Origin of the sequence: Ideonella flava (assembly GCF_051857595.1) — a bacterium.
In the GTDB taxonomy this organism is placed as follows: Bacteria; Pseudomonadota; Gammaproteobacteria; order Burkholderiales; family Burkholderiaceae_C; genus Ideonella.
This window is the reverse complement of record NZ_JBPZHD010000004.1, coordinates 445,001-500,963: the sequence shown is the minus strand read 5'-3', so window position 1 is coordinate 500,963 and position 55,963 is coordinate 445,001. Positions and strand designations below refer to the sequence as shown.

Sequence of the window (55,963 nt, the reverse complement as noted above, 5' to 3'; positions counted from 1 at the left end):
TGATCGAGCACCTGGGCGACGACGAGCGCGTCGCCCGCTTCGCCGCCGAAGTGCGCCGCGTCAGCCGAGGCTACTGGGTGCAGACGCCAGCCGGCTGCTTCCCGGTCGAGGCGCACACGGGGATCCCCGGCTTCTGGGCCCTGCCCAGCGGGCTGCGCGGGGCGCTCGCGCGGCGCATCGACGCCCGGCGCGCGGCGCAACCGTGGGCCTGCAGCGTCGTCGAGACACGCTGCATCGGAAGGCGACAGTTGCGAGCCCTGTTCCCGGACGGCCGGCTGCACGTGGAGTGGCTGGCCGGCTGGCCGAAGTCCTGGTCCATCTACCGCCGCAACGCCGCATGACGCCCGGCCAACTGCTGCGCCTGGGCAGCCGGCGGGTGGAGCAGCACCTGCGCGAGGCAGCCTACCTGCGCCTGGGCATCGACGCGACGCGGCCGCTGGCCATTCGCGCCCATCCGACCGAGCGCTGCAACTATCGCTGCGGCTCCTGCGCCTGCTGGCGCCTGCCCGAGTACCCGGCCGAGATGACGCTGTCGCAGTGGTGCTCCGCGCTGGCCGGCGTGGCCGAACTCGCCGGCCGGTGCACGGTCCAGTTCGCCGGCGGCGAGCCCCTGCTGTTCGGCCCCTTCCTCGATCTGGTGGACTGGTGCCGCGACCAGGGCCTGGCCTGGGGGATGATCACCAACGGCTCGGCCCTGAATGAGCGCACCGTCGCGCGCCTGGTCGCCGCCCGGCCGCTCAACATCGACGTCTCCGTCGACGGCGCCAGCAGCGCGGTGCACGACGCCTCGCGCGGCATGCCCGGTTCGCTCCTGCACATCCGACGGGGCCTGCAGCGGCTGCGCGACCGGCGCGAAGCCGAGGGCGCCCGCTTCGCCATCCGCGTGAAGACCACCGTGCATCGCCGCAACCTGCACGAGCTGCCGGCGCTGGTGGACTGGGCGCGCGAGGCCGGCGCGAACTCGATCGATTTCAGCCCCGTGCGGCCCTGGACCGCCGAGGTCCGGGACGACCTGTGGCTGCGGCCCGAGGACGAGCCCCGCCTGGCCGAGGTGGTGGCCCGGCTGCGTGCCGCCAGGCGGGCCGGCGCGCCGATAGAGACGGAGGACCAGCGGCTGGCGTCGTGGCCGCAGCACTTCCGCGGCCAGACCATCGCGCCGCCGCTGTCGCCCTGCCGGGTGGGCCTGCGCGACCTGCACATCCTGTCCAACGGCGACGTGCGAATGTGCTGGGAGTATCCGGTGGTGGGCAACCTCACGAGGGCGACCGCGCGCGAGATCTGGCGCGGCGAGACCGCCCGGGCGCAGCGCCGGGCCATGGTGAACTGCGCGGACTTCGGCTCGCCCAAGTGCGCCTCCTCCTGCCTTTCGCACCGCAGCCTGGCGCAGGACTGGCAGCGCGTGCGCCTGTGGCAGCCCATTCGCGAGCTGCCCGTGGCGCCGAGGTAGACAATCGGCGGATGAAGATCGCCGCCCTGCAGATGGTCTCCACGCCCGACGTGGCCCGCAACCTGGCCGACGCCGGCCGACTCGTCGCCCAGGCCGCCGAGGCCGGCGCCAGGCTCGTGGCGCTGCCCGAGTACTTCTGCCTCATGGGCCAGCGCGACGACGACAAGCTCGCCATCGCCGAGGCCGACGGCGACGGGCCCATCCAATCCTTCCTGGCCGACACCGCGCGCCGCCACGGCGTGTGGCTCGTCGGCGGGACGCTGCCCATCCTGGCGCAGGCGAAGGACCGCGTGCGCAACGCCTGCTGCGTGTACGGCCCGCAGGGCACGCGCGTGGCCCGCTACGACAAGATCCACCTCTTCGCCTTCGACAACGGCCGCGAGCATTACGACGAGGGCCGCGTGCTGGAGGCGGGCAGCGAGCCGGTGGCCTTCGATGCCGAAGGCATGCGCGTGGGCCTGTCGATCTGCTATGACCTGCGCTTCCCGGAGCTGTACCGCGCCCTGATGCAGCCGGCGTGCGACCTGCTCGTGGTGCCGGCCGCCTTCACCTACACCACCGGTCAGGCCCACTGGGAGCTGCTGCTGCGCGCCCGCGCGGTCGAGAACCAGTGCCATGTGCTCGCCAGCGCGCAGGGCGGCCTGCACGAGAACGGTCGCCGGACCTGGGGCCACAGCATGGTCATCGACCCCTGGGGCGAAGTGCTCGCCGAGCAGGCCGAAGGCGAGGGCATGGCGATTGCCGATGCGGCCCTGCAGCGGCGCGACGCGGTGCGGGAGCAATTGCCGGCGCTGGCCCACCGGCGCCTCTAGCGCAAACATTCAGCAACGCGCCGCGGCCTAGACTCGCGGCCCGCCCAACCTCCAAGAGGCATCCCATGCGAAAGCGCTCGCGCTCATGGCTCCTCCATCTGCCGGCAGCGGCGCTTGCATTGGCCGGCATCGGCCTGGCGTTCAGCCTGGCAGCGAGTGAACGCAACCCGGTGTCGACGACGCTGGCGGCACGGGCCGACGCCGGCGACAGCGGCCGCGTGATCGTGCGCTACAAGGCGGACTCGTCGCTGCTGAAGGCCCACGCCGCCCAGGCCGCCGGGGCCGCGCCCCGCTTCGCCCAGGCCCTGGCCGCGCGCCATGGCCTCGCGCTCACCGACGGGCGGATGCTCGCGGAGCGCACCCAGCTCATCCGCGGCCGTGGCATAGGCTCGGCCGCGTTGGCGGCCAGGCTCGCGGCCGACGAGGATGTCGAATGGGCAGCAGTCGACGGCCGCCGGCATGCCCTCGCGGCACCCAACGACCCGCTGTACGCGGCGACGACCAGCCGCACGCCCCAAAGCGGCCAGTGGTACCTGCGGGCCAACGGTTCGACGGTGAAGGCCTCCATCAACGTGGAGCCTGCCTGGTCGAAGGCAACCGGTTCGGGAGTGGTCGTCGCGGTGCTGGACACCGGCATCACCAATCACCAGGACCTGAACAGCAAGCTCGTCGCGGGCTACGACTTCGTCGGCTATGCCGGCTACGACGTGGCGACAGCCAACGACGGTGATCTCGACGACGCCGACCCGCACGATCCGGGCGACTGGATCACGCAGGCGGAGAGCGACAGCGACACGTTCCAGGATTGCGAGGTGCGCGATTCCAGCTGGCACGGAACCCAGGTCAGCGGGATCGTGGCCGCGGCCACCGGCAATGGCATCGGCATGGCAGGCATCGCGCGCGATGCCCAGATCCTGCCGGTGCGCGTGCTCGGCAAGTGCGGCGGCTTCGACTCGGACATCATCGCCGGCATGTACTGGGCGGCCGGCCTGAGCACCGACGGCAGCCTGCCAGTCAATGCCCATCCGGCCCAGGTGCTGAACATGAGCCTGGGCTCGGCCGACACCTGCACCGCGGCGTACACGGCCGCGCTGCAGGATTTGACCGCCGCCGGCGTGGTCGTCGTGGCTGCGGCCGGCAACGATGGCCTGGCGGTGGGCACCCCGGCCAATTGTCCCGGTGTCGTCGCCGTCGCCGGCCTGCGGCACGTCGGCACCAAGGTGGGCTTCTCCGACCTGGGCCCGGAAGTGGCTGTCAGCGCCCCTGGGGGGAACTGCGTCAACGAGACGGGCACGTGCCTTTACCCGCTGCTGTCCGCGACCAACCCGGGAACGACTTCGCCCACGACCTCGCAATCGACCTACACCGACGGCGACAACCGCGTGACGCTGGGCACGAGCTTCTCTTCGCCCATCGTGGCGGGCACCGTGGCATTGATGCTCTCCGCCAACCCCAGCCTGACGCCGGCCCAGGTGACCAGCGCCCTGAAGACCAGCGCCCGGCGCTTCCCGACCACCGGCGGCGACAGCGGCGCCGCCACCTGCCACGCACCGAGCGACACCGCCCAGGACAGCGAGTGCTACTGCACCACGGGCACCTGCGGCGCAGGCATGACCGACGCCCCGGGCGCCGTCAATCGCGCGCTCAGCGGCCCGTTCCCGGTGGTCACGCCCTCGCTGCGCACGCCCGTGGCAGGCGCCAGCGTGACGCTGAACGCCTCGGGCACCACCGTCCTGTCCGGGCGCAGCCTCGCCAGCTACCAGTGGACGATCAGCCAGGGCAGCGGCCTGGCCAGTTTCACCAGCGCCACCAACGCCAGCACGGCCACCCTCCAGACCAGCGGGGCGGGTACGGTCGAGGTCACCTTGACGGTGACCGACAGCGCGGGGGCCAGCGCCTCGCTGCGCCAGCCGCTCGAGGTGTCGGCGGCCGCGCTCACGCCGGCCATCAGCGCCACACCCACCGAGCCGGAGGCCGGCGACAGCGTGAGCCTGAGCGCTGCAGGGTCGGTCGCCGGCAGCGGCCGCACCATCGTCGCCTACGCCTGGTCGGTGACCAGCGGCAGCAACGTCGCCTCCTTCAGCGGCGCGACCGATGGCCCGTCGGCCACGCTGGTAACCCAGGCCGCCGGCAGCGTGACGGTGCAACTCACCATCACGGACAACACCGGCCAGCAGGCGAGCACCAGCCGCACGCTCGCGGTCAGCGCCGCGCCTTCCGGTGACGGCGGTGGCGGCGGGGGGGCGACATCGCCCTGGTGGGCGGCCGGCCTGCTGCTGTTGGTGCTTGCCCTGCCGCGGCGCGCGTCGCGGCGCTGAAGCCATCGCGCGTCGGGTGATGCGGCCGGGACTGCCGATCATCACAAACCGAGGTAACGATCGACCGGGCCGCGACGCGGCCCGTTATCGTCCTGACTTGTCGTCGTTGCCTCCCTCGCCTTGCCTCGCTGTCTGATGCGCCGGGTCTTCCGCTTCCTGTGGCTCATGGTCCTGCTGGGCTGTGTCCGCACGGCCCTGGCGGCCGAAGCCGCCGGGGCGCCGGTCGGCGGCCTGATCGTCCGCTTGAAGGACGCGCCTTCGCATGTCGACCTGCGCCGCCACGCCTGGGGCGAGCCGCAGGACGCGGCAGAGCGCACCGCCCGCGCGGCCCACGCCCGCCGCTGGGCGGCGCTGCTGTCGGACACCGGCCTGGGCTGGCTGCCCGGCATGAGGCTCGAGCCGGTCGGGCGGGCCTCGCTGCGCTTGCGTCCTTCCCGGGCCTGGACGCCTGCCGAGGCCGCTCGCTGGCAGCGTCGGCTGGCCGCGCGACCGGAGGTCGCCTGGGTCGTGCCCGACGTGCTCGAGTCCCGCCAGGCGCTGCCGCCGAACGATCCCCTGTACCCGGGCGCGGAGGGCCAGTGGTGGCTGCATCCCGTCTCGGGAACGAACGGCAATGCGCCCGAGGCCCGCTTGCGCGGCGTGCCCGGGCTGCGCTCCGCGTGGTCGACGACGACGGGGCGCGCGGAGACAGTGGTGGCCGTCCTGGATTCCGGCTGGACCGTCCATCCGGACCTCGATACGGCCCGCCTGCTGCCGGGCTACGACATGGTCTCGGACTGGGATGCCGCGACGGGGCGGGGCCGCGCGAACGATGGCGATGGCCGCGACGCCGATGCGCACGACCCCGGCGACTGGGTCAGCGCCGCGGACCGCAGCGCCGATCCGGCGCGCTACGCCCACTGCGAAGAGGAGCCCAGCAGCTGGCACGGCACGGCCGTGACCGGCCTTGTCGCCGCCCACAGCGACAACGGCCTGGGCGTCGCCGGGATCGACTGGGCGGCGCGAGTGCTGCCGGTGCGCGTGGCCGGCAAGTGCGGCGCAACGGTACGCGACATCGTCGATGGCATGCGCTGGGCCGCCGGCCTGGCGGTGTGCAGGCAGTACGCCGACACCCTGGATCCGGACCAGGGCTGCGCCGAATGGGCGCCCCTCAACCCGCACCCGGCCCGCATCGTCAACCTCAGCTACGGTGGCGAGGCCGACTGCAACGCCGAGTACCAGGACGCCATCGAGGAGCTGAGGGCGCGGGGCATCGTCGTCGTGGCCGCCGGCGGCAACACCCACGCCGCCCCGACGCGGCCGGCCAACTGCCAGCACGTGGTCGGCGTGGCGGCCTTGAACCGCGACGGCTTCAAGACCCACTATTCGGCCTTCGGCCCGGTGCTGCGCATCGCCACCGTCGGCGGCGACGATCCCGCCGCCCACTGGGGCACCTTCCTCGCCGACAGCGGCCTGCTGGGGCTGGACAATTTCGGCGCCGATGGCCCCGGTACGCCCGGCTACGCCCCGCGCTTCGGCACCAGCTTCGCGACGCCGGTGGTCAGCGGCACGCTGGCGCTGATGCTGGCCTTGGACCCCGACTTGAGCGCCGAGCAGCTCGTCGAAGGCCTGACGGCCTCGGCCCGGCCGCATGTACGCGCCCCGCTGATGGGCGACTGCGGCCCGGCGCGGCCCGGACGATGCGCCTGCACCACCAGGACTTGCGGCGCCGGCATCCTCGATGCGCCGCAGGCGCTTGCGTATGCCCAGGCGCTGGCTTCAGGGCAGTCCTACCAGCGGCCGAACTGGCCCGTCGAGATCATCGACACGCCCGAGCTGCGGGCCGCCGTGGCCACGGGCCCGGATCGCGATCCGCTCGCCGAAGAAGATCACGACACCGGGAGCTCGGGCGGCGGGGCCCTCGGGATGTGGCCGATCGCCGTTCTGGCCCTCGCCGTGCTGGCGCTGGTGCCCGCGCCGCAACCGCTCAGGGCGCGCAGGCCTGCCAGCGGGTCGCGGCGTCCTGCCCGCTGAGCGCCACCAGGCGCTCGGCCACCGCCGGCGCGACCCGATCGACCCGCAGGCGGTGTTCGGCCCCGGGCGACGCCAGCTGAAGCACGCGGGCCGTGCGCACTCCCCTGGCCTGCAGGCGCTCGAGCCGGCCCTGGGCTTCGGCCTGCGTGCCGAATTCGCCGAGCGCCAGGCCCGGCGCCAGCTCCCCGGGTGACTTCAGTTCGGTGGCCACCAGTCCCAGGCGCTGCAGCTCCTCGGTCTTTTTCAGCAGCGTGTCACGCTCGGGGTAGCGGCCCATGTAGACGATCCAGCGGCCGGGCAGGTCGCGGCGCATGTCGACCCAGCCTCCCGCCGGCACGCCGGCCTGGCCGAGATCACGCAAGGCGGTGCCGGCAGCGACTTCACTCATCGGCCCGGCCTCCAGGCACAGCGCCGTGGTGCTGGCCGGGACCAACCCAGCGGCGGCCTGGGGGCCGGCCGTGGACCCCACGGCGACCGGCCTGGAGCCGGGCTTCAGCAACTGGATGGCCTCCGGGTGGATCTGCCGTTGCAAGCGCTCCGGCTCCCGGCCCGGTTCACTGGCAGGAAGTCCCATCACCTGCGCGACCGGGGTGTGGTGCCAGGCCCAGAACAGCAGATTGGCCGCCAGCAGCGCGGCGACCAGCAGGCGCAGCATCGGCGCGGCGGCGCGTGCTCAGGCGCGCGGCTCGGCCGCCGGGGCCGGGCGCACGCTGACTTCGCCGCTCACGATGCGATGGACCGTGCCCGCCTCGTCCCGCACCTGCAGCGCGCCATCGGCATCGACACCGACCGCCTCGCCGCGGGGGCAGGCCGCGTCAGTCGTCACCACCGGGCCACCGCGCAGGAGATCGCGTTGGGCGTAGGCGGCCTCGAAGGCAGCGAAGCCCTCGCGCTCGAAGCTCAGCAGCGCCCGCGCCAGCGGCGGCATCAGGCGGCCCAGGGCCCCCTGCGGCGTCAGATCGGCCTCGATCTCGGACAGGCTCGCCGCCATTTCGGCCAGATGCACGGGCTGGACGTTCAGGCCAACGCCGATCACCGCCATGCGATGGTCGCCGATGCCCATGGCCTCGATCAGGATGCCGCCGAGCTTGCGGCCCGGCCCTTCACCTTCGCCCCGCGGCAGGAGCCAGAGGTCGTTGGGCCACTTCAGTCCGATGGACGATCCCTGGGGATCGAACGCATCCGCGATGGCCACGCCCACGGCCAGCGACAGGCCGGACCAGTCAGCGCGCTCGAGCGGCATGCTCAGCGAGAAGGTCAGCGACGCGCCAGCGCTGGATTGCCAGTTGCGGCCGAGACGGCCCCGGCCTTGCGTCTGGTCGATCGCCACCAGCAGCGTGGGACGAAGGTCATCGGCGCGCAGACCGCGGCCATGCGAATCGCGTGCACCGCGGGAGGCTTCGCGCAGCCTGTCCACCAAGGCGACGTTGGTCGAGGGCAGGCGGTCGACGACTTCGATGGACAGTCCGGCGAGCAGCGGGCTCAGCTGCTCCCACAGGGCCTGGGTGCCCCAGCTGCCGTGGTGTCCGCCGTGCTCGGGCGAGCCGGCCTGGCGGTCGGCGAAGGGGTGGGCGCTGCTGTCCATGGATCGCCTCTTGTCCTTCGTTGGATTCAGCCTTCGCGGGCGCGCCGCGCAGCCGAGGTCGTGCCGCGCTTGGGCAGCAGCAGCGTGCCGCGGCAGTTCTCGGCCCCGCAACGGCATTCGAATCGCTTCTTCAGCGACGGTGTCATCCGTTCGTCGATCGACAGGCGGTAGTCGTAGAACAGCTCTTCGCCCGGCTCGATCGGACGCAGCGCCTTGATGAAGACCCGGCCCTCTTCCTCATCGGCCTCGCAATTGGGTTCGCAGGCGTGGTTGATCCAGCGTGCTGCATTGCCGCCGTACAGTGCGTCGATGACCTTCTCGCCATCGTCCAGCTGGAAGTAGAAGGTGTGGTCGGGCTGGCTCGGGTCGTGCGGATGGCGATCCAGCGCCTCTTCCCAGCTGATCACCTCCCCGGTGTATTCGATCAGCGTCTCGCCCGGCTCGATCGGCCGCAACGCGAAGACGCCCTTGCCGTGCACGCCGCTGCGTCGGACCTGGATCCGGCGGCCGGCCGCAGGGCTGGATGGGCGTTTCGAAGGGCGCACTTGCTTGACCGACTTCATTGGGTACATTGAATTGTGTGGGCGCGTGTGCACGCCTACGTACGGATGCGTGCGCGTACATGCGTACGCGTGAGGGCAAATTGTAGGCACGGACCCGAAGCTCTCGTGTCCTCATGGCAAAGAAATGAGCAAATCACTGATCATCGCGGAGAAGCCCAGCGTCGCCCAGGACATCGTCCGCGCGCTGACGCCCGTGGCCGGCAAGTTCGAGAAGGCCGCCGACCATTTCGAGAACGAGCGCTACGTCGTGACCTCGGCCGTCGGCCACCTGGTCGAGATCACGGCGCCCGAGGAGTACGACGTCAAGCGAGGCAAGTGGAGCTTCGCGAACCTGCCCGTCGTCCCGCCGCACTTCGACCTGGCGCCTATCGACAAGGCCAAGAGCCGGCTGTCGGCCGTCGTCAAGCTGGTCAAGCGCAAGGACGTGACCGAGCTGATCAACGCTTGCGACGCGGGGCGCGAAGGCGAGCTCATCTTCCGTCTCATCGTGCAATACGCGGGCGGCGCCAAGGGCAAGATCGAGAAACCGATCCAGCGGCTGTGGCTGCAGAGCATGACGCCGCAGGCCATCCGCGACGGCTTCGCGGCGCTGCGCACCGACGAGCAGATGCATGGCCTGGCAGACGCCGCCCGCAGCCGTTCCGAGGCCGACTGGCTGGTCGGCATCAACGGCACGCGGGCCATGACGGCCTTCAACTCGCGCGACGGCGGCTTCTTCCTCACCACGGTCGGCCGGGTGCAGACGCCGACGCTGTCGATCGTGGTCGAGCGGGAAGAAAAGATCCGCAAGCACATCCCTCGCGACTACTGGGAGATCAAGGCCGCCTTCGCAGCCGCTGCCGGCGAGTACGAGGGCAAGTGGTTCGATCCGAAGTTCAAGAAGAGCGACGACGCCGACCGCCGCGCCGACCGCCTGTGGACGGAGCCCGAGGCCAAGGCCATCGCCGACGCGGTGCGCGGCCAGGCCGGCACCGTGAGCGAAGAGGCCAAGCCGAGCACCCAGGCCAGTCCGGGCCTGTATGACCTGACCACCCTGCAACGCGAGGCGAACTCCCGCTTCGGCTACTCCGCCAAGACCACGCTGTCGCTGGCGCAGGCGCTGTACGAGAAGCACAAGGTGCTGACCTATCCCCGGACCGACTCCCGCCACCTGCCCGAGGACTACCTCAGCGTGGTGAAGGAGACGGTCCAGATGCTGGCCCACGAAGACCTGCCGGGGCCGCTGGGCGCGCTGAACCAGCACGCCGCCAAGGCGATGAAGGAGGGCTACGTCAAGCCCAGCAAGCGCATCTTCGACAACGCCAAGGTCTCGGACCACTTCGCCATCATCCCGACGCTGCAGCCGCCCAGGTCCCTGAGCGAAGCCGAGGCCAAGCTCTACGACATGGTGGTCAAGCGCTTCCTCGCGGTCTTCTACCCCTCGGCGGAATACATGGTCACCACCCGCATCACCCGGGTGAAGGAGCACCACTTCCAGACCAACGGCAAGGTCCTGGTCAACCCCGGCTGGCTGGCGGTCTACGGCAAGGAGGCGCAGGACGAGGATGCCAATCTGGTGCCGGTGCAGCCCAACGAGACGGTCGCCAACGAGGGCGTCAACATCGTCGCCCTGGCCACGCGGCCGCCGGCGCGCTACACCGAGGCGACGCTGCTGTCGGCCATGGAAGGCGCGGGCAAGCTGATCGACGACGACGAGCTGCGCGAAGCCATGGCCGAGAAGGGCCTGGGCACGCCGGCCACGCGAGCGCAGGTGATCGAAGGCCTCATCCTCGAGAAGTACATGCTGCGCGAAGGCCGCGAACTGATCCCGACCGCCAAGGCCTTCCAGCTGATGACGCTGCTGCGCGGCCTCGGCGTGGAGGACCTGACCAAGCCCGAGCTGACCGGCAACTGGGAATACCAGCTGGCCGAGATCGAGCACGGGCGCCTGCCGCGATCTGCGTTCATGAAGGACATCGCCAAGATGGCCGAACGCATCGTCAAGAAGGCCAAGGAGTACGACCGCGACACCATCCCGGGCGACTACGCGACGCTGAAGGCACCCTGCCCGCACTGCGGCGGCGTGGTGAAGGAGAACTACCGCCGCTTCACCTGCGAGGCGTGCGAATTCTCCATCACCAAGATCCCGGGCGGACGCAGCTTCGAGCTGGCCGAGGTCGAGCGCTTCCTGGTCGACAAGAAGATCGGGCCGCTGGAGGGCTTCCGCTCCAAGGCGGGCTGGCCCTTCACCGCCGAGCTCAAGCTCGTCTTCGACGAAGAGATCAAGAACTGGAAGCTGGAGTTCGACTTCGGCGATGACGACAAGGCCAAGGACGACGGCGAGCCGGTGGACTTCTCCGGCCAGCACAGCCTGGGCCCCTGCCCCAAGTGCCAGGGCCATGTCTACGAGCACGGCAGCAACTACGTCTGCGAGCACTCGGTGGGCGCACACGTCACCTGCGACTTCAAGACCGGCAAGATCATCCTGACCCAGCCGGTTTCGCACGAGCAACTCCACAAGCTGCTGACCACCGGCAAGACCGACCTGCTGGAGAACTTCGTCTCCAACAAGACCAAGCGCAAGTTCAAGGCCTTCCTGGCCTACGACAAGAAGGAAGGCAAGGTCAGCTTCGAGTTCGAGCCGCGGGCGGCGAAGGTGCCGGCGAAGAAGGCGGCTGCGAAGAAGACCGCGGCCTGACCGCGCGATGCAACGCACGAGGCCGGCCCGAGCGACCTCGTAGCGAGCCTGCAATCCCCCGCCGACGTAAAGCGGCCCCTTGAGCGCGGCTCGAGCGCTGGCGCGTGACGTTGTTCACCGCCAGTGCTTCCGGCCCCCCAGACACGCCTATTTACAATATGCGGCGCCGGTGATCCTGCCGGTAAGAAGTACCCGACATGGGAGGGTGAAATGATGCTGAAGCGACTGTTGTCGTGGGTGTTCGTCTGCGCGACGCTGACGGCCACCACCGGCTGCGCCGTCAACCGCGCCACGGCGAACGTGATGCCGGACGCTGACCTGAGCAAGGTCAAGTCCGTCTACGTCGTGAAGGCGCCGGAGGACGAGCGTGGTATCGACGAACTGATCAAGAAGAACCTGGCCAAGCGCGGCTATCAGGTCCAGGGCGGGCCCGAGCAGAAGCCGCCGTACATGACCGACGCGGTCGTGACCTACGTCGACAAGTGGATGTGGGACATCACCATGTACATGATCGAGCTGACGATCACGGTGCGCAACCCGGCCAGTTTCCCGATGGCCACCGGCAACTCGCTGCACACCTCGCTCACCCGCAAGTCGCCCGAGGAAATGGTCGACGAAGTGCTGACCAACATTCAAAACGCCAAGAAGTGAACCCCATGTCCATCCTGAACACCGTTTCTCACCGCGCCCTGGCCTGTCTCCTGCTGACGGGCGCCGCGCTGCTCGGCGGATGTGCCGTTGCCCCGTCCAGCCCCTCGGCCATGACGCCTGAGACCATCGCCACCGCGAAGCAGTCGCCCAAGACCGTGTCGGTGGCAGCGACCGGCGGCAAGGGCGTGGCGACCGACGCCGCGATGGCCGATGCTGTCGCGGCCTCCATCGAGAAGGCCAAGACCTTCTCGAAGGTGATCAAGGGAGCGGGAGCGGACTATCAGCTGACCGTCACGCTGATGTCGCTGGACATGCCGAGCTTCGGCATGTCGTTCACTTGCAAGACCGAGATGGCCTGGTCGCTCAAGCGCGCCGACGGCAGCGCAGCCTGGCAGGAGGTCATCAAGAGCGAAGGCACGGCAGGCGCCGGCGAAGCCTTCGTGGGTTCGGAGCGCGCCAAGATGGCCATCGAGCGATCGATCCGCGAAAACATCGCGCAGGGCCTGTCGAAGATCTCGAACCAGAACCTGTGAAGCCGGCGCCCCATCGGGCGTGAATCATGAAGAACGGGCGCCCATGGCGCCCGTTTTACTTCTGGCGTGGCGACCTCAGTCGGCCAGCGGCGCGTCGCTGCCCGTCAGCAGCGGGATGCTGCCGTCCGACGCCGCGCCCAGCAACCCGGTACGGGTGTAGATGCCGAGCTTCTGGCGCGTGTCGGTGATGTCGAGGTTGCGCATCGTCAGCTGGCCGATGCGGTCGGCCGGCGTAAAGGGCGCGTCCTCGACCTTTTCCATCGACAGCCGCTCGGGCGCGTAGGTGAGGTTGGGGCTCACCGTGTTCATGATGGAGTAATCGTTGCCGCGGCGCAGCTCGAGCGTCACCTCGCCGGTGATGGCGCGCGCCACCCAGCGTTGCGCCGTCTCGCGCAGCATCAGGCACTGCGGGTCGAACCAGCGGCCCTGGTAGAGCAGGCGGCCGAGCTTGCGGCCGTTCATGCGGTACTGCTCTATCGTGTCCTCGTTGTGGATGCCCGTGACCAGGCGCTCGTAGGCGATGTGCAGCAGCGCCATGCCCGGGGCCTCGTAGATGCCGCGGCTCTTGGCCTCGATGATGCGGTTCTCGATCTGGTCGCACATGCCCAGGCCGTGGCGGCCGCCGATGCGGTTGGCCTCCTCGAACAGGGCCACCGCGCTGCCGAAGCGCTGGCCGTTCAGCGCCACCGGCTGGCCTTCCTCGAAGGCGACAGTCACCGTCTCCGCGGCGACCTTGACATCCTCACGCCAGAAGGCCACGCCCATGATCGGATTGACGATGTGCATGCCGGCGCTGAGGAACTCCAAGTCCTTGGCCTCGTGGGTGGCGCCCAGCATGTTGGAGTCGGTCGAGTAGGCCTTCTCGACGCTCATCTTGTAGTCGAAGCCGTTGGCGATGAGGTATTCGCTCATCTCCTTGCGGCCGCCCAGCTCGTCGATGAAGCGCTGGTCCAGCCAGGGCTTGTAGATGCGCAGCGCCGGGTTGGCCAGCAGGCCGTAGCGGTAGAAGCGCTCGATGTCGTTGCCCTTGAAGGTCGAGCCGTCGCCCCAGATGTTGACGCCATCCTCGCGCATGGCCACCACCAGCGCGGTGCCGGTGACGGCACGGCCGAGCGGGGTGGTGTTGAAGTAGGTCGCGCCGCCGGTGGAGATGTGGAAGGCGCCCGACTGGATGGCGGCGATGCCCTCGGCCACCAGTTGCGCGCGGCAGTCGACCAGGCGCGCGATCTCGGCGCCGTAGGCCTTGGCCTTGCGCGGGATCTCGTCGTAGTCGGATTCGTCCGGCTGGCCGAGGTGGGCCGTGTAGGCGCACGGGACGGCGCCCTTGGCACGCATCCAGTGGACGGCGGCGCTGGTGTCCAGGCCGCCGGAAAACGCGATGCCGACGCGTTCGCCGGCGGGGAGTTGTTGCAGGATCGTGGCGGCCACAGGGTTCTCCGGAAAACCCGGATTTTAGGAGCCCTCCCGGGCCCGGCCGCCCCGGATCAGAAGCGCCAGGCGAAGCCCAGGCCGCCGTGGCTGCCGTCGACCTCGCCGCCGACCAGGTAGTTGCTCTTGTAGGTCTCGTCGACGTAGCGCAGGAACACGCTGCCGTGCTGGCCGAACTGGTATTCGCCCTGCAGGACGAAGCCGACGCTGGTGCGCATGTTGAAGTCGCTGGCGTAGTCGTTCAGCACGCCCGAGACCTCGAACCGGGAGCTGGTCGCCTTGCGCAGGCCGCCGCCGAGGCGCCAGTGGTCGTTCACGTTCCAGAAGCCCAGGACCTCGACCGGAATGCGCGAGAAGCTGACCGAGCCGTTGCTCGCCGAGGCGCGGTCGAAGTGGTAGCCGACGGTGGCCTGCAGGGTCCATGCGGACCCCGGCTCGGTGTATTCGACACCCCCGAACACGTGCATCAGGCCGCCGCTCGAGATCTTGCGGTGGGCACCGCCGGTGTACTCGACGTCGATCAGCGTTTCACCGCCCCCGGTGAAGTCGGCGCCGAGCACGGGGCGCAGGCCCTCCGCGGCAAAAGTCGGCGTGGCGACGGCCAGTGCCAGCGCAGCGCCGGCCAACAGGGTCTTGGTGTTCATGGATCTCATCCCTCGAATCGAATGGTTGCCGGCCCTCGGCCGGGCGAGCGCGCGATCTTATGCAGCCCCGGTCCAGGCGCGACGCGCTGTTGGGCTGCAGCAACGCCGACTCTCAGCAATCCATTCAACCCTCGGCGGGCGGCGGTGCCTCGATGAGCTTCACCAACGTGTGCAACATCCGGTTGGCGGGCGTGGCCACGCCCAGGCGCTCGCCCTGCGCCACCACGAAGCCGTTCAGGTGGTCGATCTCACTGGGCTTTCCGCGCATCAGGTCCTGCGCCGTCGACGAGAACTGGCCGGGCATGGTCGCCGCGATGCGCTCGACCGCCGGCCAGGGATCCTGCAGCGAGACGCCGGCGGCCCGCGCGACGGCGACGCATTCGGCCACCACGTCCCGCATCACCTGCTCGACGCCAGCCCCGCGCGCCAGTCGGCCGTAAGGCAGGCGGGCGATGGCCGACAGCGCGTTGTAGGCGCAGTTGAGCACCAGCTTGCTCCACAGCGCGGCCGCCACGTCGTCTTCGAGCTGGACGGGCACGCCGGCCGCCGCGAACAGGCCCTGCACGGCCGCCGGGGCGACGCAGGCTTCAGCCTTCCAGCGCGCCAGGACGAGCTCGCCCCGCCCGTGGTGCCGGACGTGGTCGGGCGCCGCCATCTCGGCCGCCACGTAGACCACCGCCGGCGCCACCACCACACCCGCCGGCAAGCCCGCCGCCAGGCGCTCGGCGTTGTCCACGCCGTTTTGCAGGCTGAGCACCACGCTGCCGGCGCGCAGCACTGGCGCCAGCTGGGCTGCGGCCGTGCCGGTGTCGCCGGATTTCACGCAGCACAGCACCAGCTCGCACGCCGCCAGGGCAGCGGGATCATCGGTGGCGTCCACTGCGAACCGCTCATCGAATCCCTGCGCCTGCAGCCGCAATCCGCGCTCGCGCAGCAGCGCCACCTGCGCCGGCCTGCCGACGAAGCGCACGGGCACGCCGGCGCGTGCCAGCATCGCCCCGTAGTAGCCCCCCACGGCACCGGTTCCCAGCACACCCACTGTGAGTTTCATGGGCATGACCTTAGCAGGACGCGTACGCGGCCTGCTCACTTGGCGAAGCCTGCGGCTCGCGAAAAGCGGCATCATCGACGTCCTGCCTCCCGCCGCTGACCAGGAGTCCCGATGAAGAACAACAGCTTGCGCCTCGCCGCCTGCATCCTGCCGCTCGCCGCCCTGTGGGCGCCCGCGGCCTCGGCAGCCGGCTTCGAACTGTCCAGCCCGACGATCAAGCCGGGCAGCACGCTGGGCGATGCCCAGGTCTTCAACGACTTCGGATGCAAGGGCCAGAACATCTCGCCGGCGCTGCAGTGGAAGGGCGCCCCGGCCGGCACCAGGAGCTTTGCGGTCACCGTCTACGACCCGGACGCGCCCACCGGCTCCGGCTGGTGGCATTGGGTCGTCTACAACATCCCGGCCTCGGCCACCGGCCTGCCGGAGGGCGCCGGAGCCGTCGATGGCAAGGGGCTGCCCGCCGGCAGCATCCAGGGTCGCACCGATTTCGGCGCCCCCGGCTTCGGTGGCGCCTGCCCGCCGCTGGGCGACAAGCCGCACCGGTACATCTTCACCGTCCACGCGCTGAAGACCGACAAGCTCGACCTGCCGACCGACGCGACGGCCGCCATGGTCGGCTTCATGATCCACGGGAACCGGCTGGGCCAGGCCCAGTTCACCGCCAAGTACGGCCGCAAGTAGCCGGCCAGCCTCATGACGGGGGCGATCGCCACCAAGCTGCTGGCGATCATGCTGATCGTCGCCCTGGGCTATGCCGTCGGGCGGCTGCGATGGTTGGGGCCGCCTGAAGCGGAGCCGGCGCGCGTGCTGTCCAACGCCGCGTTCTACATCTTTGCGCCGGCGCTGTTCTTCCGGACCACGGCCCGGCTGGACATGGCCTCGCTGCCGTGGCCGATGATCGCGGCGTTCTTCGTGCCGGTGGTGGGCCTGATGCTCGTCAACTACGGCTGGCAACGCTGGCGGCGCGACGAGCGTGAGCTGCCGGTGGCGGCCCCGGCCGTGCGCGCGATCACGGTCGCCTTCGGCAACTCTGTGCAGATCGGCATCCCGCTGGCCGCCGGCATCTTTGGCGAGACGGGCCTCGGCCTGCACCTGGCGCTGGTCAGCGTGCATGCCCTGATCCTGCTGCTGGTGGCGACGACGCTGGTCGAACTCGACCTGGCTCATGCCCGCGCCGGCGGGGGCAGCGCCCATCTCGGGACGATGCTGCTGGGAACGCTGCGCAACACGGTCATCCATCCGGTGGTGCTGCCCGTGCTGGCCGGCATGGCCTGGCAGGCGACGGGCCAGGCGCTGCCCGGGCCGGTCGACGAGGTGCTGCAGGTCCTGGGCAGCGCGGTGGTGCCGCTTTGCCTGACGTTGATAGGCATGTCGCTGGCCTACATGGGGCTGCCTCGCTCACTGGGGGGTGCGCTCGGACTGACGCTGCTCAAGCTGTTGGTGCAGCCGGCACTGGTCTGGGGCGTGGCCGCCGGCGTGTTCGGGCTGGGCGGGTTGCCGCTGCAGGTGGTGGTGGTGCTCGCCGCGCTGCCCTCGGGCACCAATGCGCTGATGTTCGCCCAGCGCTACCGCGCGCTGGAGGCCGAGACCACCGCCGTCAACGTCATCTCGACCCTGGCCTTCGTCGCCACGGCGCCGGCCTGGCTGGCCTTGTTGGCCAGTTTCAACCGCTAACAACTTCCGGGCGGGTTCTCCCGCGCCCGGCGGGTCCCCGCGCCCCGGCCCGGCATGAAAGAATCCCGCCATCGTTGGCACCGAAAATGCGACCCGCGAGACGGTCGCCGAACGGCCGGATGACGTCCGGTGCCGGCCCCCGCGTGCTTCGCAGTACCTCCATGGACAGCCGACCCCTTTCGCAGGAGCCCTCCACCGCCGCCGCGCCCCGCTTCGATGTCTTCCTTCGCCTGCCGCGCGGCATGACTCCGGAGGAGGCGCAGCGCCGCGTCGTCGAGCTGGGCGGACTGACGCCGGCCCAGGGCGAACGCATTGCCATCGCCCTGCGGCAGGTGCCTGTGGTCCAGGTTCGGCGAGCCATCGACGAGACGCGCGCGCGCAAGACCGAGCACCAGCTGAGCCTGGCCGGTCTCAGGGTCGAGGTGAAGCGACTGCCCAGCACGGCGGCGCCCGCAGACGCAGGGGTCGCTGCGCCGATCGCGGCCGCCCACGCCACGCTGGTCTCCGACAACCCGGAAGACTTCGAATTCGACCTGCACTCGGCGGCCAATGACGACGACGACACCGTCTTCTCTCCGCTGACGACCCGCCCCGCCACCCGCCCGGGACCCTCCACCCTGCCCCCCGCGGAGATGCCTTCGGCGGCCGCCGGCCGGCCCGGCCGCCGCCTGCCCCGCGCGGCAGCGGCTGCGGCGCTGCTGGCAGTGGCGGTGGCGGCATTCTTCGGCGGCCGCCTTTCCCTGCCCTGGCTGGGCGCCAGCGAAGGCCAGCCGGCCGCCACGCGCTCGATCGACAAGGTCCTGACCGTCGTCGGCGCACCCCAGCCGCTGACGGAGGTCCCGGCCTCCGCGGCCTCGGCGGTCGCGCTGGGCGGGGCAGAAGACACCCGGGAAGGCGAGTCGCTGGTGCAACTGGCCAAGATCGAGCGCGCACAAGGGCGAGGCATGACCCTGGAGCAGGCCCTGGCCCAGGCCCAGCGGGGCAAGCCGGCCGGCCTGCTGCTGCCGGGCGACCAGCTGCCCGCCGGGCTGGCCCAGGCCGCGGCCGCGCCGACCTCCGCCGGCCCCGCCGCCACGCCCCAGGGCGCGCCCAGTGCCACGTTACCCCCCCTGCCAGCCGCCTTGCGCGCGACGCTGATGGCCGACCTGGCGGTGCAGCTGGCCGAGTTCGGCCAGTTCGGCCGGGCGCGCGAAGTGCTCGCCCGGCTCCGCTCGGATGCCCTGCTCAGCGGCGACCCGGCCGTCGGTGCCAGCACCCAGCGGGCCGAGGTGCTGCTCATGGCGTGGTCGCTGCGCGAAGCCAGCGGATCTTCGGTCGACCGGGGCATCGCGGGGCTGCGCAACCTGGTCCATGGCATCGAATCGCCGACCGCCCGTGGTGCGCTGATGGGACGCGTCGCCACCGTGCTGGCCCGACACGACAACGTGCCGGACGCCCTGGCGCTGGCTTGCCTGGCGGACGCCGGCGAAGCGCTCAAGAGCGTGTCCGACGGCGCCCAGCGCCAGGCCGCCATCGACGACTGGCTGGTGGACACGGGCGACCTGCTGATGTCGCAACTGGCGCGGCATGGCCGGCTCGGGCGCTGGCAGCAGGTCCAGTCCCTCGCCGGCCAGCTCGACACGCTCGCCGGCCAGGCGCGTGGCAGCCACGCCATCCTGCAGCTGCAGGCCCTGCGCGCCCGTGCACAGGACTTGATGGGCCAGCCGGCCAAGGGCGAGAAGCTGCTGGCCGACGCGCTGAAGGCCTGGGGCCAGCACGGCTCGCCCGCACGCCAGGCCGACGAGCTGCGCGAATTCGCGGCCCGCGCCGGCGAAATCGCCTCGCCGGAGCTGTTCCAGGTGACCGCGCAGCTGGCCACCGCCGCCGATTCGCTGCGCGGCGCGGAGCGGGCCCGCGCCCTGACCAGCCTGGCGCTGATGCAGGCCGAAGCCGGCGAGGCCGAGCGGTTCGAGGCCCTCAAGGCCATGCTTCGCCAGTCGCCCGATGCCGACCGGCCGGAGCAGACCGCCCTCGCGGCGCAACTGCTTGTCGGCGGCGAACTGGCTTCCGCGCGCGCCGAACAGCACGCCGGGGCCTTCGGCCTGGCGGAAGCGCGCGTGCGCAAAGTCGCGGCCTACCTCTTGTAGCGTCCCGTCGCAGCCCTGCGCAGCGGCGATCAGGGAAAATCGCGGCATGACCGCGCATGACATTCCCTCCTACATGGCACACCTGGGCGCCGCTGCCCGTGCAGCCAGCACCTCGATGGCCCGCGCCGGCACGCGCGAGAAGAACGCGGCGCTGACGGCGCTGGCCGCGCAATTGCGAGCCGCCGGCCCGCAGCTGGCCGAGGCGAACGCGAAGGACATCGCGGCGGCCGAAGCGCAGGGCCTGGCCGCTCCGATGGTCGACCGCCTGCGGCTGACCGACAAGGTCATCGCCACCGTCACCGAAGGCTGCGAGCAGCTCGCGGCCATGCCGGACCCGATCGGCGAGATCACCGGCGTCAAGCGCCGCCCCAGCGGCATCAGCGTCGGCCAGATGCGCGTGCCGCTTGGCGTGTTCGGCATGATTTACGAGAGCCGGCCCAACGTGACCATCGAGGCGGCCTCGCTGGCCATCAAGAGCGGCAACGCCTGCATCCTGCGCGGCGGCTCCGAGGCCCTGCACTCCAACCTGGCGCTCTGGCGGCTCGTGCAGGCCGCGCTGGAAGAAGCCGGCTTGCCGCGCGAGGCGGTCCAGCTCGTCGAGACCACCGACCGGGCCGCCGTGGGCCGGCTGATCGCGATGCCCGAGTCGGTCGACGTCATCATCCCGCGCGGCGGCAAGGGCCTGATCGAGCGCATCGCCGCCGAGGCGCGCGTGCCAGTGATCAAGCACCTGGATGGCAACTGCCACACCTATGTCGACGCCGAGGTCGACCTCGATCTCGCGCTGAAGGTCACCGACAACGCCAAGACCCAGAAGTACAGCCCCTGCAATGCCACCGAGTCGCTGCTGGTGCACGAACGCTCGGCGCAGGCGTTCCTGCCGCGCATCGGCGCGCTGTTCGCAGGCAAGGGCGTGGAGATGCGTTGCTGCCCAGCGGCACGCGCACTGCTCGCCGGCGTGCCGGGCGCAGTGGTGGTCGACGCCACTGAAGCCGACTGGTCGACCGAGTACCTGGCGCCCATCATCAGCATCAAGCTGGTCGGCTCGCTCGACGAGGCCATCGCCCACGTGAACCGCTTCGGCTCGCACCACACCGACGCCATCCTGACCACGAACCATCCGAACGCGATGCGCTTCCTGCGCGAGGTCGATTCGGCCAGCGTGATGGTCAATGCCAGCACCCGCTTCGCCGACGGCTTCGAGTACGGCCTGGGCGCCGAGATCGGGATCTCGACCGATAAGTTCCACGCCCGCGGGCCTGTCGGCCTGGAGGGACTGACCTCGCTGAAATGGATCGTCCTCGGCCAGGGCGAGGTTCGCCAGTGATCCGGCTGGCCAGCGAGGCGGACGCCGCGCCGATCGCGGCGATCTATGCGCCCTGCGTGCGTTCCACGCCGATCAGCTTCGAGGTCGTTCCGCCGTCTCCTGCCGAGATGGCGCAGCGCATCGTCAACACCCTGCCGCGCTATCCATGGCTGGTCGAAGAGCGCGACGGCGCGGTGGCCGGCTACGCCTACGCCGGGCCGTACGCCCAGCGCGTGTGCTATCGCTGGTCGGTCACGACCACGGTCTACGTACGAGACGACTACCGGGGCCAAGGCATAGGCCGGCGGCTGTACCGGGCCCTGCTGGCGCTGTTGGCCGAACAGGGTTTTCGCAGCGCCTACGCGGGGGTCACCTTGCCGAACGCCGGCAGCGTCGGGTTGCATGAGGCCATGGGCTTCACGCCGGTCGGCGTCTACCGTGACGCCGGCCACAAGCTCGGCCGCTGGCACGACGTCGCCTGGCTGCAGAGAGCTCTTCAGCCCGATGCGCCGCGGCAGGAGGACCACCCGGCCGAGCCGGTGGATGTGACGACCGTGCTCGCGGCCCGTGCGCCGCTGTGGAACGACCTGGATGACGAAGCCCACTGAAGCCACGCGCCGCGCGCTGGTCCTGTTTTCCGGCGGCCAGGATTCGACCGTCTGCCTGGCCTGGGCGCTGCAGCGCTTCGAGCGCGTCGAGACCATAGGCTTCGACTACGGCCAGCGACACCGCATCGAGCTCGAGTGCCGCGGCAACGTGCGGCGCGAGATCGCCGCGCAGTTCCCGCACTGGGCGCCGCGCCTGGGCGAAGACCATCTGCTCGACCTGTCGCTTCTGGCCCAGATCGGCGACAGCGCCCTGACCAGCGAGCGCGCGATAGAGCTCGACGCGAACGGGCTGCCCAACACCTTCGTTCCGGGGAGGAACCTCCTGTTCCTGACCTTCGCCGCCGCGCTGGCCTACCGGCGCGGGCTCGACGTGCTGGTCGGCGGCATGTGCGAGACGGACTATTCGGGCTACCCGGATTGCCGCGACAACACCCTGAAGGCGATGCAGCTGGCGCTGTCGCTCGGGCTGGACACGCCGATGACGGTGGAGACGCCGCTGATGTTCCTGACCAAGGCCGACACCTGGGCCCTGGCCGACACGCTGGGCGGCGCGCCGTTGAACGCGCTGGTGGCGGAGTACACGCACACCTGCTACCTCGGCGAGCGCGGCCAGCGGCACCCCTGGGGCTACGGCTGCGGACAGTGCCCGGCGTGCCAGTTGCGTGCGGCCGGCCATGCCGGCTGGCTCGCGCGGTCCCCGGGCTGAATCCGGTGGAAGCGAATTTCGCCCTGCCCGACTGGGCGCCCTGGGTCGCCAAGATCGGCATCGGCGCGCTGATGCTGTTCTGGGTGGTGGGCGCCTACAACCGCTTGACCCGCCTGCGCGGCGCCATCGGCAGCGCCTGGCTGCAGATCGACGAACTGGTGTCCCGCCGCAGCATGCTGGTGCAGGCGCTGGCCGACGCCTTGCGCGAGCCGCTGGCCGACGAGGGCGTGACGCTGGCCGCACTGACCCTGGCCGATGCGCATCAGCGCCAGGCCGCGCTGGCGGTGCGCGCCCGCCCTTCGCAAGCGCAGGTTCTGACGGCGTGGGTGGTGACCGAAGCGGAGCTCGCCTCGCCGCTGGCACGCTTGCTGGCGCTGCTCGACCAGCGGCCGGAGCTGCACGCCAGCGCGGAGATCGCACCGCTGCAACGACAGCTCGCCGAGCTGATCCCGCGCCTGGTCTATGCGAGACATTCGTTCAGCGACGCTGCGGATACTTACAACGCCGCGGTCGAGGAATTTCCGACGCGGGTGGTCGCGCGACTGTTCTCCATGCGCACTACTCCACGGCTGTAGCCGGCGGTCATCAATACATCAGGAATCCGAGATTCCCGATTTGGCGAGTGATGCTAACTTGTCAGATACGCGCACCAAGTGTGCCCGTCCCTCAACAAGTCTTGCGCTGTACCCGCCATGTCCTATCGCCACCGCGTCGCGGCCCACGGCCTGCGCCTCACCCTGCTGTCCTTCGCCTGCGCGAGCCTCGCTTCGCCCGCCTGGTGTGAGGAAGATCCCTCCGCAACTCCCCAGAAGGTCGAGGTCACCGGCAGTCGCATCAAGCGCATCGACGCGGAAGGCGCGTCGCCGGTCCAGGTGCTCAATCGTGTCGACATCGAGCGCAGCGGCGCCACCACCACGGCCGAGTTCCTTTCGTCGCTGTCCAGCGCCACCGGCGGGCTGAGCGACCTGGGCGGCAACGGCTCGTTCGCACCGGGCGCATCGGCCCCCTCGCTGCGCAACCTCGGCAAGCAGAGCACCCTGGTCCTGCTGAACTCCCGCCGCATCGCGGCGTATCCGCTGGCCGACTATTCCGAGGTGTTCAGCAACATCGACACCCTGCCGCTCGAAGCGATCGACCGCATCGAGATCCTCAAGAGCGGCGGCTCCGCGCTCTATGGCTCGGATGCCGTGGCCGGGGTGATCAACATCATCACGCGTTCGAACTACCAGGGCCTGCAGCTCAACGCCAGCGCGGAGCAATCCCTGCAGAACGGCAAGTTCCAGGCGCAGACCGCGGCACTGACCGGCGGCATCGGCAGCCTCGATGGCGACGGCTACAGCGTGCTGGCGAACCTCGAGGTCTATCACCGCGCCAGCTTCTTCTGGAGCGACGTCATCGGCGACAGCAACCCCGCCTATGCCGCGTTCTCGCCCAGTTTCGGCACGCCGTCGACCTTCTCATACCCGGGCAACGTGATCGGCGTGGGGCCGGTCCAGGGGTGCCAGAACGTCACCGACGGGCTGTGCCTCTATGACCGCTACCAGCGCTTCGAGGTCGTGCCGGCCACCGACCGCACTAACCTGCTGGTTTCGGGCCGCATGCGCTTGGCCGACAGCCTGACGGGGTTCAGCGAAGTGCTGCTGTCGCACATCGAATCGATCTACCAGAGTGCCTACCAGCCCTATGGCCAGGCCTTGGGCCCGACGATCTGGGGCGATCCGCTCACGGGCGGCCTGAAGTTCTTCGACCCGCGCGGCCTGCCGGTCGGCCACCCGCTCAATCCCACCGACGAGGAGGTCGAGTTCCGCTACCGCTTCGTCGACGGCCCGCCCGTGGAGCGCACCACGACCGACCAGTACCGCGTGCTGGCGGGCCTGCAGGGGATGTGGGACAGCTACGACTGGGAGCTGGCCGGCGGCGTGATGGGCGGACGCACCCGCGACCGCCAGCGCGGCGGCTTCAGCGACAGCGGCTTCAAGCAGGTCATCGGCGACTACACCGCGACCACCCTGCCGCCGGACTTCTTCAACAAGCCCGACGGCTACCGCATCGGACAGCCCAACTCGGCCGCAGTCCTCGACACCCTGTTCCCGACCTACGGCTACACCGGCACCATCGTCCAGGCCTTCGTCGACGGCAAGATCACCGGCGACATCGCCCGGTGGGACAGTGGCAACGTCGGACTCGCCACCGGTTTCGACCTGCGCCACGAACAGGCGCGAATCACCCCGAGCCAGTCGCTGGCGACAGGCGACATCGTCGGCAACGGCCTGAGCTCGTCGGACGCTTCGCGCAGCTACGAGGCGGTGTTCGCCGAGTTGAGCCTGCCGCTGATGAAGACTCTGGAGGCCCAGGTCGCCGGCCGGCTGGATCACTTCCCGGGCTTTCCGACCCACTTCTCCCCCAAGGTCGGGCTGCGATACCAGCCGGTGCCCGAACTGCTGCTGCGCGGCACCTATGAGGGTGGCTTTCGCGCGCCCAACCTGAACGAGAGCGCGAAGTCGACCAAGTTCTCCTTCGAGCCCGGCGTCGACGACCCGAAACGCTGCCCGCAGGCCGTGGCGCTGTCCACCGATCTGCGGGCCCAGGCGGAAGCCCTGCCCAAAGGCGATCCCGGCAAATCGCTGCTCCTGGCGCGGGCCGACAGCGTGGCGCAGAACGAATGCGGCGCCAACATCTCCGGCAGCAGCCTGAACAACCCCAACCTCAAGCCCGAGACCTCGCGCGCCTTCACGCTCGGCATCGGCCTGCAGCCCGCGGCGCGCTGGAACGCGACGGTGGACTACTGGAACATCCACCGCCGCAACGAGATCGGCCTGCGCGGGACCTCGGACCTGCTCGCGGTGGAAGACAGCCTGCCCGCGGGCACGCTCACCCGCGGCACGCTCGCCGACGATCCGACCTTCACCGCGGCGGAGCAGGCGCAGTACGGCGTCAAGGTCGGTCCGCTGCAATCGGTGCGGGCCATGTTCCAGAACCTGTTCCAGACCAAGACCGCGGGCGTGGACCTGTCCGTCAAGGGCGAGGTTCCGACCACTGTCGGCCCGGTCTCCATCGACATCGACGCGACCTACCTGCTGAGCTACCGCGCCTGGAGCAACGCGCGCAACGGCTTCGGCGACAACATGGTGGGCCGCTACGGCATGCCGCGCTGGAATGTCAACCTCACCGGAGGCCTGCAGACGGGCGACTTCCGACAGGCCGTGCGCTTCGTCTGGTCGGGCGCCACCTCGCTGCAGGGTGACTTCGACGACACGACCTGGTCGTCGGCGGGCTGCGACGAGAACGGCATCGCCGCCAAGGATTGCCGGATGAAGGCCTACCAGCGCTGGGACTATTCGCTGAGCTACAGCGGCATCCAGGACCTGGTGCTCGGCCTGCACCTGAACAATGTGTTCAACCAGCGCCCGCCGGTGGATCTGCGCGCCTTCGGCTTCGACGGGATCATCCCGCCAAGCGCAGAGGACGTGCAGGGCCGCCTGCTGAAGCTCACGCTCCAGTACAAGTTCAGCTGACGTTCAGCCCTGGCAGACCACCGAGGCCGTGGCGACCAGTTCGTCGAACAGCGCCATGGCCGCCTTGCCGGAGATGGCGTACGGATCCAGCGTCGCGGTCTCGGAGTACTTCATCAGCAGCGCCGGGTTCAGGCGCGCCAGGTTGACCTGGCCCATGGCCCAGCCGGCGAAGCGGCGCTCCGCGATCTCTTCGTAGGCCAGCAGCGTCACCTCGGTGTGGCGCGCATCGGCGGCGATGCGGTTGTACAGCCGGTTGACGGCGGCGCGGCCGCCCTCGAGGACCTGGATGAACAAGTCGCCGGTGCTGCACAGCACGCCTGTGACGCCCACCTTGGGGTTGGCACTACGGGCGTAACGCAGGATGTGCGTCAGCTCCTCCGGGTCCAGCGGCTTGGCGGCCCGGCTGGCATACATCAGGCGGACGAGCATGGCGGCCTCACTGGTCCTTCTTCGGCAACAGGGAAAGGAACTCGCGCCGCAGCGTCGCGTCCTTGAGGAAGGCGCCGCGCATCACGCTGTTGGTCATCGCCGAATCGTTGTCCTTCACGCCGCGCCACTGCATGCAGAAGTGGTCGGCCTCCATCACGATCGCCAGGCCGTCGGGCTTGACGCGGTCCTGCAGCTCGTCGGCCAGCATGATCACGGCCTCTTCCTGGATCTGCGGGCGGGTCATGATCCAGTCGGCGATGCGGGCGTACTTGGACAGCCCGATCAGGTTGGAGTGCTCATTGGGCAGCACGCCTATCCACAGGCGGCCGAGGATGGGGCACATGTGGTGCGAGCAGGCGCTGCGCACGGTGATGGGCCCGACGATCATCAGCTCGTTCAGGCGCGAGATGTTCGGGAACTCGGTCACGTCCGGCATCGGCCGGTAGCGGCCGCGGAAGACCTCCTCGATGAACATCTTGGCCACCCGGCGCGCGGTGCCCTGGGTGTTGTGGTCGCTGTCGGTGTCGATCACCAGCGCCTTCAGCACCTCGGCCATCCTGGCTTGCACCTCGAGCTTGAGCTCTTCTAGTTCGCCCTCGCGGACGAAGGCCGAGATGTTGTCGTTGGCGTGGTAGCGCCGGTCGGCCCCGATCAGGCGGTAGCGGATGCGCTCCGAGGCCGGCAGCCGGGCGAGATCCTCCTCGTGCAGGATCAGCGAGGACGCGCCGCCGCGGGGCGTGTCGGAGGGGTTGTTGTCTTGGGGCATCCTGGGGGCTTGCCGTCACGGCGCGAGAAAAGACTACAGCGGCCATTGTGAGGCCCCAGGGAATGACTGTGTCATTCCCGCCCCCCGGGGGTTCAAGCAAAGTGGCGAAGCCACATTCGCTTGTGAGGCCCCCCAGGGAATGACTGCGTCATTCCCGCCCCCCGGGGTTCAAGCAAAGTGGCGAAGCCACATTCGCTTGTGCGCCGAGTCCGCCGGCGCCGCACGGCCGGAGGGGCTGGCCACCGCTAGACTGCCCCGGGTGAACCCTGAACCCACCGCCTCCTCGCCGCCACTCGCCCGCCTGCTGGAGGCCACGGCCGAGGCGGTCGCGGCCGTTCGCGCCGGCCGTTCCCTGACCGATGTGCTGGCCGGCACTTCGCCGCTGCTGCGCCCCGGGACCCAGGCGCTGGCGTTCGCGGTGCTGCGCCGGTGGGGCAGCGCCAGCGCCGCCCGCGAAGTGCTGGCCCCCCGCCAGCCGCCGCCGGCGGTCGACGCCCTGCTGACCACCGCCCTGGCGCTGCTGTGGCCCGAAGAATCGCCGCCCTACCCCGACCACACCCTGGTCGACCAGGCCGTCCATGCCGCGCGGCGCAAGGTCCCCGCCGCCGCCTCTTTCATCAACGCCGTGCTGCGCCGCTTCATCCGGGAACGCGCGACCGTTGTCGAGCAGTCGGGGCGCAGCGTGCAGGGCGCCTGGAACCATCCGGCCTGGTGGGTGGAACGCCTGCGGCACGACTGGCCCGGCCAATGGCAGGCCCTGCTGGCCCAGGCGCAGACCCATCCGCCGATGACGCTGCGGGTGAACCGCCGGCGGATTTCGCGGGCCGACTACCTTCAGCGCCTGGCGGCTGTCGGGCTGGCAGCCCATGCGCCGGCCGGGCCGGATCTGGACCAGGCGCTGGTACTGGCCCGGGCCTGCCCGGTGGAGCGCCTGCCCGGCTTTGCGCAGGGCGAAGCCTCGGTGCAGGATCTGGCCGCCCAGCGCTCGGCGCAGCTGCTGGTGGGCGGCGGGTTGCCTTCGGGTGCGCGCGTGCTGGACGCTTGCGCCGCCCCGGGAGGCAAGACCGCCCACCTGCTCGAATGCGCGCCGGATGTGGAGATGCTGGCCCTGGATGCCGATCCGCAGCGACTGAAGCGCGTGGACCAGACCCTGCAGCGCCTTGGCTTGGCGAGTGAGCGCGTACACACGCGCGCCGCGGATGCCCGACAGGTGGCTCAGTGGTGGGACGGCCAGCCCTTCGACGCGATCCTGCTCGACGCGCCGTGCACCGCGTCGGGCATCGTCCGCCGGCATCCGGACATCCGCTGGCTGCGTCGGCCGGATGACGTCCACGCGCTGGCCCGGACCCAGGCCGATCTCCTGCAGTCGCTGTGGCCGCTGCTCAAGCCGGGCGGCAGGCTTCTGTATGCCACCTGCTCCCTCTTCCGCGCCGAGGGTGTCGAGCAGATCGACGCGTTTTTGCAACGTCTGGGCCCCCAGTCGGCCCGGCTGGACCCCGACTCGCCCGGCCACCTGCTGCCGCTGGCCGACAATGGTTCGGCGAACCCCGATGCCGCGTTGGCCGACGGGTTCTTCTACGCCCTGCTGCACAAGCCCTAAGAAGTCCGAAGCCTGTCGTTGTGAACCGCCCCGATACGGCCCCCGCAGCTGCTGCACACCGTGTCTTTCGCGCGGTGGCCGGCGCCTTCCTGTTGCTGTCGCTGTGGCTGGCCTGGGCGCTCCCGGCGCGCGCCCAGGGCGTCGAGCTGACGACCTTCGATGTGACACGGGCCGACGGCGCGCTGCTGCTCGATTTCGTCGCCAGGCCGGCCCTGAGCAAGGCGGTCGAAGACGCGATGCAGCACGGCGTACCGGTCTACTTCGTCGCCCAGGCCTCGCTGTACCGCTCGCGCTGGTACTGGCGCGACGAGCGGGTGGCGCGCATCACCCGGTCCTGGCGCCTGTCGTACCAACCCCTGACCAACAGCTGGCGCGTCGGCTTCGGGGCCTTGAGCCAGAGCTTTCCCACCGCCGAGGAGGCGCTGGACGTGGCCAGCCGGGCCTCGCGCTGGAAGCTGGCCGACGCCGACCAGCTCGAGCCGGGCGAGCGCTACTACGTCGAATTCAGCTATCGCCTCGACAACAACCAGCTGCCGCGCCCGATGCAGCTCGACCTGGCCGCCCAGGCCGACTGGCAGCTGTCGGTGGAACGCAAGATGAAACTGGAATGAGCCCCACGCTGCCTTCCGGTCGCTGGCGCCCCAGAAGACCATGGCGGCGGCCCGCCCGGGCCGCCGGGCTGGAAGCACACCGCGCGGCTGACAATCGGCCATGAGAGCGCTGTCGCGTTGGGGTTGGGGGCTCGCGTTGCTGCTGGCAGCGGGGCTGGGCCTGGTGCTGGCCTTCGTGCTGTCGCTGCTGGCGCAGGGCCCGAGCCGCTTCGAGCGCCACTTCGTCTGGTTGTTCTGGCTCAACACCGCGGTGGCCTCGCTGCTGCTGATGGTGCTGGCCGGTGCCGCCGTGCGGCTGGGCTACCGGTTCCGGCAGCGCAAGTTCGGCAGCCGGCTGCTGCTGAAGCTGGCCGGCATCTTCGCGCTGGTCGGCGTGCTGCCCGGCGCGCTCATCTACACCGTCAGCTACCAGTTCGTCTCGCGCAGCATCGAGGCCTGGTTCGACACGCGGGTCGAGAGCGCCCTGAATGCCGGCCTGGCGCTCGGCAAGGACACCCTCGCCGCGCTGGCCTCGGACCTCGAAGCCAAGACCCGCACCGCGGCCGATCGGCTGGTCGAACGCGGCACCATCGACACGCTGGCCCTCGAGCGCCTTCGCGAGCAGCTCGGCGCCGACGAAGTCACGCTGCTCGGCTCGGACGGGAAGGTCCGGCTGACCGCCGGCGCCATGCCTTCGCTGGGCCCTGAGCGGCCCACTTCCACGCTGCTGCACCAGGTGCGCACCCGCCGATCCGCCAGCCAGATCGAAGGGCTGGAGGACGAGGTCGGCCTCGCCTCCGGTTCCGGGGCGCGGTTGCGGGCGCTGGCGATGCTGCCCTCGGCCAGCCTGTCGCTCACCGAGGAGGAACGCCTGCTGATGGTGGTGCAGCCGCTGCCGCAGGCACTGACAGGCAATGCGCTGGTGGTGCAGGCCGCCTACCGCGAGTACCAGCAGCGGGCCCTGTCCCGCGAGGGCTTGCGCCGGATGTACATCGGCACGCTGACCCTGTCGCTCGCGCTGTCGGTGTTCGGCGCCGTGCTGCTCGCGGTCGTGCTGGGCAACCAGCTCGCGCGGCCGCTGCTGATGCTGGCCGAGGGCATGCGGCAGGTGGCCGAAGGCGATCTCGGCGCCAAGCCGGTGTTCGCCTCTCGCGACGAGATCGGCGGCCTGACCCGCAGCTTCGCCGACATGACGGAGCAGCTCGGCAGCGCCCGCGCCCAGGCCGAGGCCAGCCTGCACCAGCTCGACACCGCCCACACGCGTTTGCAGACCATCCTGGACAACCTCACCGCCGGCGTGATCGTGTTCGATCGCGAGCGCCGCATCGACACGGTCAATCCCGGCGCGACGCGGATCCTGCGCGCGCCGCTGTCGGCCTACGTCGGCCGGGCCCTGGAGGAAGTGCCGGGCCTGGCCGAATTCGCCGAGAGCGTGTGGCAGCGCTTCGAGCTCAACCAGACCAGCCCCGAGGCCGGCGAGCGGGACCACTGGCAGGACTCGTTCGAACTGCGCCTGTCGCCACTCGACGAACTGGGCACCACGCTCCTCGTGCGCGGCGCCCCTCTGCCCGGCCGCGCCCGGCTGATGGTGTTCGACGACATCACGGAGGTCGTGTCGGCCCAGCGCAGCGTCGCCTGGGCCGAGGTGGCGCGCCGGCTGGCGCACGAGATCAAGAATCCGCTCACCCCCATCCAGCTCTCCGCCGAGCGCCTGCAGCACAAGCTCGAGGCCAAGCTGCAGGAGCCGGCCGACCGCGGGATGCTGGCGCGCTCGGTGGCCACCATCGTCGCGCAGGTGCAGTCGATGAAGCAGCTGGTCAACGAGTTCCGCGACTACGCCCGCCTGCCCGCCGCCCAGCTGCAGCCGGTGGACCTCAACGGGCTGATCGGCGAGGTGCTGGCGCTGTACGACGATGCCCAGGACAAGGGCCTGCTCGTGGCCCAGGTCGACAGCGGCGCGCCGCTGGTGCGCGGCGATCCCAGCCAGCTGCGACAGGTCATCCACAACCTCGTGCAGAACGCCATCGACGCCTGCGCCGGCAGGCCGGATGCACGCGTGGTGCTCAGCACCGAGCTCGAGCGCCAGAGCGACGGGCGGGCCCGCGTGTTGCGTCTGAAAGTGACCGACAATGGCCCCGGGTTCGCCGAAAAGGTGCAAAAGCGCGCCTTCGAGCCCTACGTGACCACCAAGAGCAAGGGCACGGGCCTCGGGCTCGCCGTGGTCAAGAAGATTGCCGACGAACACGGCGCGAGCGTGCGCATCGTCAACCTGCCTGCGCCCGAGGGCGGCGAAGGGCCGGCCGGCGCGCAGGTTTCGTTATCATTTTCCAGCTTCAGCGAACAGGGACACCGCGCGGACCCGATCACACCCGCCTGAGGCCGGCGCGAACGCCGCCGGCCGCCAGGGGCAGGGCCGCCCAGATGCATGGCAACGATTCTTGTAGTGGACGACGAGATGGGCATTCGAGCCCTCCTGTCGGAAATCCTCAGCGACGAAGGTCACACCATCGAGCTCGCGGAAAACGCCGCCCAGGCGCGCGCCGTGCGAGAGCGGCTGCGACCTGACCTCGTCCTGCTGGACATCTGGATGCCGGATGTCGACGGCATCTCGCTGCTCAAGGAATGGGGCTCCAGCGGCCTGCTGACGATGCCGGTCATCATGATGAGCGGCCACGGCACCATCGACACGGCGGTCGAGGCGACCAAGTTCGGCGCCATCGCCTTTCTCGAGAAGCCGATCACCCTGCAGAAGCTGCTGCGAGCCGTCGAGCAATCGCTGGCCCGCACGCCCGCCCGGGCCGCCACGACGGCGCTGACCCCCTCTGCCCAGCCCATGATGAACGGCCTGCAAGGCCACAACGACGGCCCCCTGACGGCGGAGTCGGGGATGACCGGCGCCATGGGCCTGCCCGTGCTGCCGGTGGACCTCGGCCCCCAGGCCGAGCAGAGCTTCGATCTCGACCGCCCGCTGCGCGAAGCGCGCGACGCCTTCGAGAAGAGCTACTTCGAGTTCCACCTGGCCCGCGAGAACGGCTCCATGACCCGCGTGGCCGAGAAGACCGGGCTGGAACGCACGCACCTGTACCGCAAGCTCAAGCAGCTCGGGGTCGACCTGACGCGCAACCGCAGGGGCGGCGCGGTCTGAGCGCGCCCGCGTCGCCTGCGGGCGGCCAGGCGCGACCTAGCTGCTATACTCTCGCGCTTTCCCAGGCCTGGTAGCTCAGTTGGTAGAGCAGCGGATTGAAAATCCGCGTGTCGGTGGTTCGATTCCGCCCCAGGCCACCAGATCTCAGAAGGCCCGAGCGCACCCCGCTCGGGCCTTTTTGCTTGTGGGGTCTCAGAACGCCTGCTTCGAGACCTTCTCGTGCGCGGCGTTGACGAGCATCAGGGCCGCCGAGCCGTAGTAGGGGTGGTACTCGGCCACCATCTCGCCCTTCATCACGACGGGGTCGGTGCCGACCCAGGCCTTGGCTTCGTCGACGTTCGGGGTGGCGAAGATGAACATGCCGCGCCAGCCCTCGGCGCCGTCGAACGGGCCGGCCAACGCCAACTTGCCTTCGCCCGCCAGGCGCTTGATGTTGGCGAAGTGGCCCTTGAACATCTCGTCGCGTTCGGGGCCCGCGGGCACGCGCGTGGGGCCGGTCTTGAGCACCACCAGCACATACCGCCGCATGCCCCGCTCGTCGGCGCCGACGGACGTGGCCAGCTCCGCGTCGTAGCGCGGGTTGGCCGGAGGGTCGGCCGCGCGCGCGTTCGACGCAGCCATGGCTGACAGGAGCAACGCGAGGGCACTGCACGCGGGCGAGGATTTCCAGGGGGACATGACCGAGGCCTCCAGCCGCGAAGGCGGCTGCCGCGGATGCTAGCGCGCGGTCTGCGGCGCGCGCCACTCCGCCTTCGCCGGGCGATCACGGTCGCAGCCGCCTGCCGGCCTTCCTCAGAGCTCGATGCCGAGCTGCTCGGCCCAGTGCCTCGTCAGCGGCGTCATCGGCTTGGCCAGTCGCCGCTCGTTGAGCAGCGCACGGCCGACGTGGCGGTGGCTGGCGCGTGCCGATGCCGCGATGAGGGTCTGGTCGATCAGGTCGCGCTGCGCATGGCTGCCACCGAGCCGCTGGGCCTGCGAGCGTGCGGTGTGCAAGGTGGCGACGGCGTTGTCGGCATCGCCATGGGCGAAGGCCAGCAGGCCGCGCATGAGGGGAAGGCCGACCTCGCGCGCGATGGCGTGGTTGCTGCGCCGCGCATCCTCTGCCGACATCGCGCGCGCGGCGCATCGGGCGATCCAGCTTTCAGCCCGCACGAGCTCGTCGGCACCGAGCAAGGCCACCAGCACATGAAGGTCGTTGAAGGCGTAGTGCCCTGCATCCTCGTCCGCCGGCTGCCAGTCGCGCAGAAGCTCGACGAAGCGGGCGCCGACGTCTACCTGAAGCAGGTGCATGCGCCACAGCAGCGAGGCGGCGTCAACGCGCTGCGCGGTCAGCTGCAGCACGTCGCCGCAGAGGTGGGCATCGATCAGCCGCTGCACGCCGGGCACGTCGAGCGCCTCCAGGCGGAACAGGCCCATGTGCCACCACAGGTGGGCCGAGAAGCCATTGCCTTCGGCCCAGCCCGGTTGATGCTGTCGCAGCCAGGCGGCACCGTCCTCGAAGCGCCCCTGCATCTCCATCACGTGGGCGACCGCGTGCACGGCCCAGGGCACGCGCGCGTCGCCGGACACCGCGCGGCGTCCGATGTCCTCGGCCTGCGGGTAGAGATTGCACTCCTCGAGGCCGAAGGCATACAGGCCGAGCACGCAGGGGAACAGGGGATCGGACTCGCTCCACTCCGGAAGGGCTCGGGCGGGACGCTGGCGCAGGCCGTTCGCATCGCCGCGATAGAAATCCCACAGGCAGGCCCATTGCAGGGCCAGCGCATCGCGAGGATGCTCGAGCAGCAACTCATCCCAGATGCGGCAGGCCTGCTGCCAGCGGCCGTCGGCCACGGCCCGCTGCGCTTCGAAGTGCGCTCGCTCGCGCGCCGTCGCGGCGGGCAGCAGCGATTCGGCTTCGTCGAGCAGGCGCAGCGCCTCGGCCTCGTGCGCCGGCTCCGTCAGGCCCAGAAGAAAGCCGGCCTGCATGACGAGCGGGAGGGCCCAGCCCTCGTCCGCCGCACGGGCGGCTTCGAGATCCGCCAGGGGCGTGTCGAAGAACGACATCATTCGCCACAGCGCGGTCTCGACCCGGTCGGCCGCTTCGTGGGAGGCCGTGCCCAGGCGGTTGTCGCGCGGGTCCACGAGCCGGGTCGAAGCGGTCGGCAACGTCATGAGGGCTACTGTAGTGGATGCGCCGCGGCGGTCTCCGGCGGCTCCGGCCAGGCCGGCAGCTCAGGCCGCAGTTGCTCCCACAGGCGGGCGATCTGCAGCACGCCGAGGTCGTCGTGGCGCTGGCCGATGATCTGCAGACCGACAGGCAGGCCACGGCTCGTCACGCCGCTGGGCAGCGAGATGGCGGGTTGCTCGCCGAAGTTGAACGGCACGGTGTAGGCGATGTGCTCGAAGGGCTGCAGCGGGTCGTTGCGAGGACTCGCCTGCTCGGCCGGGAAGGCCACGTCAGGACTCACCGGCGCCAGCAGGGCATCCAGGCCCTCCAGCGCCGCCACGCTCGCATCGCGCAACGCGGCCATCTGGCTGTAGCCGCTGAACACCTCTTCGCCCGTCAGGTGCTCCCCACTCGCAATCCATTCGCGGATGTACGGCAGCACCTTGGCCTGCCGGTCGGGTGACAGCGCGCGGTACTCCATCCACGAGCGCATGCGCCAGAAGCGGTCAAGGCCGTCGACCATGTCCCTGGGGTAGAACGGCTGCACCGGCACGATGGTGGCGCCGGCCGCTTCGAAGGCGAGCGCTGCAGCCTGCACGGCCGCACGCACCTCGGGCTGCAGCGGATCGCCCCAACCCGCATCCAGCCACAGGCCGATGCGCAGGCCCCGTGGATCGCGGTCCAGCGCCATCCAGTCGAAGTGCTGTTCCGGCAGGCTCATCGCGTCGCGGCGGTCGGGCCGGCTGAGCACGCTCATCGCGAGCGCTGCATCCGCGACATGCCGCGTCATCGGCCCGGCGACGCGTCCTGCGTAAGGCGGCTTGATCGGCACGCGTCCCAGGCTGGGCTTGAAGCCGACGATGCCGCACCAGTGCGCGGGCAGGCGGATGGAGCCGCCGATGTCGGTGCCCAGGTGGATAGGTGCATAACGCGCTGCGCATGCGGCACCTGCGCCCGAGCTCGATCCGCCCGGATTGAGCCGGATGTCCCACGGATTGCGGGAGAGCCTGTGGAAGCTCGACAGGCCGGAGGACAGCATGCCCCAATCCGGCATCGTGGTCTTGCCGAGGAGCACGGTCCCCGCTTCGCGCAGCCGGGCAGCCGGCGGCGCATCCTCCAGGGCCGGCGCGAGCTCGGTCGCTGCGCAGCCCAGCGGCACCGGCACCCCGCGCGTCGCGATGTTTTCCTTCAGCGTGACGGGCACGCCGTCCAAGGGGCCGAAAGGCTCGCCACGCGCCCAGCGCTGCTCCGAAGCCGAAGCCTGGGCGATGGCTTCATCCGGCTCGTGAAGCCACAGCGCCGCGATGTGCGGCTCCCATCGCGCGACGTGGTCGAGCAGCGAGCGTGTCACCTCGGTCGGGGACAGGCGGCGCGAGGCATAGGCCGCGCCGAGTTCCAGTGCGCTCAGTCGGTGGATGTCGTTCACTGTGGTCTGCACAAAAAAAGGGAGGGCCGCGCGAGAGGGCGCCAGTGTGCGCCGAAAGCGCCTCCGGCCCAGCAGGCACCTCCTCAGACCGGCCCCGCCGGTGGCGCCGGTCCGGCCGTCGCGGCGATCGGCCGGCAGTGTCGGCCAGCCGACAAGGAAGCGGCGGCCTTGGCGCTCCTGCCGTGCATGGCCCCCCAGTGCGATCCGCCGCAGCGGCTCGTCGCCTGTTTGCGGGACGACCGCGAGGCCCGAGGGCGCGCCGCCGGCGACAGTTGATGGGCGTGCTCATTTCGCATCGCCCGCAATGCCGGTTTCTGGGCCGTGGAGCGCGATTCCTCGCGGGCCGGCGGGTGCGCGGCCTTTCGGTTTGCACCCATTCGGGCGTTATGGCAACCCCTCGAATTCGGTCCGGGTCTTCCCAGGCCTTGAATGAGGGATAGGGATGTCGCAACCTCGCTCAGAGAATCCGCGCACCCACACACATTGCTGCTGCGTCCGGGGTCCTGTAACCCAGGGGTTAGCCGCAAGAAAGAGGGCGTTTGAGGGGGCGAGGCGTATGGCTTCTTCCGCCTTGGACTTGACGGCCGTTCAACCATCCACATCGGGGGTAAACCCATGAAGAAGATTCTTTTCGGACTGTCTCTCCTCGCCTGCGCTGCAGGCGTCACCGCAGCTGAGGAAGCCACGTTCCCCGTTTGCGTCTCCTTCGCTCCCGCCGGTTACTGCGACGCGATGCAGTACGACGGCGAGAATTCGGCCACCTGGAAGAACTATGACTGCGGCGGCTCCGCGGGCGCGCAGACCAAGGCTGTCTACTCCTTGGGCAAGACCGTCTGCAAGGGCGCAAAGGGCTGCAACCCTGCCGCCGCTTACGGTTGGGATGCGCTGAACTGGAAGTTCAAGTTCGCCAAGAACACCGGCACGCTGACCGGCATTTCCGGCGGCGTGAAGACCGTGATCCAGCAAGACATGCCCATCTCCGTCACCAGTGGTGCATGCAGCGTCGCTGAGGGCCAGGGCGGCGTCTCGTCGCTGGCGCGCTGAGGACCTGCATCGGATGACGGTGTGACGTGCCGGCGTCCTGCCGGCGCGTTGCACGCCAGCCCGAACACATTGGGGGCGGAGAGATCCGCCCCCATTTTTCATTTCACTTTGCGACGAGGCTGCGTGGAAACGGCCCCTGCGCTGATCGGATCACAGCTCCCGCCCGGTGATCCCGCGCCGCTTTGATCTGCGGCTCAGTAGCGTGGATTCATGTACCAGTCGATCGACTCGATCAGCTTGCGGTGCAGCGGGTCCATCGTCGGCGGCTGCAGCTGCGGGTCGTGGTAGCGGAAGGCCTTCAACTCGGGCGCCAGCAAGGTCTGCACGCGCCAGCGGTCGTAGGCGTCGAGCTGGGTGCGGCCGGTGCGCAGGGCGATGTCGCGGTCGGCGGGCTTGAGCGCGTCGGCCTTCCAGGTCTCGAAGGGCTGCAGCAGCGCGCCTTCATCGACTTCCCCCTGCGCGTCGTCGGCGGGCAGGTCCAGGAAGCGCGCGATGCGGTTCAGCTCGCGTCGCGGCCGGGCGGACAGATCCTCCAGCCGCACGTAAAGCACGCGGCCCGGCTGGGCCTTGTCGAACGCCCGCATGACCGCCATCAGGTCGCCCCACTCCTTGCACAGGACCTCTATGGGGCGCCAGGGCTCGCCCCATCCCTTGCCGGGTTCGTTGAGCTCGCGCCGTGACGCGAAGGCCAGCTCGGGATGGCGCACCATGCAGATGAACTGTGCGCGCGAGAACATGCGGCCGATGCGCGGCGCAAAGAAGGCGTGCAGTGGCGTCTTCTCCAGCCAGCGTCCGCGCAGGGCGAGCGTGCGGCTGCCCAGTTGCTCGGCGACCAGCCTCAGGAAGAGGTCGCGGATGCGCACCGGATCCATCGCCAGCAGGTCGCGGTAGTTCGCCAGGTCGATCGGCAGCAGCTCCGACAGCTCATGCAGCAGCCCGCGCGCGCCCTGCGGCGAGAGGTACCGGTCCTTGGGGTGGTACTTGTCGAGCCGCTCGAAGAAGTGTGTCTCCGGCAGGGTGGGCAGGCCCAGCTGCGAAGAGACCAGGCGCTGGCACAGCGTGGTGCCCGAGCGCGCGAAACCGACGATGAAGACTGGCATGGGATCCTTGCAGGCGTTGCTTCACGCCTGCAGGTCACCCGTGCGAAGGTGGCGCGGCGGCTCGCCGCGAATCATGCAGGAAAGCCCGGGGCTTCTTCCAGCCGCAGGCCTTCCGCGCCCTTCAGCGGGCGTCGGCGTCGTGGCGCGCGAGGGCGGCCAGCAGGTCGGCCGAGAAGCCGGGGTCGCTGTTCTGCACCGACAGGGCCAGGTGGCGCACTTCCTCGGCGGACATGTCCTGGCTGCGCTGGGGCTTGTGCGTCATCAGCCCGGCCAGCAGGCGGCCGGCGGCCAGGAAGAGGTCGGCCGCTGCGCGCGCACCGCGGGGAATGTTCAGGCTGGGGCCGTAGGTGAAGGTCTTGGAAGTGATGGCAGTCATGGTGTGCTCCTGATGGACGAGAGGGGTCGCGGTAGCGGCCTCACGCAGCGCGCGCCAGGGTGCCGGCGCGCGAATGGGATGGTTTGGTGGCGGACGTCAAGGCCCGCAGCGAGTCGGCCAGGGCGGGGTCGCTGGCCTGCAGGCGGCCGGCCTCGCGCAGCAGCTCGGAGGCGGCGTGCAGCCGGGCGGTGGTCTCCAGCGCCGACCAGATCCCCACGGCCACGCCATGCAGGCGATGCCGGAGGACGGTCTTCAGGGACGCCGCGCGCTGGCGGCGCGAGCCTGGAGCGTGGGATGGGCGTAGGGACGGCGCGTTCATTCGGATCTGCCGCTATTGGCGGCCCTCAACAGTGGTTCGATGGGGGGATCCTAGGGTTAATACGTATCACGGTCTACTGAATATTGTTCACATTGGTTATGTGAACGCCGAATATCAAATCCGATCATGAACTTCCGCACACTCGACCTGAACCTGCTGCGGGTGTTCGACGTCGTCATGGCGGAGGGCAGCCTGACCCGTGCGGCGCAGACCCTCGCCATGACCCAGCCTGCCGTCAGCCATGCGATCAAGCGCCTGCACGACGCGGTTGGCGAGGCGCTGTTCGAGCGCAGCGCCCACGGCATGAAACCCACGGCCCGGGCACGTGCGCTATGGCCGCAGGTGCGGGCCGCCCTGAGCGGCTTGCAGAAAGTGCTGGCGCCAGCGGTCTTCGACCCCCAGCGGGATGCGGTGAACCTGCGCCTGGCCATGGCAGACGCCACGGCCGCCCTGCTGCTGCCGAGGCTGGTGGCGAGCATCGAGCAGCAGCGCGCGCTGGCCAACCTGCGGGTGCTGCCTCTGACCACGCGCGACCCGCGCGCGCTGCTCGAGCAGGGCGACTGCGACCTGGCGGTGGGCTACTTCCCCGAAGCGGTGGCCCACATCGAGGCCCAGGGCGGGGATGCGACGCTGCATCACCAGCGCCTGTCCGAGACGCGCTATGTCTGCGTGATGCGCCGCGACCATCCCCTGGCCGCGCCCGGTGCGCTGGACCTGGAGGCCTTCTGCGCGGCCAACCACCTGCTGGTCAGCTTCTCGGGCCGGGCCCACGGCTTCGTCGACCAGGCGCTGGCCGGCCTGGGGCGGCAGCGACGCGTGGTGCTGACCGTCAACCAGTTCTTCACCGCCGGGCGGGTCGTGATCCGGTCCGACCTGCTGACGGTGCTGCCCCAGCGATTCATCCCCGCCACCGGATTCGAGCAGGAGCTGGTGACCCGCGAGCTCCCGTTCGAGCTGGGCCGCATCCACATCGAGATGCTGTGGCACCTGCGGCGCGACGCGGACCCGGCGCATCGCTGGCTGCGCGGACTCATCGAACGATCCGAGCCCCCTGCGCCGCCCGCGGCGTCGGTCTCTTGAGGGATCTGGTGGCCCGTCGCGGCCGGACACGACCCGATGCCGCGCCGCCAGGCGGTAACTTATGCTGCGCCATCTCCTGGAGTCCTTCGTGCCGACCGTCGAGGCCGACGTCCCCTTCGCCGGGCTTCCCTTCACCCAGGGGGCCCGCCAGGCCCAGCTGGGGCGCGACCGCGTCGCGGTACGGGCGCTGCTGTGGGTGGCGCTGACCCTGGCGGCCTTGCTCGGCATCTCGGTGCCCTTGCAGGCCAGCCTGGGCACGGCCAATCCCTATGCGGCCGGCCGGCTCGCGGTGGCAGCGGTGCTCGTGGCTGGCTCCGGACTGGCGGCCCTCCTCGCGCACCGAAGCTCGCCTCGCTGGGCCGCCGCCGTGCTGCTGCTGACCCTGCAGTGCAGCTTCGCGCTGTATGCCTGGTTCACCGGACTGGGCCTGATGTCGGTGCTGCTGGCCGCCACGGCCGTCCTGATCGTGCTGACGGGCGTGCTGACGCATCCGCGCCTGGCCTGGCTGCTGACGGCGCTGCAAATAGCCTTGTTGATCTTGATCTATCAAGGCGAGGCGGGCGGCCGGATCGCCGGCATGGCCGCCGCGCAGGCCAACGGCCCGGGCGTGCGGCTGGTCTCGCACGTGCTGCTGGCCATCGGGTCCCTGCTGGTGGCGCTCATCCTCGGACGCCAGTTCGGCCAGAGCCTGCACGACGCCTGGCAGAAGGAGCACCGGCTGTCCGAGCTGCTGCGCCTGGGCAGCGACTGGACCTGGGAAGCGGACCGGCGCGGCGTCATCACCTTCATCTCGCCCAGCTTCGAGCGCCACACCGGCCGCACGGTGGCCGAGTTCCTGCGCATCGACCAGGAGGGCGGGCCGCGAGCGGTGCGCGACGAGGAGTGGACCCGGCTGATGGACGACCTGCGCGCCCGCCGACCCTACCGATCGCGCGTCATCACCTTCGAGTGCCCTGACGGCCAGGTCATCTGCGTGCGCGGCAACGGCGAGCCCGTCCATGACGAGACCGGCAAGCACGTCGGATGGTGGGGCATCAGCCAGAACGTCACCGGCGAGGTCCTGGCCGCGCGCGAGCACGAGCGTTCGCGGGTCCTGCTGGACAAGCTGGTGCGCCTGTCGCCCGATGCCATCACCGTCGCCAGCCTGCGCACCGGCAAGATCCTGCTGGCCAACCCGGGCTTCCTGGCCATGACCGGCTACGAGCGGCCCGAGCAGGTGCTGGGCCGGTCCGGCGTCGAGCTGGCCATGTGGCGCGACCCGGCGGACGCCACCCGCCTGCGCGAAGGCCTGCGCAAGGAAGACGACGTGGTCCGCGGCCTGCGCGCCACAGCGATGCGCCCGGATGGCGCCGAGCGCGAGGTGATCATCTCGGCCGCGCGCTTCCAGTGGAGCGGCGAACCGGTGGCGGTGCTCATCACCCGCGACGTGACGGACGACGAGCGGGCACGGCTGCAGGGCGACGCCATCCTCAACCATGCGGCCGTGGGCGTGGCCCTCGTGCGTTCGCGCCGCGTCGAGCGGGTCAACCCAAGGCTGGAGCAGCTGCTCGGGCAGGCACCGGGCAGCCTGGCCGGACGGCCGGTGGCGGACATCTTCGGCGGCGAGGAGGCCTACGAGAGTTTCACGCAGCGGATCCGCGAACTGCTGGACCAGGGCCTGCCGGTGGAGATCGAGCAGGAGCTGCAGCGACCGGACGGCTCGACCTTCATCGCGCTGCTGCGCTCCCGGCTGGTCGACCCACGCCATCCGGATGCGGCCGGCGCGATCTGGGTGATGGAGGACATCACCGAACGCCGCCGCACCGAGCAGGCCCTGGCCGAGGCCAAGGCCGAGGCGGAGGCCGCCAACGCAGCCAAGAGTGCCTTCCTGGCCCACGTGAGCCACGAGATCCGCACGCCGCTGAACGGCGTGCTGGGACTGGCCCGGCTGATGGCCGCGCCGGGGCAACCCGACGCGCGCCGGCAGAACTACCTGCGCTACCTGATCGACGCGGCCGAAAGCCTGAACGGCATCGTCTCCAACGTGCTGGACCTGTCGAAGATGGAGGCCGGCAAGTTGCACGTCGAGCGCATCGCCTTCGACCTGCACGACCTGCTGGACAAGGTGCACGGCGCCCATGCCGTGCTGGCCGAGGCCAAGGGACTGGTCATGCGGCTGACCATCGAGCCGGGCGTGCCGCGGCGCGTGAGGGGGGATCCGCTGCGCCTGCGGCAGATCCTGTCGAACTTCCTGGCGAACGCCATCAAGTTCACCCGCCAGGGGGAAGTGCAGCTGCGTGCCGAGAGGGCGGCGCATGGGCGGGTGCGATTCGAGGTGGCGGACACCGGCATAGGCATCGCGCCGGCGGTGCTCGCCGGCCTGTTCCAGCCTTTCGCGCAGGCCGACCATTCCACCACCCGCCGCTTCGGCGGCACCGGTCTCGGCCTGTCGATCACCCGCGAGCTGGCCCAGCTGATGGGCGGCCAGGTCGGCGCCAGCAGCATGCCGGGCGAGGGCGCCACTTTCTGGGCCGAGCTGGGCCTGCCCGCGGCGCGCGAAGACGAAGCCGGCCCGATCACCGGCTTCGGCGAGGGCGAGGCGCCGCTGAGGGGCCTGCGCCTGCTGGTGGCCGAGGACAACCCCGTCAACATGCTGATCGCCACCGAGATGCTGGCGCGCCTCGGGGCCACGGTCAGCCCGGCCCACGACGGCGCCGAGGCGGTGCAGGCCTGCCTGGTCCATCCCGAGGCCTACGACCTGGTCCTGATGGACTTGCACATGCCGGTCCTCGACGGCCTGTCGGCGGTGCGGGCGCTGCGGGCCAACCCGGCGACGGCGACGCTGCCCGTGGTGGCCTTCAGCGCCGCCGCGTTGGACCATGAACGCCTGCAGGCGCGCGCCGCGGGCATGGACGACTTCGTCGGCAAGCCTGTGCAGCCGGACGAGCTGGTGCGCGTGCTCTCGCGCTGGGTGCGCTCGCCCGTCTGAACAGCGGGTTCGGCCCACGGCCGGCGCCGGGCGCCGGGGTCCGGGGATCTCAGCCTTGGTGAAGGGTGGGAAGGGTGTGTCAGCCTGGTCCCACAGCCGCAGCCGCCCTGCGCTGGCAGACGGCGAGCCGCGCCTGCCTGAGACTGCTTCGGAGCCCGCCGGCCACGGGCGGCCTCCACACGATGCCCGCCTGCCCGAACGACCGCCCTCTGCTCCTGCGCCGCGAATGGAAGCGGAGTCTGCTCGCTGCCGGCCTCGCGCTCGGCCTGGCGAGCTGCGCTCCCATGCCGCCTGCCGTGCCGCTGGCAGCACAACAGCCGCAGGCGCGGGTTGAAACCGCGCGCGGCGAGACCTCCGCCGCGCGCAGCAAGCAGATCATCGAACGCCTGAAGGCCGATCCCGGCACGCCCAGCCCCATCCTGGACCGCCACCTGGCCATAGAGAGCGCGCTCACCGGCCAGCCGCTGGTGACGGACAACGAAGTCACCCTGCTGCAGGACGGCGATGCGACCTACAGGGCGATGTTCGCGGCCATCGAATCGGCCCGCCACCACGTCAACATGGAGACCTACATCCTGCAGGCGGACGAGGCCGGCCAGCGCTTCGCCGATGCCCTGATCGCCAAGCGCCGCGAGGGCGTGGTGGTGAACCTGCTCGTCGACAGTGTGGGAACGCTGGAAACGCCGGCGGAGTTCTTCGACCGGCTGCGGGCGGCCGGCGTGTCGGTGCTCGAATACAACCCGATCAATCCGCTGCAGGCGCCGGCCGGCTGGGACCCGAACCAGCGCGACCACCGCAAGCTGCTGATCGTCGACGGCCGGGTGGCGGTGATGGGCGGCATCAACATCAGCGCCGAGTACTCCAGCGGCTCCATCCCGCGCAGCCGCGAAGAAGCGGCGCGAAGGCGTGCCAAGAACAAGGAGCCACAGCGGCCCTGGCGCGATACCGACCTGCGCATCGAGGGTCCGGTGGTGGCGGAGTTCCAGCAGATCTTCCTGAACACCTGGGGCGAACAGAACGGCCCGCCGATCTCGGGCGGCGACTACACGCCGCCGCCGCCGCGCCAGCCCGTCGGGCGACACGTGGTGCGCGCCATTCCCAGCACGCCTCGCGACACGCAAAGCGCGATCTACAACACCCTGATGTCATCCATCGCGCATGCCGAGGAGGAGATCTTCATCACGATGGCCTACTTCGTGCCGGACGTGCAGTTGCTCGATGCCTTGTGCACGGCCGCCCGCCGCGGCGTCGATGTCGAGCTCATCCTGCCCCGCCACACCGACGTGGCCCTGGTGCAGAGCGCCGGCCGCTCGCACTACGGCACGCTGCTGCGCTGCGGCGTCAAGCTCTATGAGCGGCGCGAAGTGTTGCTGCATGCCAAGACCGCCGTGATCGACGGCGTCTGGTCCACCGTCGGCTCGGCCAACCTCGACTGGCGCAGCTTCGTGCACAACCAGGAGCTCAATGCGGTGGTGCTGGGCAGCGGTTTCGGCGACCAGATGCGCAACGCCTTCGCACGCGACCGCGCGGCGTCCGAGCAGGTCTCGCTGCAGGCCTGGGAGAACCGACCGCTGGGCGACCGGCTGCACGAGTGGCTCGGGCGCCTGCTCGCTTACTGGCTTTAGGCGCCAGAGCGGCTGGCTCGGCTCAGCCGTCGGAGTCGCTGTCTGTGTTGGTGTCGAAGCTCAGCCGGCCGGTCCGGGTCTCGGTGATCGAGGTTCGAATGCCGGCCGCGACGTTGCGGGCGATGAGGGATTCAGTGTCCGTTCCCGCCTGCGCGTTCTGGCTGTGCCAGAACGGTCCGCGCGTGCCTTCGTCCGGCAGGCCGACCACCTCGGCGCAGGAGCCGCACGGGCGCCTGGTGCCGGCCAGGCGCTGCGCATCGAAGTCCGGATCCAGCGCCTCGACGAAATCCTTGATCCGCCTTTCCGCGTGCAGGTCCACGGTCCTCTGGGCTCTGCCGTAGGAGCGCGCCGGCACCTGGAAACGCCGTTCGGCGATGGCGGCCAGGATCTCCTCGAGCTCGGTTTCGCTCGTGTTGCCGAGATCGCCCATGGCGTGGGACAGCCGCGCCTGGTGGCGCTCGGCGCGCGTGGACGCCGTCGCGGCATCCTGCCCGTCCCCGGCCAGCAGGGACTCCATCCCGCCAGCGGCCAGGAAGTCCCGCAGATCGTTGTTCACCCCGTCGACGTTGGACGACACCACGATCTGGCGCATTCCGCGGTGAAAGTAGCACTGGAACTCCACCCCCAGCGGGAACTGCTGCATCAGGACGGTCGCCAACCAGCGCAGGGCCTGGCGCGGCCGCTCGCCCGCATAGGAGCGCGGGCCGCGAACGGCCTGCGGATCGGCATAGAAGATCTGCCTCAGGCGCCCGGCGGCACCGGGGCCCGGGTCGTGGCTGTCCGGCAGGACGATCAGCGTCCGGTCGGGGGCGCGGCCGGCACCCGGCAGGCGCAGGGCCTTCAGGGGCGCGGCCCCGGGCGGCTGCTCCGGCCCACCGGCCAGCGAGGTCTGCAGGCGGTCCAGCATGCCGGCCATCGCGGGGCGCATCAAGGCATGGTCGCCGGTGATGCGGTCGTCGATCGCGGCGCGATCCTGCAGGGCTCCGTCGGGGGTCGCCAGCACGGCGAGCAACTGCGCGGAGATGCCCGCCACGTGCGCCGCGTCGAGCAGCGAAAGCGGCGGCTGCGAACGCATCACGGCGAAGGCCTGCATCACGCCATCGAACTGGCGGCTGAGCTGGTCGTGCGCATCCCGCAGTGGCATCGCGACGGCGGGCAGGGAAGCGGCGTCCGCGTGGTGGCCCAGGCGAGCCAGCGCAGCCACGATGGCATCGCGGTGCTCGGCGAAGTCGGGCATGGCGGCGACCGTCTCGATGCCGGCGCGAGGCCGGCCCGAGGTGCTGAAGTACTTGGTGATGGACACCGGCAGGCCCTGGTCGAGGCAGGCCTTGGACAGCCCCTGCTGCGGCGAATCGGCCAGCGCCTGCAAGGCGGCCGCGATGTCGCGTGCGCTCACCGCCTTCAGCTCGCCCGGTACGGCGTCGGCGACTTCGGCGGCGAGGTCGTCATGGCCGAGGACGGACAGCGCCAGGAGGATGGCGTCGCCCTCGTCGGCGAAGCCCGGCAGGTTGGCCACCGATGAAGGCGGCGTCTTCAGGCGTCCGTCGGCGGTGAGCCAGTCGGCCAGGGTCCACATCGAGACCTGGAAGCCCTGCTGGCGCAGCTGCTCGGTCAGCGCGGGTTGGGAAAGTTTGCGTCCGCGCCCGCCCGTTCGTTCGCGATGCTCGACGAGAGCCTCCAGGGCGCTTCTAAGCACGAGCGCGTCCATCTTGGCACGGCCGCGTTCCGGTGGCTCGGGCAGCGCGCCGGCGTGCAATCCCAGCCTGGCGACGAGCGGCTCCAGCTGAGCCCGGAATTTCGCGTAGTCCGGCATCTTCGACAGGCGGGTGGCGAGGTTCTCGGCCTGCCAGCGGCCGGCCGCCAGCCACTTGTTCGCCGTGGGCCGGGGGATGTTCAGGTTGTCGGCGTTCTCGCGCGCAGGGACGCCGTCGGCATGCGCGGTCAGGAGCCGCAAGGCGATCGCGGCCGACATGGGCAGCGGGGCCGCCGGCCTGGACGATGCCGCTGCGCCGTCCGCCCCGCCCGACGCGCTCGCCGCCGCCGGAGCAGCCCGCGATGCCGGGAGAGCAGATGTGCGGGGCCCCAGCGAGGAGGCGGGCGTCGATGCCGGCCGCGCCGGAGGCAGCCCGGCGGGGCGGCTGCCGGAGGCCGAAGATTCGCCTTCGCGCCGGGGGCGCTTGGGGGCCGGCGGCGGCTCACGCCCGGGCCGCGAGACCTCGTCGCCCCGGCCTCGGCCGACACCACCCACCATGGCAAACCTCCGTCATCGTTGCCTGCTACGAAGGGCGTGGAGGTGCAGCAACAGGCACGCGCGCCGTCCGGCTGGGCGACTCGCCGTCCAGCAGCCTTCAGCGTACGGGCGCCGGCCGACGCGCCCGGCACGGACGCGCATCCATGGCCGGATTCGCGAAGCCGGGCGCGTTCAGCCCCGCTTCTTCAGCAGCGCGTGCAACAGGATCGCGCCGAAGGTGGCGGTGCCGATGCCGCCGAGCGCGAACTCGCCGAACTTCAGGGTGTAGTCGCCAGTGCCCAGCACCAGCGTGACGGCGGCGACGATGAGGTTGCCGTTCTGGCTGAAGTCGACGCGGTTGTCGACCCAGATCTTGGCGCCGGCGATGGCGATCAGGCCGAACACGACGATGGACACGCCGCCCATCACCGCCAGCGGGATGGCCTGGATCAGGGCGCCGAACTTGGGGCTGAAGCCCAGCAGCACGGCGATCAGCGCGGCCACCACGAACATCGCGGTGGAGTAGATCTTGGTGGCCGCCATCACGCCGATGTTCTCGGCATAGGTGGTCACGCCGGTGCCGCCGGCACTGCCGGACACCATGGTCGCGATGCCGTCGCCGAGGAAGGCGCGGCCGATGTACGGGTCGAGCTTGCGGCCGGTCATCGCGCCCACGGCCTTCACGTGGCCCAGGTTCTCGGCCACGAGGATGATGGCCACCGGCGCGATCAGCAGAATGGCGTGGCCATCGAACACCGGCGAAGCGAAGTGCGGCGCGCCGAACCAGGCCGCCGCCGCGATGCCGCTCACGTCTATCGGCTTGCCCCAGCCCAGCCCGTTGGCGAGGACCGCGTAGATGATGGTCGCCAGGATCAGGCCGACGAGGATCAGCAGGCGCTGCAGCATGCCGCTGGTGCGCACCGCCACGAGGCCGACCGAGACGAAGGTCACCGCCTGCATGCACTTGTCGAAGTCGGTGGGCGCCATGTTCTTGATCGGGATGCCGGCCAGGTTCAGGCCGATGACCGCCACCACCGCCCCGGTGACGACCGGCGGCATGAGCTTCTCGATCCAGCCCGTCCCCGACGCCATCACCAGCAGGCCGATGAGCGCGTAGAGCGCGCCGCAGACCACGATGCCTCCGAGCGCGAGCCCGACGTTGGCGTTGGCACCCCCACCCGCATAGCCGGTGGCGGCGATGACCACGCCGATGAAGGCGAAGCTGGATCCCAGGTAACTCGGCACCTGGCCGCCCACCACGACGAAGAAGATCAGCGTGCCGATGCCGGACATCAGGATGGCGACGTTGGGATCGAAGCCCATCAGCAGGGGCGCCAGCACCGTGGCGCCGAACATCGCGATCACGTGCTGGACGCCCAGCGCGAAGGTTTGCGGCCAGGGCAGGCGCTCGTCCGGGGCGACGACGGTGCCGGCGCGCGAGGGGACCTCGCGCCAGGTGGGGATCAGGCTCATGCGGGCGGCTCTTTGCTTCGGTGATGGGTAGCGGCTCGGTCGCCGGACGAGTCGTGCGGCGCCGGGCGCAGTGTAGGAGGCACAGGGCTTGCATGGCCCCGGGGGTCGCACCGAGGGAGTGCATCCCATGACCTACGCCGCCACCCCGACCCGCCCGGCCGCCGCCTCGGCACCGAAGCTGCACCAGTCGGCCCACATCGCCGCCGAGGCCTGGACCCAGCTGGTCAACCAGGCCGGGCGCCAGCGCATGCTCTCGCAGCGCATCGTCCTGCATGCCCTGCTGGCCCGGCGGGGTGATGCCTCGGCGGCAGGCCTGGCCCGGGACTCGCTGGCCATGTTCGCTTTCAGCCACCAGACGCTCAGCCGCGGCCACCCGGACATGCCGATGCCGGCCGACCCGCGCTTGACAGGGGCCTTCCACGGCACCGGCGGCGCCGACCCTGCGGTGCGCGATTTCGTGGCGCTGGCCGAGCGCGCGCTCCAGCCCGGGGCACCGGAAGCGGCCATGGACCAGCTGGCTGGCCAGGCCACGCCCATCCTCGGCGTGCTGCAGCGGGTGGCGCAGCTCTACGAAACCCTGGCGCAGGAGGCCGCGCGCACCCAGCGGCGCCAGACCACCGAGTTGATCGAGCGCATCCACCGTGTGGCTCGCGAGGCCCGCATCGTCACCTTCAACGCCCGCGTAGGCGCCGCCCGGGCCGGCCATGCCGGCCGGGAGTTCGCAGCACTCGCGGACATCCTCGCCCTCATCAGCGAGGAGGTGGAGCAACTGGCCACCCAGGCCGGCCAGATCAGCAAGGCGGCGTGACGCGGTCTGGCCGATGACGGTGGCGCGGCTAGGCCGCAAGGCCCCAGCCCAGCCCAGCCCAGCTCCAGCTCCAGCTCCAGCTCCAGCTCCAGCTGCAGCTCCAGCTCCAGCTCCAGCTCCAGCTGCAGCTCCAGCTCCAGCTCCAGCTCCAGCTCCAGCTGCAGCTCCAGCTCCAGCCCCAGCCCCAGCCCCAGCCCAGCCGCAGCACCAGCACCATCAGCAGGCACTGCACCAGACGGCAGACAGGACAGCCGAAATCGACGGCGGCCACCGGCTCGCCCATGCAGCCCCCGATGGGCTCGGTGTGCCAGACAGAGCGCCGGGCAGATCAGCCGGGAGGCTTGTCCTCCCCTGTCTTGGGCAGCCGGCCGAAGCGCATGAGCCGTGAGCTGATGGCGCCGCGGCTGCGCTCATGCAGCCGCGCCAGTTCGGCGATGGACTTGCCGCCGTCGAATGCTGCCGTCAGTCGCTCATCCTCCTCGCCGCTCCAGGGCTGGCCGGCTTTGCCGGGCGCGTCGGCCTTGCGTGCCGAGTGGGCGGCCACTTGCTCCAGCGCCCTGGCCGCAAGGAACAGGGCCCGGATGACATGGGGATGGCTCAGGGGCGCTTCGTCCGTCAGCACCTCGCCGGTCGTTGCGTCCACACCTCCTGCGAGGCCTTCGATGATTTCTCGCGCCTGCGTCGGCGTCATTGGCGGTCTCCCATGAAACGTCCAGTGGATCTGACCTCGCAATTCATCCATTCGTCCCTCGAGGCCGTCGGGACGCGATGGCGCAAAATGCATCATTCCATCGCCGCAACCGCCTGTGAAAAGAACCCCACCCGCACGCCCTCGCCTTGGCTGCACGCCCAGGGAGTAGCGTGAACCGACGAGCGAAAGCGTTCGGACTCACCTAGGGATCAAGAGCCCGAGAGCGGGTGGGGAAACCATGCCAGGTCCTCCCTGCGAGGGGCCTCACCCACCTCGCCAAGTTTCTTGTTATGCATTTTGCGCCATGCTCGGGCCGCAGCATAACGCGCAACAAGGCCGTATGCAATAGGCATACCCTTGCGGGATGGCAACGATGGACAGCCCGCGGCAGAACCAGCGCCGGGCGCAACTTCAAAGACTGATCGAAGAGGCCGGGCAGGCGGCCGACCTTTCACGCCTGAGCGGCACGCCGAACACGCACCTCAGCGCCATCCTGGCGGGGCGTCGGGGGATAGGCGACCAGCTGGCCGCCAAGCTCGAAGCCGTCATGGGCAAGCCCGCGGGCTGGATGGACCAGGCGACCGTCACGATGCCGGGTTATCCGGCTTCGACCGCGACCGTCCTGCACGCGCGCGAACGCGAGCCGCAGCCGCACGCGGAGCTGGCCCGGGCGTTGGAAACCATCGCGTTGGCCGCAGCCCGGCTGGACGCCGTCGAGCGCCGCCAGGTCGCCGCGCTGCTGGCCCTGCTCGCCGAGGAGCCCACCCACCGGCGCGCGACCTGCGCGGCGCTCACGCGCCTGCTGCAGCCTCCGGCCGCCAGCCCCGCGGCACCGCGCCGATGAGCTTGCGGGTGTACTCCTGCTGCGGGGCCTTCAGGATCTCCTCGGCGCTCGCCTGCTCGACCACCTCGCCGTCCTTCATCACCAGCACCTCGTCGCTGATGAAGCGCACCACCGCGAGGTCGTGGCTGATGAAGAGGTAGGCCAGGCCGAGCTCGTCCTGCAGGTCGCGCAACAGGTTGAGCACCTGCGCCTGCACCGACACATCCAGCGCACTGACCGCCTCGTCGAGCACCAGCACCTCCGGCTGCAGCGTCAGGCAGCGCGCGATGGCGATGCGCTGGCGCTGGCCGCCGGAGAACTCGTGCGGGTACTTGCCGAAGGCCCGCTCATCCAGTCCGACCTTCTGCAGCAGCTCTCGTGCACGCTGCTCGCGCTCGGCCGTGGAGGCGCCGATGCCGTGGATGGCCATGGGCTCGACCAGCGTCTGGCCGATGGTGAAGCGCGGGTTCAGCGAGGCATAGGGATTCTGGAAGACGATCTGGATGCGGCGCCGCATGGCCTGCCGCTCGTGATCGCTCAGGCGCAGCAGGTTCCTGCCGCCGAACATCACCTCGCCGCTCATCGGCCCCGAGTGCGCCTCGTGCAGCCGCAGCAGGGTCAGGCCCATGGTCGTCTTGCCCGAGCCCGATTCACCCACCACGCCGAGGGTGTGGCCGCGCCGCAGGCGGAAGGTCACGTCGCGCACGGCCTTGAATTCGCGCCGGCCGAAAACTCCTTCGCGGATCCAGAAGCTCTTGTCCAGCGCCTTGACCTCCAGCACCACCGGCGCATGCGGATCCTTGGCCTTCGCCGGCTCGCGCGCGCCGCGCCCGGCGATGTGGTCGTCGATCACCATCAGGCGCGCCGGGCTCACGGCCTCCAGCGCGGGGCGGCAGGCCAGCAAGGCCTTGGTGTAGGCGTCGTGCGGCGCGCTGAAGATCTGCGCCACCGGCCCCTCCTCGCGCACCGTGCCCTGGCGCATCACGACGACGCGGTCGGCGATCTCGCCCACCAGCGCGAGGTCATGGCTGATGAAGAGCACCGACAGGCCGTGCTTCGCCTTCAGGCCCGCCAGCAGCTCCAGGATCTGGCGCTGGATGGTCACGTCCAGCGCCGTGGTGGGCTCGTCGGCGATCAGCAGCTTGGGCTCGCAGGCCAGGGCCATGGCGATCATCACCCGCTGCTGCTGGCCGCCGGACATCTCGTGCGGGTAGCTCTTCAGCCGCCGCGCCGGATCCTTGATGCCCACCTCGGCCAGCAGGCTCTCGGCGCGCTCGAACGCCACCTTGCGCTTCAGGCCCAGGTGCACGATGAGCGGCTCGACCAGCTGTGCGCCGACGCTGAGCACCGGGTTGAGCGAGGACATCGGATCCTGGAACACGCAGGCGATCTCGTGGCCGCGCAGCTGGCGCATCTCGCTCGGCTGCGCCTGCATCAGGTCCTTGCCGCGCCAGAGGATGCGGCCGGAGCGCTCGGCGTTGTCGGGCAGCAGGTTGACGATCGACATCGCCGTCACGCTCTTGCCCGAGCCGGACTCGCCGACCAGCGCCAGGGTCTGGTTCTGCGCGATGTCGAAACTCACGCCCACGTCGCCACGGCCGACGGCCTCGGCGCGTTGCACCACCCCGTTCGCCTCGCCCAGGCGGAAGGCCACCTTGAGGTCTTGCACCGACAACAGCTGGCCCGTCACTGTGCCCCCCGCAATTTCGGATCCAGCGCATCGCGCCACGCATCGGCCATCAGGGAGAAAGCGGTGACGAAGACCGCCATGAACAGCGTCGCCGCCGCCAGCTGCCACCAGTAGCCGAGGATCAGCTCGCCCTGCGCCTCGGCCAGCATGGTGCCCCAGCTGACCTGGTCCACCGGCACGCCCAGGCCCAGGTACGACAGGATCACCTCGCTCTTGATGAAGCCCACCACCAGCAGACTCATGCGCACGAGGATCACGTGGCTCACGTTCGGCAGGATGTGGCGGAACATGCGAGAGCTCGTCGACGCGCCTATGGCCTCCGCCGCGCGCACGTACTCGCGCGTGCGGTGCTTCATGAACTCGGCGCGCACCTGCCGGTACAGCCCCGTCCAGCCGACCAGGCCCAGGATGATCACCACCGTCCAGATGCCGCGCGGGATGACGGCGTCCGCGCGGTTGAGCACCGCGGCCAGGGCGAGGATGAGCATGATGTCCGGGATGGCGGTGAAGACCGCATACAGCCACTCGAGGAAGTCGCCGACCTTGCCGCCGAAGTAGCCTGAGAGGGCTCCGAGCAGCGTGCCCAGCAGCGTGGCCATCAGGGCCGCGAGCACGCCCACCGCGACCGACACCTGCGTGCCCTTGATGGCCTTGGCGAGCACGTCGCGGCCCAGGCGGTCGCCGCCGAAGGGCAGGGTCTCGGCCCTGGCCTGGACGGCGGTCTCGTACTTCTTCGACAGCTCGGCCCACTCCTTGTACTTGGGCGCCAGCGGGTCGACGTCGCTGATGTCGACGTTCGGGCCCCTGGGCTGCTCGATGGCGCCGGTCGCCTCGGGCGGCGCCGGGCCCATCAGCGTGGGCGGCGCGTTGGGCACCCCGATCTCGCGCTGCCAGCCCTTGGCGACCAGGCCCGCCGCCGAGGCCAGGATGAGCAGCAGGAAGGCCAGCACCACCAGCATCGAGACGAAGCCGACACGGTCGCTCTTGAAGCGCCGCCAGGCGGCGTGCCACACGCCTTCGGAGCGTTCCATCGCGGCCGCTGGCGTGGCAGCGCTGATCACCGCGCTCATTTCAGGACCACCCGTGGATCGGCGGCGGCATACAGCAGGTCGGTCGCCAGGTTGATCAGCATCGTCAGCATCGCCAGGTACACCGCCGCGGCCTGGATCACGGGATAGTCCGCGCGGTTGACCGCCAGCAGCACCTCGCGTCCCAGGCCCGGGATGGAGAAGAAGACCTCGATCAGGAAGGAGCCCACGAAGATGCCCGGCAGGGCCAGGCCCACGTTGGTCAGGATGGGAATCAGCGCATTGCGAAGCACATGCCTGAACAGCACCGGCCCTTCGCCCAGGCCCTTGGCGCGTGCGGTGCGCACGTAGTCCTGTCCCAGCTCGTCGAGGAAGAAACTTCGGTACAGCCGGGTCTGCGGCGATAGACCCACCGCCACCGCCAGCAGCACCGGCAGCGGCACGTAGGTGGCCAGGTTCTTCAGCGTCGAATCGCTCCAGCCCTGGACCGGGAACCAGCCGAGCTGGAAGCCGAAAACGTACTGCCCCACGATCACGTAGACGAGGAAGGAGATGGACAGCGCCACCGTCGTGGCCACCATCAGCGTGCGGTCGGTGAGCGAGCCCCGCACATAGGCCACGCCCAGCGCGATGGGGATGGCCAGCAGCGTGTCGAGGATGAGGATGGGCGTCATCACCGTCAGCGTCGCGGGCAGGCGGGTGGCGAAGATGTGACTCACCGCCTCCTGCGTCGCCCAGCTCTTGCCCCAGTCGAAGGTGACGATCTCCTTCAGGAAGATGCCGAGCTGGACCCACCACGGCTTGTTCAGGCCGAGCTGCTCGCGGATCACGTTGACCTGCTCGGGCGTGGCGTTCAGGCCCGCCAGGATCTCGGCCGGGTCATCGCCCACGAGCTTGAACAGGGCGAAGACGAACAGCACGACGCCGAGCAGCGTCGGGATCATCTGCCACAGGCGCCGGATCAGGTAGGCGACCATCGAGCTTCGAGAGCGTGGTGGGGATGCGGCGAGTGTAGGGTCCGCGATGCGCGCGGCCCCTCGGGGTTGGCCCCGCGTCGCCACCGATGGGCCAGTCGGGCGCGATGGACTATCGTTGGCCGGTGCTGCGCCGGGCGTCTCGAGATTGCTTGCTGGCCGCTGCGCTGGCGATCGCCGGCGCGGCGGACGCGGCCGTGCCCAAGGTGCTGCGCTACGCGGTGGAGGAGCACGCCACCTCGCTCGACCCTTCCGGCTTCGCCGACATCTACAGCGAGGAAGTGGCCGGCAGCATCTTCGAGCCGCTGTACCGCTTCGACTACCTCGCGCGGCCGGTGAAGGTGCGCCCGCAGCTCGCGGCGGCGCTGCCCGAGGCCAGCCCGGACCAGCGCGAATTCATCGTCCGCCTGAAGCCCGGGATCTTCTTCAGCGACGACCCGGCCTTCGGCGGCAAGCCGCGCGAGATCGTGGCCGAGGACGTGGTCTACAGCATCAAGCGCATCTTCGACCCGCGCTGGAAGAGCCCGCAGTACCCCAGCTTCTCCGACATCGGCATCAAGGGCCTGGAGAGCCTGCGCCAGCGTGCGGTCGAGACGCACGAGCCCTTCGACTACGCCAAGCCGGCAGAGGGCATCGTCGCGCTGGATGCGCACACCCTGCGCTTTCGACTCGAGCGGCCGCGGCCGCGCTTCGTCTTCGACCTGACCAACACGGTGGCCCCCACGGCGGTGGCGCGCGAGGTGGTCGAGCGCTATGGCGACGCCATCGGCGACCACCCGGTGGGCAGCGGGCCCTTCGTGCTCGCCTCCTGGCAGCACGGCTCGAAGATCGTGCTCGCCCGCAACCCCGCCTACCGCGAAGTGCACTACGACGAGGAGCCCGCCCCGGGCGACACCGCCGCCGAAGCCGTCGCCGCCCAGCTGCGCGGGCGCCGCCTGCCCATGGTCGACCGGGTCGAGATCTCGACCATCGAGGAGGACCAGCCGCGCTGGCTCTCCTTCCTGCAAGGCGAGCTCGACCTGGCCGCCCTGCCCGCCACCTACTCACCGACCGCCTACCCGCACGGCCACGTCGCGCCCGGCCTGGCGCGCCAGGGCATCCAGGCCCAGCGCATCGCCAGGCCGGATGTCGTCTACACCGTGTTCAACATGGACGATCCGGTCGTCGGCGGCTATGCGCCTTCGCAGGTCGCGCTCAGGCGCGCGATCGGCCTGGGCTACGACAACGAAGAGGAGGTGCGCACGCTGCGGCGCGGCATGGGCCTGCCGGCGCAGTCGGTGGTGCCGCCTTCGACCTTCGGCTACGACCCGCAGCTCAAGTCCGAGATGAGCGAGTACGACCCGGCGCGCGCCAACGCGCTGCTCGATCTCTACGGCTACGCCGACCGCGACGGCGACGGCTGGCGCGATCGCCCCGACGGCTCGCCGCTCGTCCTGCAGTACCACACCAGTGCCTCGCTGCGCCCGTTCAACGAGCTGTGGGAGCGCCGCATGCGCGCACTCGGGCTGAAGATCGAATTCATGCCCGGCCAGTGGCCCGAGCAGGCCAAGGCGGCGCGCGCCGGCAAGCTGATGCTGTGGTTCCTTTCGTGGAACGCCAGCGTGCCGGATGCAGAGCCCTTCCTGCGCCTGGGCTACGGGCCGGCGGTGGGCGGCGAGAACCTTTCGCGCTTCAGGCTGCCGGCCTTCGATGCGCTGTACGAGCGCCAGTCGCTCCTGCCGGACGGCCCCGAGCGCAGCGCCGTCATCGCCCAGGCCAACCGCCTGCTGCTGGCCTACATGCCCGTCAAGGCGCACGTGCACCGCATCGGCGTGTCGATGTACTGGCCGCGCCTGGTGGGCTACCGCCGCCATCCTTTCGTCCGTTCCTTCCACAGCTTCGTCGACCTGCAGTGACCTCCCTTCTTCTCAAGACCGCCCTGATCCTGAGCTTGACGCTGGCAGTCGCCGCGTCTGCCGCCGAAGCGCCGAAG

49 protein-coding genes and 1 tRNA gene (2 of these 50 cut by a window edge) are annotated in these 55,963 nt (G+C 70.3%); 29 read left to right on the top strand and 21 right to left on the bottom strand.

Annotated elements, in window-relative coordinates; genetic code table 11:
* The 5 genes from ACS5PM_RS11420 to ACS5PM_RS11400 all read left to right on the top strand — a co-directional run.
* Positions 1-341: the 3' portion of a class I SAM-dependent methyltransferase gene (locus ACS5PM_RS11420; RefSeq protein ID WP_439387740.1), read on the top strand. It extends 313 nt beyond the left edge of the window; 341 of the gene's 654 nt are visible here — the last part of the coding sequence; its start codon lies off the left edge, out of view; its stop codon occupies positions 339-341.
* Positions 338-1,447 (top strand): radical SAM protein, encoded by a 1,110-nt coding sequence (locus ACS5PM_RS11415; RefSeq protein ID WP_439387739.1) that lies wholly within the window; start codon positions 338-340, stop codon positions 1,445-1,447. Before ACS5PM_RS11420 ends, ACS5PM_RS11415 begins: the two co-directional genes overlap by 4 nt.
* Before the next feature lie 11 nt (positions 1,448-1,458).
* Complete coding sequence (locus ACS5PM_RS11410) at positions 1,459-2,259, top strand: carbon-nitrogen hydrolase family protein (protein ID WP_439387738.1); 801 nt, start codon at positions 1,459-1,461, stop codon at positions 2,257-2,259.
* A gap of 65 nt (positions 2,260-2,324) precedes the next feature.
* Positions 2,325-4,577 (top strand): S8 family serine peptidase, encoded by a 2,253-nt coding sequence (locus ACS5PM_RS11405; RefSeq protein WP_439387737.1) that lies wholly within the window; start codon positions 2,325-2,327, stop codon positions 4,575-4,577.
* A 135-nt stretch (positions 4,578-4,712) separates the two neighbouring features.
* Positions 4,713-6,590, top strand: coding sequence for a S8 family peptidase (locus ACS5PM_RS11400; RefSeq protein WP_439387736.1), 1,878 nt, complete (start codon positions 4,713-4,715; stop codon positions 6,588-6,590).
* On the opposite strand, the gene ACS5PM_RS11395 is transcribed toward ACS5PM_RS11400, so the two are convergent.
* From ACS5PM_RS11395 to ACS5PM_RS11385, 3 genes are read right to left on the bottom strand one after another with little or no spacing between them, the layout of a single operon-like run.
* Positions 6,544-7,245: an SPOR domain-containing protein gene (locus ACS5PM_RS11395; protein ID WP_439387735.1), complete on the bottom strand. Its 702-nt coding sequence runs from the start codon at positions 7,243-7,245 to the stop codon at positions 6,544-6,546. The genes ACS5PM_RS11400 and ACS5PM_RS11395 overlap by 47 nt on opposite strands.
* Positions 7,246-7,263: 18 nt before the next feature.
* The gene (locus tag ACS5PM_RS11390) at positions 7,264-8,175 is read right to left on the bottom strand and encodes a biotin--[acetyl-CoA-carboxylase] ligase (protein ID WP_439387734.1); all 912 of its coding nucleotides are present in this window, start codon (positions 8,173-8,175) and stop codon (positions 7,264-7,266) included.
* 26 nt (positions 8,176-8,201) lie between these two features.
* Complete coding sequence (locus tag ACS5PM_RS11385; protein ID WP_439387733.1) at positions 8,202-8,738, bottom strand: SET domain-containing protein; 537 nt, start codon at positions 8,736-8,738, stop codon at positions 8,202-8,204.
* A 124-nt stretch (positions 8,739-8,862) separates the two neighbouring features.
* Here ACS5PM_RS11385 and ACS5PM_RS11380 point away from each other — a divergent pair, with 124 nt between their 5' ends.
* From ACS5PM_RS11380 to ACS5PM_RS11370, 3 genes are all read left to right on the top strand, one after another.
* A complete protein-coding gene (locus ACS5PM_RS11380; RefSeq protein ID WP_439387732.1) occupies positions 8,863-11,415 on the top strand; it encodes a DNA topoisomerase III in 2,553 nt (850 codons plus the stop codon).
* 210 nt (positions 11,416-11,625) lie between these two features.
* Entirely contained in the window at positions 11,626-12,066 is a 441-nt protein-coding gene (locus ACS5PM_RS11375; RefSeq protein WP_439387731.1) for a hypothetical protein, read from the top strand.
* Positions 12,067-12,071: 5 nt separating this feature from the next.
* Positions 12,072-12,599 carry a hypothetical protein gene (locus ACS5PM_RS11370; protein WP_439387730.1) on the top strand — a complete coding sequence of 176 codons (528 nt, stop codon included), beginning with the start codon at positions 12,072-12,074 and terminating at the stop codon, positions 12,597-12,599.
* Between the two features lie 75 nt (positions 12,600-12,674).
* On the opposite strand, the gene argG is transcribed toward ACS5PM_RS11370, so the two are convergent.
* The 3 genes from argG to ACS5PM_RS11355 form a co-directional block, all read right to left on the bottom strand.
* Entirely contained in the window at positions 12,675-14,027 is a 1,353-nt protein-coding gene (argG, locus tag ACS5PM_RS11365) for an argininosuccinate synthase (protein WP_439387729.1), read from the bottom strand.
* Between the two features lie 56 nt (positions 14,028-14,083).
* The gene (locus ACS5PM_RS11360; RefSeq protein WP_439387728.1) at positions 14,084-14,671 is read right to left on the bottom strand and encodes a hypothetical protein; all 588 of its coding nucleotides are present in this window, start codon (positions 14,669-14,671) and stop codon (positions 14,084-14,086) included.
* A 124-nt stretch (positions 14,672-14,795) separates the two neighbouring features.
* Entirely contained in the window at positions 14,796-15,722 is a 927-nt protein-coding gene (locus ACS5PM_RS11355) for a ketopantoate reductase family protein (RefSeq protein ID WP_439387727.1), read from the bottom strand.
* Positions 15,723-15,833: 111 nt separating this feature from the next.
* On the opposite strand from ACS5PM_RS11355, the gene ACS5PM_RS11350 reads away from it, so the two are divergent.
* From ACS5PM_RS11350 to ACS5PM_RS11315, 8 genes are all read left to right on the top strand, one after another.
* Entirely contained in the window at positions 15,834-16,403 is a 570-nt protein-coding gene (locus ACS5PM_RS11350; protein WP_439387726.1) for a YbhB/YbcL family Raf kinase inhibitor-like protein, read from the top strand.
* A 12-nt stretch (positions 16,404-16,415) separates the two neighbouring features.
* Positions 16,416-17,396, top strand: coding sequence for an AEC family transporter (locus ACS5PM_RS11345; protein ID WP_439387725.1), 981 nt, complete (start codon positions 16,416-16,418; stop codon positions 17,394-17,396).
* Positions 17,397-17,557: 161 nt separating this feature from the next.
* On the top strand, positions 17,558-19,522 hold the full coding sequence (locus tag ACS5PM_RS11340) for a hypothetical protein (RefSeq protein WP_439387724.1): 1,965 nt from the start codon (positions 17,558-17,560) through the stop codon (positions 19,520-19,522).
* 46 nt (positions 19,523-19,568) lie between these two features.
* Positions 19,569-20,849 carry a glutamate-5-semialdehyde dehydrogenase gene (locus ACS5PM_RS11335; RefSeq protein WP_439387723.1) on the top strand — a complete coding sequence of 427 codons (1,281 nt, stop codon included), beginning with the start codon at positions 19,569-19,571 and terminating at the stop codon, positions 20,847-20,849.
* Positions 20,846-21,436, top strand: coding sequence for an arsinothricin resistance N-acetyltransferase ArsN1 family B (locus ACS5PM_RS11330; RefSeq protein ID WP_439387722.1), 591 nt, complete (start codon positions 20,846-20,848; stop codon positions 21,434-21,436). Before ACS5PM_RS11335 ends, ACS5PM_RS11330 begins: the two co-directional genes overlap by 4 nt.
* Positions 21,420-22,142 carry a 7-cyano-7-deazaguanine synthase QueC gene (gene queC, locus ACS5PM_RS11325; protein WP_439387721.1) on the top strand — a complete coding sequence of 241 codons (723 nt, stop codon included), beginning with the start codon at positions 21,420-21,422 and terminating at the stop codon, positions 22,140-22,142. Before ACS5PM_RS11330 ends, queC begins: the two co-directional genes overlap by 17 nt.
* 5 nt (positions 22,143-22,147) lie before the next feature.
* Positions 22,148-22,717 (top strand): LemA family protein, encoded by a 570-nt coding sequence (locus tag ACS5PM_RS11320; RefSeq protein ID WP_439387720.1) that lies wholly within the window; start codon positions 22,148-22,150, stop codon positions 22,715-22,717.
* 117 nt (positions 22,718-22,834) lie between these two features.
* The gene (locus ACS5PM_RS11315) at positions 22,835-25,657 is read left to right on the top strand and encodes a TonB-dependent receptor plug domain-containing protein (protein WP_439387719.1); all 2,823 of its coding nucleotides are present in this window, start codon (positions 22,835-22,837) and stop codon (positions 25,655-25,657) included.
* A 3-nt stretch (positions 25,658-25,660) separates the two neighbouring features.
* Here ACS5PM_RS11315 and ACS5PM_RS11310 read toward each other — a convergent pair whose 3' ends face one another.
* On the bottom strand, positions 25,661-26,086 hold the full coding sequence (locus tag ACS5PM_RS11310; protein ID WP_439387718.1) for a BLUF domain-containing protein: 426 nt from the start codon (positions 26,084-26,086) through the stop codon (positions 25,661-25,663).
* 7 nt (positions 26,087-26,093) lie between these two features.
* Positions 26,094-26,852 (bottom strand): GTP cyclohydrolase I, encoded by a 759-nt coding sequence (folE, locus tag ACS5PM_RS11305; protein WP_439387717.1) that lies wholly within the window; start codon positions 26,850-26,852, stop codon positions 26,094-26,096.
* Positions 26,853-27,111: 259 nt separating this feature from the next.
* Between folE and rsmB the strand changes: the two genes are divergently transcribed.
* The 5 genes from rsmB (at position 27,112) to ACS5PM_RS11280 (ending at position 32,327) form a co-directional block, all read left to right on the top strand.
* A complete protein-coding gene (gene rsmB / locus ACS5PM_RS11300) occupies positions 27,112-28,452 on the top strand; it encodes a 16S rRNA (cytosine(967)-C(5))-methyltransferase RsmB (protein WP_439387716.1) in 1,341 nt (446 codons plus the stop codon).
* A 20-nt stretch (positions 28,453-28,472) separates the two neighbouring features.
* Positions 28,473-29,063: a DUF4390 domain-containing protein gene (locus tag ACS5PM_RS11295; RefSeq protein WP_439387715.1), complete on the top strand. Its 591-nt coding sequence runs from the start codon at positions 28,473-28,475 to the stop codon at positions 29,061-29,063.
* Positions 29,064-29,163: 100 nt separating this feature from the next.
* Positions 29,164-31,419: a sensor histidine kinase gene (locus ACS5PM_RS11290; RefSeq protein ID WP_439387714.1), complete on the top strand. Its 2,256-nt coding sequence runs from the start codon at positions 29,164-29,166 to the stop codon at positions 31,417-31,419.
* A gap of 48 nt (positions 31,420-31,467) precedes the next feature.
* On the top strand, positions 31,468-32,187 hold the full coding sequence (locus tag ACS5PM_RS11285) for a response regulator (RefSeq protein WP_439387713.1): 720 nt from the start codon (positions 31,468-31,470) through the stop codon (positions 32,185-32,187).
* Positions 32,188-32,251: 64 nt separating this feature from the next.
* Positions 32,252-32,327, top strand: a tRNA-Phe gene (locus ACS5PM_RS11280).
* A 52-nt stretch (positions 32,328-32,379) separates the two neighbouring features.
* On the opposite strand, the gene ACS5PM_RS11275 is transcribed toward ACS5PM_RS11280, so the two are convergent.
* The 3 genes from ACS5PM_RS11275 to ACS5PM_RS11265 all read right to left on the bottom strand — a co-directional run bounded on the left by ACS5PM_RS11275 (position 32,380) and on the right by ACS5PM_RS11265 (position 35,762).
* Positions 32,380-32,808, bottom strand: coding sequence for a YciI family protein (locus tag ACS5PM_RS11275; protein ID WP_439387712.1), 429 nt, complete (start codon positions 32,806-32,808; stop codon positions 32,380-32,382).
* A 171-nt stretch (positions 32,809-32,979) separates the two neighbouring features.
* Positions 32,980-34,341 carry a tetratricopeptide repeat protein gene (locus ACS5PM_RS11270; protein WP_439387710.1) on the bottom strand — a complete coding sequence of 454 codons (1,362 nt, stop codon included), beginning with the start codon at positions 34,339-34,341 and terminating at the stop codon, positions 32,980-32,982.
* A 5-nt stretch (positions 34,342-34,346) separates the two neighbouring features.
* Positions 34,347-35,762 (bottom strand): amidase, encoded by a 1,416-nt coding sequence (locus ACS5PM_RS11265; RefSeq protein ID WP_439387709.1) that lies wholly within the window; start codon positions 35,760-35,762, stop codon positions 34,347-34,349.
* Positions 35,763-36,377: 615 nt separating this feature from the next.
* Between ACS5PM_RS11265 and ACS5PM_RS11260 the strand changes: the two genes are divergently transcribed.
* Complete coding sequence (locus ACS5PM_RS11260; RefSeq protein WP_439387708.1) at positions 36,378-36,806, top strand: hypothetical protein; 429 nt, start codon at positions 36,378-36,380, stop codon at positions 36,804-36,806.
* Positions 36,807-37,000: 194 nt separating this feature from the next.
* Here the strand turns inward: ACS5PM_RS11260 and ACS5PM_RS11255 are convergent, their stop codons facing one another.
* From ACS5PM_RS11255 to ACS5PM_RS11245, 3 genes are all read right to left on the bottom strand, one after another.
* Positions 37,001-37,906 carry a sulfotransferase family protein gene (locus tag ACS5PM_RS11255; RefSeq protein WP_439387707.1) on the bottom strand — a complete coding sequence of 302 codons (906 nt, stop codon included), beginning with the start codon at positions 37,904-37,906 and terminating at the stop codon, positions 37,001-37,003.
* 121 nt (positions 37,907-38,027) lie between these two features.
* A complete protein-coding gene (locus ACS5PM_RS11250; protein ID WP_439387706.1) occupies positions 38,028-38,282 on the bottom strand; it encodes a hypothetical protein in 255 nt (84 codons plus the stop codon).
* 40 nt (positions 38,283-38,322) lie between these two features.
* Positions 38,323-38,601 carry a hypothetical protein gene (locus ACS5PM_RS11245; protein ID WP_439387705.1) on the bottom strand — a complete coding sequence of 93 codons (279 nt, stop codon included), beginning with the start codon at positions 38,599-38,601 and terminating at the stop codon, positions 38,323-38,325.
* Positions 38,602-38,727: 126 nt separating this feature from the next.
* On the opposite strand from ACS5PM_RS11245, the gene ACS5PM_RS11240 reads away from it, so the two are divergent.
* From ACS5PM_RS11240 to ACS5PM_RS11230, 3 genes are all read left to right on the top strand, one after another.
* Entirely contained in the window at positions 38,728-39,681 is a 954-nt protein-coding gene (locus ACS5PM_RS11240) for a LysR family transcriptional regulator (RefSeq protein WP_439387704.1), read from the top strand.
* A 61-nt stretch (positions 39,682-39,742) separates the two neighbouring features.
* The gene (locus tag ACS5PM_RS11235) at positions 39,743-42,649 is read left to right on the top strand and encodes a PAS domain S-box protein (protein WP_439387703.1); all 2,907 of its coding nucleotides are present in this window, start codon (positions 39,743-39,745) and stop codon (positions 42,647-42,649) included.
* A 284-nt stretch (positions 42,650-42,933) separates the two neighbouring features.
* Positions 42,934-44,274, top strand: coding sequence for a phospholipase D-like domain-containing protein (locus ACS5PM_RS11230; RefSeq protein WP_439387702.1), 1,341 nt, complete (start codon positions 42,934-42,936; stop codon positions 44,272-44,274).
* Positions 44,275-44,296: 22 nt separating this feature from the next.
* On the opposite strand, the gene ACS5PM_RS11225 is transcribed toward ACS5PM_RS11230, so the two are convergent.
* Together ACS5PM_RS11225 and ACS5PM_RS11220 are read right to left on the bottom strand one after the other, a co-directional pair.
* Positions 44,297-46,246, bottom strand: a complete 1,950-nt coding sequence (locus ACS5PM_RS11225; RefSeq protein ID WP_439387701.1) for a hypothetical protein — start codon at positions 46,244-46,246, stop codon at positions 44,297-44,299.
* 450 nt (positions 46,247-46,696) lie between these two features.
* Positions 46,697-47,977, bottom strand: a complete 1,281-nt coding sequence (locus ACS5PM_RS11220; protein WP_439387700.1) for a solute carrier family 23 protein — start codon at positions 47,975-47,977, stop codon at positions 46,697-46,699.
* 127 nt (positions 47,978-48,104) lie between these two features.
* On the opposite strand from ACS5PM_RS11220, the gene ACS5PM_RS11215 reads away from it, so the two are divergent.
* The gene (locus ACS5PM_RS11215) at positions 48,105-48,785 is read left to right on the top strand and encodes a type IV pili methyl-accepting chemotaxis transducer N-terminal domain-containing protein (RefSeq protein ID WP_439387699.1); all 681 of its coding nucleotides are present in this window, start codon (positions 48,105-48,107) and stop codon (positions 48,783-48,785) included.
* A 28-nt stretch (positions 48,786-48,813) separates the two neighbouring features.
* On the opposite strand, the gene ACS5PM_RS11210 is transcribed toward ACS5PM_RS11215, so the two are convergent.
* Together ACS5PM_RS11210 and ACS5PM_RS11205 are read right to left on the bottom strand one after the other, a co-directional pair.
* Positions 48,814-49,068 carry a hypothetical protein gene (locus tag ACS5PM_RS11210; protein ID WP_439387698.1) on the bottom strand — a complete coding sequence of 85 codons (255 nt, stop codon included), beginning with the start codon at positions 49,066-49,068 and terminating at the stop codon, positions 48,814-48,816.
* Positions 49,069-49,113: 45 nt separating this feature from the next.
* Positions 49,114-49,476 (bottom strand): hypothetical protein, encoded by a 363-nt coding sequence (locus tag ACS5PM_RS11205; RefSeq protein WP_439387697.1) that lies wholly within the window; start codon positions 49,474-49,476, stop codon positions 49,114-49,116.
* A 373-nt stretch (positions 49,477-49,849) separates the two neighbouring features.
* On the opposite strand from ACS5PM_RS11205, the gene ACS5PM_RS11200 reads away from it, so the two are divergent.
* Positions 49,850-50,320, top strand: a complete 471-nt coding sequence (locus tag ACS5PM_RS11200) for a hypothetical protein (RefSeq protein WP_439387696.1) — start codon at positions 49,850-49,852, stop codon at positions 50,318-50,320.
* Here the strand turns inward: ACS5PM_RS11200 and ACS5PM_RS11195 are convergent.
* The 3 genes from ACS5PM_RS11195 to ACS5PM_RS11185 are packed head-to-tail and all read right to left on the bottom strand — an operon-like array spanning position 50,268 to position 53,994.
* Positions 50,268-51,989 (bottom strand): ABC transporter ATP-binding protein, encoded by a 1,722-nt coding sequence (locus ACS5PM_RS11195; RefSeq protein WP_439387695.1) that lies wholly within the window; start codon positions 51,987-51,989, stop codon positions 50,268-50,270. The genes ACS5PM_RS11200 and ACS5PM_RS11195 overlap by 53 nt on opposite strands.
* On the bottom strand, positions 51,986-53,059 hold the full coding sequence (locus tag ACS5PM_RS11190) for an ABC transporter permease (protein WP_439387694.1): 1,074 nt from the start codon (positions 53,057-53,059) through the stop codon (positions 51,986-51,988). Before ACS5PM_RS11190 ends, ACS5PM_RS11195 begins: the two co-directional genes overlap by 4 nt.
* Positions 53,056-53,994 carry an ABC transporter permease gene (locus tag ACS5PM_RS11185; protein ID WP_439387693.1) on the bottom strand — a complete coding sequence of 313 codons (939 nt, stop codon included), beginning with the start codon at positions 53,992-53,994 and terminating at the stop codon, positions 53,056-53,058. The genes ACS5PM_RS11190 and ACS5PM_RS11185 overlap by 4 nt, the downstream gene beginning before the upstream one ends.
* 149 nt (positions 53,995-54,143) lie before the next feature.
* Between ACS5PM_RS11185 and ACS5PM_RS11180 the strand changes: the two genes are divergently transcribed.
* Together ACS5PM_RS11180 and ACS5PM_RS11175 are read left to right on the top strand one after the other, a co-directional pair.
* Positions 54,144-55,886, top strand: a complete 1,743-nt coding sequence (locus ACS5PM_RS11180) for an ABC transporter substrate-binding protein (protein WP_439387692.1) — start codon at positions 54,144-54,146, stop codon at positions 55,884-55,886.
* Positions 55,883-55,963, top strand: the start of a protein-coding gene (locus tag ACS5PM_RS11175) for an ABC transporter substrate-binding protein (protein WP_439387691.1). The gene runs 1,755 nt beyond the window's last position; only the first 81 of its 1,836 coding nucleotides appear in the window; the start codon lies at positions 55,883-55,885; its stop codon lies off the right edge, out of view. Before ACS5PM_RS11180 ends, ACS5PM_RS11175 begins: the two co-directional genes overlap by 4 nt.

Excerpts from the sequence above, each read along its gene's own strand:
- ACS5PM_RS11415 (WP_439387739.1), top strand. The coding sequence starts at position 338 with ATGACGCCCGGCCAACTGCTGCGCCTGGGCAGCCGGCGGGTGGAGCAG.
- ACS5PM_RS11410 (WP_439387738.1), top strand. The coding sequence starts at position 1,459 with ATGAAGATCGCCGCCCTGCAGATGGTCTCCACGCCCGACGTGGCCCGC.
- ACS5PM_RS11405 (WP_439387737.1), top strand. The coding sequence starts at position 2,325 with ATGCGAAAGCGCTCGCGCTCATGGCTCCTCCATCTGCCGGCAGCGGCG.
- ACS5PM_RS11400 (WP_439387736.1), top strand. The coding sequence starts at position 4,713 with ATGCGCCGGGTCTTCCGCTTCCTGTGGCTCATGGTCCTGCTGGGCTGT.
- ACS5PM_RS11395 (WP_439387735.1), bottom strand. The coding sequence starts at position 7,245 with ATGCTGCGCCTGCTGGTCGCCGCGCTGCTGGCGGCCAATCTGCTGTTC.
- ACS5PM_RS11390 (WP_439387734.1), bottom strand. The coding sequence starts at position 8,175 with ATGGACAGCAGCGCCCACCCCTTCGCCGACCGCCAGGCCGGCTCGCCC.
- ACS5PM_RS11385 (WP_439387733.1), bottom strand. The coding sequence starts at position 8,738 with ATGAAGTCGGTCAAGCAAGTGCGCCCTTCGAAACGCCCATCCAGCCCT.
- ACS5PM_RS11380 (WP_439387732.1), top strand. The coding sequence starts at position 8,863 with ATGAGCAAATCACTGATCATCGCGGAGAAGCCCAGCGTCGCCCAGGAC.
- ACS5PM_RS11375 (WP_439387731.1), top strand. The coding sequence starts at position 11,626 with ATGATGCTGAAGCGACTGTTGTCGTGGGTGTTCGTCTGCGCGACGCTG.
- ACS5PM_RS11370 (WP_439387730.1), top strand. The coding sequence starts at position 12,072 with ATGTCCATCCTGAACACCGTTTCTCACCGCGCCCTGGCCTGTCTCCTG.
- ACS5PM_RS11360 (WP_439387728.1), bottom strand. The coding sequence starts at position 14,671 with ATGAACACCAAGACCCTGTTGGCCGGCGCTGCGCTGGCACTGGCCGTC.
- ACS5PM_RS11355 (WP_439387727.1), bottom strand. The coding sequence starts at position 15,722 with ATGAAACTCACAGTGGGTGTGCTGGGAACCGGTGCCGTGGGGGGCTAC.
- ACS5PM_RS11350 (WP_439387726.1), top strand. The coding sequence starts at position 15,834 with ATGAAGAACAACAGCTTGCGCCTCGCCGCCTGCATCCTGCCGCTCGCC.
- ACS5PM_RS11345 (WP_439387725.1), top strand. The coding sequence starts at position 16,416 with ATGACGGGGGCGATCGCCACCAAGCTGCTGGCGATCATGCTGATCGTC.
- ACS5PM_RS11340 (WP_439387724.1), top strand. The coding sequence starts at position 17,558 with ATGGACAGCCGACCCCTTTCGCAGGAGCCCTCCACCGCCGCCGCGCCC.
- ACS5PM_RS11335 (WP_439387723.1), top strand. The coding sequence starts at position 19,569 with ATGACCGCGCATGACATTCCCTCCTACATGGCACACCTGGGCGCCGCT.
- queC (WP_439387721.1), top strand. The coding sequence starts at position 21,420 with ATGACGAAGCCCACTGAAGCCACGCGCCGCGCGCTGGTCCTGTTTTCC.
- ACS5PM_RS11315 (WP_439387719.1), top strand. The coding sequence starts at position 22,835 with ATGTCCTATCGCCACCGCGTCGCGGCCCACGGCCTGCGCCTCACCCTG.
- ACS5PM_RS11310 (WP_439387718.1), bottom strand. The coding sequence starts at position 26,086 with ATGCTCGTCCGCCTGATGTATGCCAGCCGGGCCGCCAAGCCGCTGGAC.
- folE (WP_439387717.1), bottom strand. The coding sequence starts at position 26,852 with ATGCCCCAAGACAACAACCCCTCCGACACGCCCCGCGGCGGCGCGTCC.
- ACS5PM_RS11290 (WP_439387714.1), top strand. The coding sequence starts at position 29,164 with ATGAGAGCGCTGTCGCGTTGGGGTTGGGGGCTCGCGTTGCTGCTGGCA.
- ACS5PM_RS11285 (WP_439387713.1), top strand. The coding sequence starts at position 31,468 with ATGGCAACGATTCTTGTAGTGGACGACGAGATGGGCATTCGAGCCCTC.
- ACS5PM_RS11275 (WP_439387712.1), bottom strand. The coding sequence starts at position 32,808 with ATGGCTGCGTCGAACGCGCGCGCGGCCGACCCTCCGGCCAACCCGCGC.
- ACS5PM_RS11270 (WP_439387710.1), bottom strand. The coding sequence starts at position 34,341 with ATGACGTTGCCGACCGCTTCGACCCGGCTCGTGGACCCGCGCGACAAC.
- ACS5PM_RS11260 (WP_439387708.1), top strand. The coding sequence starts at position 36,378 with ATGAAGAAGATTCTTTTCGGACTGTCTCTCCTCGCCTGCGCTGCAGGC.
- ACS5PM_RS11255 (WP_439387707.1), bottom strand. The coding sequence starts at position 37,906 with ATGCCAGTCTTCATCGTCGGTTTCGCGCGCTCGGGCACCACGCTGTGC.
- ACS5PM_RS11250 (WP_439387706.1), bottom strand. The coding sequence starts at position 38,282 with ATGACTGCCATCACTTCCAAGACCTTCACCTACGGCCCCAGCCTGAAC.
- ACS5PM_RS11245 (WP_439387705.1), bottom strand. The coding sequence starts at position 38,601 with ATGAACGCGCCGTCCCTACGCCCATCCCACGCTCCAGGCTCGCGCCGC.
- ACS5PM_RS11240 (WP_439387704.1), top strand. The coding sequence starts at position 38,728 with ATGAACTTCCGCACACTCGACCTGAACCTGCTGCGGGTGTTCGACGTC.
- ACS5PM_RS11235 (WP_439387703.1), top strand. The coding sequence starts at position 39,743 with ATGCTGCGCCATCTCCTGGAGTCCTTCGTGCCGACCGTCGAGGCCGAC.
- ACS5PM_RS11230 (WP_439387702.1), top strand. The coding sequence starts at position 42,934 with ATGCCGCCTGCCGTGCCGCTGGCAGCACAACAGCCGCAGGCGCGGGTT.
- ACS5PM_RS11225 (WP_439387701.1), bottom strand. The coding sequence starts at position 46,246 with ATGTCGGCCGCGATCGCCTTGCGGCTCCTGACCGCGCATGCCGACGGC.
- ACS5PM_RS11220 (WP_439387700.1), bottom strand. The coding sequence starts at position 47,977 with ATGAGCCTGATCCCCACCTGGCGCGAGGTCCCCTCGCGCGCCGGCACC.
- ACS5PM_RS11215 (WP_439387699.1), top strand. The coding sequence starts at position 48,105 with ATGACCTACGCCGCCACCCCGACCCGCCCGGCCGCCGCCTCGGCACCG.
- ACS5PM_RS11210 (WP_439387698.1), bottom strand. The coding sequence starts at position 49,068 with ATGGGCGAGCCGGTGGCCGCCGTCGATTTCGGCTGTCCTGTCTGCCGT.
- ACS5PM_RS11205 (WP_439387697.1), bottom strand. The coding sequence starts at position 49,476 with ATGACGCCGACGCAGGCGCGAGAAATCATCGAAGGCCTCGCAGGAGGT.
- ACS5PM_RS11200 (WP_439387696.1), top strand. The coding sequence starts at position 49,850 with ATGGACAGCCCGCGGCAGAACCAGCGCCGGGCGCAACTTCAAAGACTG.
- ACS5PM_RS11190 (WP_439387694.1), bottom strand. The coding sequence starts at position 53,059 with ATGAGCGCGGTGATCAGCGCTGCCACGCCAGCGGCCGCGATGGAACGC.
- ACS5PM_RS11185 (WP_439387693.1), bottom strand. The coding sequence starts at position 53,994 with ATGGTCGCCTACCTGATCCGGCGCCTGTGGCAGATGATCCCGACGCTG.